The sequence below is a fragment of the Microcoleus sp. A2-C3 genome, from assembly GCF_036706065.1.
Taxonomy (GTDB): Bacteria; Cyanobacteriota; Cyanobacteriia; order Cyanobacteriales; family Microcoleaceae; genus Microcoleus.
This window is the reverse complement of sequence record NZ_JAUBVX010000038.1, coordinates 1-57,671: the sequence shown is the minus strand read 5'-3', so window position 1 is coordinate 57,671 and position 57,671 is coordinate 1. Positions and strand designations below refer to the sequence as shown.

General features: G+C 44.5%; 50 protein-coding genes and 3 pseudogenes (1 of these 53 running past the window's edge). 17 read left to right on the top strand and 36 right to left on the bottom strand.

Going from position 1 to position 57,671, the window contains the following annotated elements:
- The 3 genes in view from QUB66_RS20305 to QUB66_RS20295 are tightly spaced (at most 24 nt apart) and all read left to right on the top strand, a layout consistent with a single transcriptional unit that may run on beyond the window.
- Window positions 1-9 carry the end of an Npun_R2821/Npun_R2822 family protein gene (locus QUB66_RS20305; protein ID WP_332969524.1) on the top strand. The gene continues 963 nt to the left of window position 1, outside the view, so only the last 9 of its 972 coding nucleotides appear in the window; the start codon falls outside the window, past its left edge; its stop codon occupies window positions 7-9.
- Window positions 9-875, top strand: a complete 867-nt coding sequence (locus QUB66_RS20300) for an Npun_R2821/Npun_R2822 family protein (protein WP_332969523.1) — start codon at window positions 9-11, stop codon at window positions 873-875. Before QUB66_RS20305 ends, QUB66_RS20300 begins: the two co-directional genes overlap by 1 nt.
- A gap of 24 nt (window positions 876-899) precedes the next feature.
- Window positions 900-1,925, top strand: coding sequence for an Npun_R2821/Npun_R2822 family protein (locus QUB66_RS20295; RefSeq protein ID WP_332969521.1), 1,026 nt, complete (start codon window positions 900-902; stop codon window positions 1,923-1,925).
- A 55-nt stretch (window positions 1,926-1,980) separates the two neighbouring features.
- On the opposite strand, the gene QUB66_RS20290 is transcribed toward QUB66_RS20295, so the two are convergent.
- From QUB66_RS20290 to QUB66_RS20275, 4 genes are all read right to left on the bottom strand, one after another.
- Complete coding sequence (locus tag QUB66_RS20290; protein ID WP_265235538.1) at window positions 1,981-2,361, bottom strand: hypothetical protein; 381 nt, start codon at window positions 2,359-2,361, stop codon at window positions 1,981-1,983.
- A 135-nt stretch (window positions 2,362-2,496) separates the two neighbouring features.
- Complete coding sequence (locus QUB66_RS20285) at window positions 2,497-4,173, bottom strand: ABC1 kinase family protein (RefSeq protein WP_265235537.1); 1,677 nt, start codon at window positions 4,171-4,173, stop codon at window positions 2,497-2,499.
- A gap of 29 nt (window positions 4,174-4,202) precedes the next feature.
- Window positions 4,203-4,373: a hypothetical protein gene (locus tag QUB66_RS20280; protein WP_265235536.1), complete on the bottom strand. Its 171-nt coding sequence runs from the start codon at window positions 4,371-4,373 to the stop codon at window positions 4,203-4,205.
- 230 nt (window positions 4,374-4,603) lie between these two features.
- A complete protein-coding gene (locus QUB66_RS20275; protein WP_332969519.1) occupies window positions 4,604-5,752 on the bottom strand; it encodes a DegT/DnrJ/EryC1/StrS family aminotransferase in 1,149 nt (382 codons plus the stop codon).
- Between the two features lie 127 nt (window positions 5,753-5,879).
- Between QUB66_RS20275 and QUB66_RS20270 the strand changes: the two genes are divergently transcribed.
- Entirely contained in the window at window positions 5,880-6,659 is a 780-nt protein-coding gene (locus QUB66_RS20270) for an ABC transporter permease (protein ID WP_332969518.1), read from the top strand.
- Window positions 6,660-6,892: 233 nt separating this feature from the next.
- Window positions 6,893-7,513, top strand: coding sequence for a Uma2 family endonuclease (locus QUB66_RS20265; protein ID WP_332969517.1), 621 nt, complete (start codon window positions 6,893-6,895; stop codon window positions 7,511-7,513).
- Between the two features lie 675 nt (window positions 7,514-8,188).
- Here QUB66_RS20265 and QUB66_RS20260 read toward each other — a convergent pair.
- Window positions 8,189-8,788: pseudogene (locus QUB66_RS20260) on the bottom strand (penicillin-binding transpeptidase domain-containing protein); the annotation flags it as partial.
- Between the two features lie 76 nt (window positions 8,789-8,864).
- On the opposite strand from QUB66_RS20260, the gene QUB66_RS20255 reads away from it, so the two are divergent.
- Entirely contained in the window at window positions 8,865-9,899 is a 1,035-nt protein-coding gene (locus QUB66_RS20255; protein WP_442923477.1) for an IS701 family transposase, read from the top strand.
- Between the two features lie 31 nt (window positions 9,900-9,930).
- On the opposite strand, the pseudogene QUB66_RS20250 reads toward QUB66_RS20255, so the two are convergent.
- The 5 genes and pseudogenes from QUB66_RS20250 to QUB66_RS20230 all read right to left on the bottom strand — a co-directional run.
- A pseudogene (locus tag QUB66_RS20250) lies at window positions 9,931-10,206 on the bottom strand (class D beta-lactamase); the annotation flags it as partial.
- Between the two features lie 162 nt (window positions 10,207-10,368).
- Window positions 10,369-10,782: an MAPEG family protein gene (locus tag QUB66_RS20245; protein ID WP_332969516.1), complete on the bottom strand. Its 414-nt coding sequence runs from the start codon at window positions 10,780-10,782 to the stop codon at window positions 10,369-10,371.
- A 17-nt stretch (window positions 10,783-10,799) separates the two neighbouring features.
- Entirely contained in the window at window positions 10,800-11,183 is a 384-nt protein-coding gene (locus QUB66_RS20240) for a DUF3037 domain-containing protein (protein ID WP_332969514.1), read from the bottom strand.
- A complete protein-coding gene (locus QUB66_RS20235) occupies window positions 11,161-11,997 on the bottom strand; it encodes a HipA family kinase (protein ID WP_332971264.1) in 837 nt (278 codons plus the stop codon). The genes QUB66_RS20240 and QUB66_RS20235 overlap by 23 nt, the downstream gene beginning before the upstream one ends.
- Before the next feature lie 257 nt (window positions 11,998-12,254).
- A complete protein-coding gene (locus QUB66_RS20230) occupies window positions 12,255-13,394 on the bottom strand; it encodes a response regulator transcription factor (protein ID WP_332969510.1) in 1,140 nt (379 codons plus the stop codon).
- Between the two features lie 496 nt (window positions 13,395-13,890).
- On the opposite strand from QUB66_RS20230, the gene QUB66_RS20225 reads away from it, so the two are divergent.
- Entirely contained in the window at window positions 13,891-17,499 is a 3,609-nt protein-coding gene (locus QUB66_RS20225) for an eIF2A-related protein (protein ID WP_332969509.1), read from the top strand.
- A 166-nt stretch (window positions 17,500-17,665) separates the two neighbouring features.
- Here QUB66_RS20225 and QUB66_RS20220 read toward each other — a convergent pair whose 3' ends face one another.
- The 4 genes and pseudogenes from QUB66_RS20220 to QUB66_RS20210 all read right to left on the bottom strand — a co-directional run bounded on the left by QUB66_RS20220 (window position 17,666) and on the right by QUB66_RS20210 (window position 21,444).
- Window positions 17,666-18,451: a calcium-binding protein gene (locus QUB66_RS20220; RefSeq protein ID WP_265235527.1), complete on the bottom strand. Its 786-nt coding sequence runs from the start codon at window positions 18,449-18,451 to the stop codon at window positions 17,666-17,668.
- Window positions 18,452-18,519: 68 nt separating this feature from the next.
- A pseudogene (locus QUB66_RS29795) lies at window positions 18,520-18,621 on the bottom strand (hypothetical protein); the annotation flags it as partial.
- A gap of 173 nt (window positions 18,622-18,794) precedes the next feature.
- Window positions 18,795-19,514 carry a calcium-binding protein gene (locus QUB66_RS20215; RefSeq protein WP_265235526.1) on the bottom strand — a complete coding sequence of 240 codons (720 nt, stop codon included), beginning with the start codon at window positions 19,512-19,514 and terminating at the stop codon, window positions 18,795-18,797.
- 706 nt (window positions 19,515-20,220) lie between these two features.
- The gene (locus QUB66_RS20210; protein WP_332969505.1) at window positions 20,221-21,444 is read right to left on the bottom strand and encodes a calcium-binding protein; all 1,224 of its coding nucleotides are present in this window, start codon (window positions 21,442-21,444) and stop codon (window positions 20,221-20,223) included.
- A 718-nt stretch (window positions 21,445-22,162) separates the two neighbouring features.
- Between QUB66_RS20210 and QUB66_RS20205 the strand changes: the two genes are divergently transcribed.
- The gene (locus QUB66_RS20205) at window positions 22,163-22,711 is read left to right on the top strand and encodes a protein-tyrosine phosphatase family protein (protein WP_332969503.1); all 549 of its coding nucleotides are present in this window, start codon (window positions 22,163-22,165) and stop codon (window positions 22,709-22,711) included.
- Here the strand turns inward: QUB66_RS20205 and QUB66_RS20200 are convergent.
- The 5 genes from QUB66_RS20200 to rnhA all read right to left on the bottom strand — a co-directional run bounded on the left by QUB66_RS20200 (window position 22,708) and on the right by rnhA (window position 28,146).
- Window positions 22,708-23,262 carry a hypothetical protein gene (locus QUB66_RS20200; protein WP_265235523.1) on the bottom strand — a complete coding sequence of 185 codons (555 nt, stop codon included), beginning with the start codon at window positions 23,260-23,262 and terminating at the stop codon, window positions 22,708-22,710. The genes QUB66_RS20205 and QUB66_RS20200 overlap by 4 nt on opposite strands.
- 57 nt (window positions 23,263-23,319) lie before the next feature.
- Window positions 23,320-24,147, bottom strand: coding sequence for an alpha/beta fold hydrolase (locus QUB66_RS20195; RefSeq protein WP_265235522.1), 828 nt, complete (start codon window positions 24,145-24,147; stop codon window positions 23,320-23,322).
- A gap of 113 nt (window positions 24,148-24,260) precedes the next feature.
- The gene (locus tag QUB66_RS20190) at window positions 24,261-26,114 is read right to left on the bottom strand and encodes an abortive infection protein (RefSeq protein ID WP_332969502.1); all 1,854 of its coding nucleotides are present in this window, start codon (window positions 26,112-26,114) and stop codon (window positions 24,261-24,263) included.
- A gap of 314 nt (window positions 26,115-26,428) precedes the next feature.
- Window positions 26,429-27,040, bottom strand: coding sequence for a pentapeptide repeat-containing protein (locus QUB66_RS20185; protein ID WP_332969501.1), 612 nt, complete (start codon window positions 27,038-27,040; stop codon window positions 26,429-26,431).
- A 200-nt stretch (window positions 27,041-27,240) separates the two neighbouring features.
- Complete coding sequence (rnhA, locus tag QUB66_RS20180; RefSeq protein ID WP_265235519.1) at window positions 27,241-28,146, bottom strand: ribonuclease HI; 906 nt, start codon at window positions 28,144-28,146, stop codon at window positions 27,241-27,243.
- A gap of 81 nt (window positions 28,147-28,227) precedes the next feature.
- On the opposite strand from rnhA, the gene QUB66_RS20175 reads away from it, so the two are divergent.
- A complete protein-coding gene (locus QUB66_RS20175; RefSeq protein ID WP_332971263.1) occupies window positions 28,228-33,102 on the top strand; it encodes a CHAT domain-containing protein in 4,875 nt (1,624 codons plus the stop codon).
- A 141-nt stretch (window positions 33,103-33,243) separates the two neighbouring features.
- Here QUB66_RS20175 and QUB66_RS20170 read toward each other — a convergent pair whose 3' ends face one another.
- From QUB66_RS20170 to QUB66_RS20150, 5 genes are all read right to left on the bottom strand, one after another.
- Complete coding sequence (locus QUB66_RS20170; RefSeq protein ID WP_332969496.1) at window positions 33,244-34,992, bottom strand: hypothetical protein; 1,749 nt, start codon at window positions 34,990-34,992, stop codon at window positions 33,244-33,246.
- Window positions 34,993-35,356: 364 nt separating this feature from the next.
- Window positions 35,357-36,805 carry a hypothetical protein gene (locus QUB66_RS20165; RefSeq protein WP_332969494.1) on the bottom strand — a complete coding sequence of 483 codons (1,449 nt, stop codon included), beginning with the start codon at window positions 36,803-36,805 and terminating at the stop codon, window positions 35,357-35,359.
- Window positions 36,806-36,823: 18 nt separating this feature from the next.
- A complete protein-coding gene (locus QUB66_RS20160; RefSeq protein ID WP_332969492.1) occupies window positions 36,824-37,141 on the bottom strand; it encodes a hypothetical protein in 318 nt (105 codons plus the stop codon).
- 354 nt (window positions 37,142-37,495) lie between these two features.
- Window positions 37,496-40,180, bottom strand: a complete 2,685-nt coding sequence (locus QUB66_RS20155) for a CHAT domain-containing protein (RefSeq protein WP_332969491.1) — start codon at window positions 40,178-40,180, stop codon at window positions 37,496-37,498.
- A gap of 1,507 nt (window positions 40,181-41,687) precedes the next feature.
- Window positions 41,688-42,902, bottom strand: a complete 1,215-nt coding sequence (locus tag QUB66_RS20150; protein WP_332969490.1) for an acetate kinase — start codon at window positions 42,900-42,902, stop codon at window positions 41,688-41,690.
- A gap of 210 nt (window positions 42,903-43,112) precedes the next feature.
- Between QUB66_RS20150 and psaK the strand changes: the two genes are divergently transcribed.
- The gene (psaK, locus tag QUB66_RS20145; protein WP_332969488.1) at window positions 43,113-43,433 is read left to right on the top strand and encodes a photosystem I reaction center subunit PsaK; all 321 of its coding nucleotides are present in this window, start codon (window positions 43,113-43,115) and stop codon (window positions 43,431-43,433) included.
- Between the two features lie 41 nt (window positions 43,434-43,474).
- Here psaK and QUB66_RS20140 read toward each other — a convergent pair whose 3' ends face one another.
- From QUB66_RS20140 to QUB66_RS20130, 3 genes are read right to left on the bottom strand one after another with little or no spacing between them, the layout of a single operon-like run.
- Complete coding sequence (locus QUB66_RS20140) at window positions 43,475-44,113, bottom strand: histidine phosphatase family protein (RefSeq protein WP_332969487.1); 639 nt, start codon at window positions 44,111-44,113, stop codon at window positions 43,475-43,477.
- Between the two features lie 32 nt (window positions 44,114-44,145).
- The gene (locus tag QUB66_RS20135) at window positions 44,146-44,838 is read right to left on the bottom strand and encodes a DUF3226 domain-containing protein (protein WP_332969485.1); all 693 of its coding nucleotides are present in this window, start codon (window positions 44,836-44,838) and stop codon (window positions 44,146-44,148) included.
- The gene (locus tag QUB66_RS20130) at window positions 44,831-45,916 is read right to left on the bottom strand and encodes an AAA family ATPase (protein ID WP_332969483.1); all 1,086 of its coding nucleotides are present in this window, start codon (window positions 45,914-45,916) and stop codon (window positions 44,831-44,833) included. Before QUB66_RS20130 ends, QUB66_RS20135 begins: the two co-directional genes overlap by 8 nt.
- 96 nt (window positions 45,917-46,012) lie before the next feature.
- Here QUB66_RS20130 and QUB66_RS20125 point away from each other — a divergent pair, with 96 nt between their 5' ends.
- Window positions 46,013-46,222, top strand: a complete 210-nt coding sequence (locus QUB66_RS20125) for a DUF433 domain-containing protein (RefSeq protein WP_332969482.1) — start codon at window positions 46,013-46,015, stop codon at window positions 46,220-46,222.
- A 182-nt stretch (window positions 46,223-46,404) separates the two neighbouring features.
- Here QUB66_RS20125 and QUB66_RS20120 read toward each other — a convergent pair whose 3' ends face one another.
- Window positions 46,405-48,882: a phosphoketolase family protein gene (locus tag QUB66_RS20120; RefSeq protein ID WP_332969480.1), complete on the bottom strand. Its 2,478-nt coding sequence runs from the start codon at window positions 48,880-48,882 to the stop codon at window positions 46,405-46,407.
- Between the two features lie 708 nt (window positions 48,883-49,590).
- Here QUB66_RS20120 and QUB66_RS20115 point away from each other — a divergent pair.
- A complete protein-coding gene (locus QUB66_RS20115; RefSeq protein ID WP_332969479.1) occupies window positions 49,591-49,884 on the top strand; it encodes a hypothetical protein in 294 nt (97 codons plus the stop codon).
- Here QUB66_RS20115 and QUB66_RS20110 read toward each other — a convergent pair.
- From QUB66_RS20110 to QUB66_RS20095, 4 genes are all read right to left on the bottom strand, one after another.
- Window positions 49,870-50,112: a hypothetical protein gene (locus QUB66_RS20110; protein WP_265235508.1), complete on the bottom strand. Its 243-nt coding sequence runs from the start codon at window positions 50,110-50,112 to the stop codon at window positions 49,870-49,872. The genes QUB66_RS20115 and QUB66_RS20110 overlap by 15 nt on opposite strands.
- A gap of 463 nt (window positions 50,113-50,575) precedes the next feature.
- Window positions 50,576-51,436, bottom strand: coding sequence for a sulfite exporter TauE/SafE family protein (locus tag QUB66_RS20105; RefSeq protein WP_332969478.1), 861 nt, complete (start codon window positions 51,434-51,436; stop codon window positions 50,576-50,578).
- A gap of 10 nt (window positions 51,437-51,446) precedes the next feature.
- A complete protein-coding gene (locus QUB66_RS20100) occupies window positions 51,447-51,995 on the bottom strand; it encodes a rhodanese-like domain-containing protein (protein ID WP_332969476.1) in 549 nt (182 codons plus the stop codon).
- Between the two features lie 27 nt (window positions 51,996-52,022).
- On the bottom strand, window positions 52,023-52,724 hold the full coding sequence (locus QUB66_RS20095) for an MBL fold metallo-hydrolase (protein ID WP_332969475.1): 702 nt from the start codon (window positions 52,722-52,724) through the stop codon (window positions 52,023-52,025).
- A 241-nt stretch (window positions 52,725-52,965) separates the two neighbouring features.
- Between QUB66_RS20095 and QUB66_RS20090 the strand changes: the two genes are divergently transcribed.
- From QUB66_RS20090 to QUB66_RS20070, 5 genes are all read left to right on the top strand, one after another.
- A complete protein-coding gene (locus QUB66_RS20090; protein WP_332969473.1) occupies window positions 52,966-53,310 on the top strand; it encodes an ArsR/SmtB family transcription factor in 345 nt (114 codons plus the stop codon).
- Between the two features lie 98 nt (window positions 53,311-53,408).
- A complete protein-coding gene (locus QUB66_RS20085) occupies window positions 53,409-53,531 on the top strand; it encodes a hypothetical protein (RefSeq protein ID WP_332969471.1) in 123 nt (40 codons plus the stop codon).
- Window positions 53,532-53,593: 62 nt separating this feature from the next.
- Window positions 53,594-53,953: a DUF433 domain-containing protein gene (locus QUB66_RS20080; protein WP_332969470.1), complete on the top strand. Its 360-nt coding sequence runs from the start codon at window positions 53,594-53,596 to the stop codon at window positions 53,951-53,953.
- 45 nt (window positions 53,954-53,998) lie between these two features.
- Window positions 53,999-54,373: a hypothetical protein gene (locus QUB66_RS20075; RefSeq protein WP_332969469.1), complete on the top strand. Its 375-nt coding sequence runs from the start codon at window positions 53,999-54,001 to the stop codon at window positions 54,371-54,373.
- Window positions 54,374-54,378: 5 nt separating this feature from the next.
- Window positions 54,379-54,810 (top strand): HNH endonuclease, encoded by a 432-nt coding sequence (locus tag QUB66_RS20070; protein ID WP_332969468.1) that lies wholly within the window; start codon window positions 54,379-54,381, stop codon window positions 54,808-54,810.
- A gap of 9 nt (window positions 54,811-54,819) precedes the next feature.
- On the opposite strand, the gene QUB66_RS20065 is transcribed toward QUB66_RS20070, so the two are convergent.
- Genes QUB66_RS20065 through QUB66_RS20050 form a run of 4 tightly spaced genes read right to left on the bottom strand, consistent with a single transcriptional unit; the run spans window position 54,820 to window position 57,575 of the window.
- The gene (locus QUB66_RS20065) at window positions 54,820-55,500 is read right to left on the bottom strand and encodes a Rho termination factor N-terminal domain-containing protein (RefSeq protein ID WP_332969467.1); all 681 of its coding nucleotides are present in this window, start codon (window positions 55,498-55,500) and stop codon (window positions 54,820-54,822) included.
- Window positions 55,497-56,828 carry a ParA family protein gene (locus QUB66_RS20060; protein WP_332969466.1) on the bottom strand — a complete coding sequence of 444 codons (1,332 nt, stop codon included), beginning with the start codon at window positions 56,826-56,828 and terminating at the stop codon, window positions 55,497-55,499. The genes QUB66_RS20065 and QUB66_RS20060 overlap by 4 nt, the downstream gene beginning before the upstream one ends.
- Before the next feature lie 58 nt (window positions 56,829-56,886).
- Window positions 56,887-57,339: an HNH endonuclease gene (locus QUB66_RS20055; RefSeq protein ID WP_332969464.1), complete on the bottom strand. Its 453-nt coding sequence runs from the start codon at window positions 57,337-57,339 to the stop codon at window positions 56,887-56,889.
- Window positions 57,330-57,575, bottom strand: coding sequence for a hypothetical protein (locus QUB66_RS20050; protein ID WP_332969463.1), 246 nt, complete (start codon window positions 57,573-57,575; stop codon window positions 57,330-57,332). Before QUB66_RS20050 ends, QUB66_RS20055 begins: the two co-directional genes overlap by 10 nt.
- Window positions 57,576-57,671: the final 96 nt, after the last annotated feature.

Below are 57,671 nucleotides of genomic sequence, written 5' to 3'. Positions count from 1 at the left end.
ATAAATTGATGAGTCGCGGTATTTATATTGTTGCTAATGATAGGGTGATGGAAAGTGCGATCGCCCTTTTAGCCAGCATACGTCTGTACAATTGTCAAGTACCAGTTTTTTTGATCCCGTTTGACGACAATTATCAGCAAGTCGCGGCCACACTCAACAGCCTCTACGGGGTGCAATTGTTCCCAAATCTGGGGTTTGTGGAACAGTTTACCAGGGAAATTGGCCAAATATTCGATCGCACTTTTTTAGCCCTTCCCAACAAAATGCGGAAACTCTGCGCCTGGTTTGGCCCCCTCGACGAATTTCTGTACATCGATACCGATATCATCGTCTTTGAAGACATCGCAGCTAACTTAAACAAACTCTCAGAAGTAGACTTTTTTTGCTGCGACTATCACCACCTCAGCGAAAAACTGCGAAATATATTTTCACCTATTGTAAAAGAACAGAATATATTTACCGACTCACAACTTCAAGATGTCTTTAACAGCGGTTTCTGGGCTTCGAGAAAAGGCACTATTACAGAATCGCAAATGTACAACATTTTGCGAGAATGCGCGCAGCATCGAGAATATTTTGACTTTGCTCAAAATGTCACAGACCAACCTATACTAAATTACATGATTCTTAAGTTGATTCCTAAGCGCTGCAATCTCGCCAAAAAATCAGCAACAGAACCCGGTAGCTGGGCGGGTTCTAGACATTTTCAAGAAATATATTACGTGCTTTATGACAAAGACAAAAGGTTAAAATATATTCACTGGGCTGGGATACCAATTAAATCGGGTAGCCCTTACTGGAAACTTTGGCAACATTATCGTTATTTGCATCAACAAAAACCTAATTTAATGCAAAGATTGTTCAGATATTTGTAGGAATACATTTTTTATTAAAAAACTATGACTAATGGCATTTATATTCTGGGAAACGATGTGGTTTTTGACCAGTTAGTTGCTTTATTGAACAGTCTCGAAGTCAACGGCGCACAAGATATTCCTGTTTGCATCATTCCATACAATGATAACTTGCAAAAACTGCGAGTGGAAATTGCCTCGCGAAGCAATGTTACTTTATTTGAAAATACCGATTCCATCAATTTTTGGGAAGACTTTGCGACTCAAGCTTGGACATCTCACGAAAAAGCTCAAAAAGTTTGGCAAGCTAAAGGTTGGCGACAAGTTCACTGTCTGGAAAGGCACCGAAAACTTTGCTGTTTTGACGGCAATTTTGACAAATTTGTCTATTTTGACGCTGACACTCTGTTAATGGGAACTCTGGATTACATCTATCAAAAAATTGATGAATTTGAGTGGGTAGCTAACGATTTTCAGTACAAATCTGACCTCAATTATGTGTTTGATTTATCATCACAAAAACTTGCAGAAATTTTCCAACTTGACGAACTAAAATCTCTGATTTTTTGTAATGGTTGGTTTGCTTCAAAAAAAGGTATTTTAAATCGCAATAATGCAGCAGAACTATTAAAAAAATTGACTTCTGGAGAAGCTGAAATCTTGTCCTTGCGGGGAGCTGACCAACCTTTATTTAACTATTTAGTCGCCCGTAGTGACATTTCTTTTTATAACTTTGCTTACGATCAACCTGCACTGATAACGGGCAATCATTGGTCTTCTCAATTTGATGTGATAGATTATGTTTTATACGATCAAGGACGGCGGCTGACTTATTTACATTATATGAGTATTTCCGCTGCCAAGTTTACTCGATTGTGTGCTGGGGAAGATGTTGAGATTCCCTACCGAGAGGTATTTCTGCACTACCGCTATTTGAATTCGCCGGAAAAACTGCCAAAATTAGTGCCACCGAATTTGTTTGTTCGCTGGCAGAGAAATTTAAAAAATTGGGGGATTCAAAAAATTAATAATGTTTTATTTAAGTGGCGAGTTTTAATCAAGAATGACTAAATTTTTGACTACGAATCAACCCCTTTTCTTTTCTGAAAAGAGGGTTGATGTTTAACTATGGTTCTTCAAAAAAAGAATCCAAGTCTAGGGCTTGGGAACCTCCGCGTTGTAGTTCAATTAAAACTTTGCCTAGTTGAGTCCAAACTAGCCATGCTGTTAGTAGTGTCAGCGGCAGGGCTAGAACATAGGAAAGTAATTTTTGGAAGCCGAAAATCTCCATTCCTGAAGCTAAAAATATGCAAATTCCGCCGGACATTCCTAAAAAAGGTAACTGCAATTGTAGACCTTTTAGGTTGGACAAAGTACGACTAGAACGATTTTTAGACCAGAGTTGTACGGCTTGTTTTAGAGTTGCTTCAAAGGCTAAGCCGGAAGCCATACCTGCTAGTAATCCAGCGGACATTAAAAAATACGGAGGTTCTGGAAAGTAATACACGAATAATTCCTGAAGTTGGGTAAATTGGGAATTGGGAATTGGGAATTGGGAATTGGGAATTGGGAATTGGGAATTGGTAAAAGTAGAATTATTTTTCTTCCTTCTTCCTTCTTCCTTCTTCCCTCTTCCTTCTAGTTAAAATCGAGTCAGCGCGGCTGTTCCTGCTGTGGAAAACTCTGCTAAAGCACCTAGGGCAACGTTGAACAGGCGGCTTGGTTGCAGGTCTTCTTTGACTAAGTTCCAGAGGCTGCGAACTTCTTCGGTGTGAAGACGATCGTCCTCAATTAACGCTAACATTAGCTGGCGGCGCAAAAACGAGCCTTCCTCTGATAGCAAGAATTGCAAGCCTAGTTGGGCTGTGGGTAGTAGGTCGAAACTGCGATCGGATCTGGCGATCGCGATCATCTCCTCTAACCTATTCCACTGAAATTTGCCATCCTTGAATAATACCTCAATCAGGCGACGGCGCAATGCTGGAGATTCCCCATTCAACAAACGGCGCGCGACGTAGGGATACGCCACCTCGACTATCTTGAAATCGGGATTCAGTGTCAGGGCTAAACCTTCTTCTGTCACCAGAGACCGAATAATTAAGGCAAATTTCGCGGGTACTCGGAAAGGATAATCGTACATCAACTCCGAAAACTGGTCTGTAATCGTCTTGAAGTTAAAATCTGCCACCTTTTCGCCGACAATATCGCCGAGGACAGATTCCAATGCCGGGACGATCGGCATAATATCTGTATCTGGTGTCAAAAAGCCAAGTTTGACAAAATCCTTAGCTAACTGTAAATAATCTTTGTTAATCAAATGAACGACAGAATCAACCAAATTTTCTTTAGTTGCTTCTTCCATCTGATCCATCATCCCAAAATCGATGTAAGCCATGCGGCCATCTGCTAAAGCAAACAGATTTCCTGGATGGGGGTCAGCGTGAAAAAATCCGTGTTCTAACAACTGCCGCAAACCGCTGCGAACTCCGACTTCAATTAAACTATTGGTGTCCAAACCTGCGGCTTTAACACGTTCTATATCTGTCAGCTTGATGCCGTCAATCCATTCGAGAGTCAGAACGCATTTTGAAGTATAGCGCCAGTAAATACTCGGAACTTTTACTGTCGGGTCATCGGCAAAATTTGTCGCAAATTTCTCGGCGTTGCGGCCTTCATTGATATAATCAATTTCCTCGAATAGTTTAATGCCGAATTCATCGACTATTAAAGAGAGGTCGTGGCCGAGATTCAGCGGCAGCAAGGGGCCAATCCATCCAGCAGCCCAGCGCATTAAGTAAAGGTCAAGGCTCAAGACGGGCAGCAAATTCGGTCGTTGAACCTTAACTGCGACTTCTTCTCCGGTGATTAAACGGGCTTGATATACTTGACCGAGACTGGCGGCGGCGACAGGTTCGGAGGATATTTCGCTGTACATTTCGCTAATTTTGCGATCGAGTTCTGCTTCAATAATCTTGAAAGCCCGCACTGAGTCAAAGGGCGGCAATTGATCCTGAAGTTTGATCAATTCTTGGAGAAAGTCTTTGCGGATTAAGTCTGGTCTAGTAGAGAGTGCTTGGCCAACTTTAATGAAAGTGGGGCCCAAGCGAGTGAGTATTTGTCGTAGGTGGGTGGCGCGTTCCGGCTGGTGTGCTGCGACTTCGTGCTGCCAACTGTCCCACAGCATCCCCAGCACGAAGCCTGCAAAAGACCAAATAACAGTAATTGCTCGCCAAATTGCTTTCCAAGGACGGTTGCGGTAATACTGAGCGATCGCTTGTGGATCGTAGCGTCTAGCCTGAGTGAATTGATACTGAGGCACTCGTTTATTTTCCTCTGATTTTATGAAAATTACAGGTTAAATTGAGAATTGAGAATTGGGCATCGGGCATCGGGCATCGGGCATCGGGCATCGGGGATGGGAAGTCGAAAGTTCAAACATTCTTTATTCTTCCCTCTTCCTTCTTCCTTCTTCCTTCTTCCTTCTTCCCTCTTCCTTTTTCCTTTTTCCTTCTTCATCATTGACCGATCGCAAATTTTAGGCGAGCGGAAAATGCACCCGTTGAAGGCGGATTGCCAGCCTAAATTTGTTTCTTTTCATTAAAATTATAGTACATAAAAGTACAAGTGATCGGTCAAAATACTTAACAGATTTCCCCGATCGCAGAAACAGTACGGCACTGCAACGCTGTAATTCCTATGTCAGGAAAGCGTTTTTGTCGATCGGGCGATCGCACAAAACCTACTAAATCCTATCCGCCCTGTGCCAAACAATCTTTCAGCCCATAAATCGCCCGCTCTTGTTGATCCCTGGTCAGTTCCGGGAACATCGGCAAAGACAAGACTTCGCGACAAACTTGCTCAGCCACAGGCAACTGACCGGCTTGATAACCCAAAGATTTGTAAACAGGTTGCAGGTGCAAAGGTAACGGATAGTAGACCATCGAACCGATGCCAGATTCCTGCAACTTAGTCCGCATCAAGTCCCGGAAATTGCCAGAGGAATTGGGCTCGTCTTCTTGACTTGTCAGCCGAATTGTGTATTGATTCCAAACTCCCTTGGCGGCTGGCAATTCCTTGGGGACTGCAACTCCGGGCACGCGGGAGAGACATTCGCCGTAAACTGTCGCGATCGATCGCCTTTGGGAGTTCCAACCGTCGAGATACCGCAATTTAATGCTGAGAATCACCGCTTGTAGGGCATCCAGACGGCTGTTGTAGCCGATTTCTTCATAAAAATACCGAGAAGACTGACCGTGTTCCTTGAGCATTCGCATGGAAGCTGCGAGGGCCCGATCATTTGTCGTCACCGCGCCGCCGTCACCGCAAGCGCCTAGGTTTTTGGTCGGATAAAAGCTGAAACAGCCGATATGGCCGATGCTGCCGACTTTTCGAGACTGCCACTCGGCGCCGACAGACTGGGCGCAATCTTCGATTACCGCTAAATTATGCTTGGTGGCAATTTCCATCAACCGAGTCATATCTGTGGGTTGTCCGAAGATGTGCACCGGCATAATTGCCTTAGTTTTTTCAGTAATTGCCGCTTCGATGAGTTCGACATCCAGATTCAAAGTTGCGCTGTCAATATCGACAAATACGGGAGTTGCACCCACAGCGCTAATTGTCTCAGCCGAAGCGAAAAAGGTAAAAGAAGTGGTAATCACTTCATCGCCGGGGCCAATTTTGAGAGCTCGCAAGGCCAAAATCAGGGCATCGGTGCCGGAGTTGCAGCCAACGCAGTCGGAAACGCCGATATAGTCGGCAAACTCTTGCTCAAAACTCTTGACGGCTGGGCCGCCTACGTAGCCGCCAGAGGCGAGCACTTTTTGCACCGCAGCGCTGATCTCGTCGCCAATCTGGGCGTACTGCTGGGTTAAGTCGAGGGGGGGAACGTTATTCACTCTTGACACCACAAATTGCAACCATTATCAAAGCAAATTTTTACAGTAAAAATGTTTTTCAGAAACCTTTATTCAAATATCTTATAGTTGGACGGGCAAACAATCACTTTATCGAAAGAGAGCGCGTGTGTTAATTCAGCTAGATTTGATTGATTTGGGTTGGGCTTTGGGGATGGTGGCGATCGCGATCGGGCTTTCGGCGTGGCAGGGATTGGGGTTGGAAGGGGCGATCGCGATCGCGGCGGGGCGCACCCTGATCCAGCTAATCGGAGTCGGCTACGTGCTCGCCGTGGTGTTTGCGCCGGAGGGGAAAAATCCTTGGCTGGTGTTAGCAGTGTTAGCAATCATGCTGACAACGGCTAGCATGGTGGCCAGCAACCGCATCAGCAAAAAAATCAAGCATTTACTGCCGTTGGTTTCCGGCTCAATTTTGATCAGTACGGCGTTTACTTTGGGCTATACAAACTTGCTAATTTTGCAACCTGACCCCTGGTACGAACCGCAATACCTGATTCCCTTAGCGGGGATGATTTTGGGCAATGCGATGAACTCTGGGGCGATCGCGGGCGAAAGACTTGTCAGTACAGTTAACAGCAGCCAGTTAGAAATAGAAACCCATTTAAGTTTAGGATCTACACCGCAGCAAGCAGTAAAACAGTACCGCAAAGATGCGATCAAAGCTGGATTAATCCCCACATTAAACACAATGACAGTCGTAGGAATTGTGACATTGCCGGGAATGATGACAGGTCAAATGCTGAGCGGTGTCAGTCCTTTGGATGCAGCATCTTACCAGATTTTGATTATGTTTGTATTAGCGCTGGCAACTTTAATCGCAACTCTGTTATTGACTGAGGGATTGTGCCGGAAGTTTTTCAATCAAGATGCACAATTAATCAAATGGTAATAAGGTTCGATCGTTCGGACTTCAGTCCTCTGAATTAACTGGTTCCCAGCCTGTAACGAGTGAAACAGCAGTGTCATTGTCAGGAACGAAGCAATCGCCAAGACTGAGATTGCTTTCTCGAAGCGCAATGACATACAATATAGATAGATAGATAGATAGATAGATAGATAGATAGATAGATAGATAGCGCGTCTCAATAAATTGTACAATCAATTAATCTTTAAATTGTCGCCATGATTCAAACTGCAACTAAACCAGTAACCTTTGAAGAATTTCTGGACTGGAAACCCGAAAACGGACATTACGAACTGCACAACGGAGTAATTGTTGAAAGGTCACAGCCATTAGGAAGACATGAGAAAGTGATCGGTTTTTCAGCAAGAAAATTGACCGTGGAATTCGATCGATTAAACCTTCCGTATTTCATCCCCAAACAACCATTAGTTAAGCCTCCCGATTCTAAATCTGCTTATGAACCTGATATTCTGATCTTAAATGAAGCCAATTTAGAGTCAGAACCTCTGTGGAACAAGTTCTCAACAGTGACTCAAGGGGCATCAATTCCGCTCATTGTCGAAGTTGTTAGCACCAATTGGCAAAATGATTACCTACTGAAAGTTGGCGATTATGAACTAATGGACATTCCAGAATATTGGATTGTGGATTATCTTGGTTTGGGCAGCCGTCGATTTATTGGGAATCCCAAACAACCGACAATATCGGTTTATCAATTAGTTGATGACGAGTATGAAATCATCCAATTTCGGGGAGATGATCGTATCCAATCCGCAGCTTTTCCAGAGTTGAAATTGACGGTGCAACAGATTTTTCAAGCGGGACTGACTGACGGATGAAATTGCTGGAAATATCGATATCGGGTAGGGACACGGCATTTCCTATTGGTGTCAACTTAACCTCAAACGTAGTGCGAGTTTTCTGTCTAGCGATTAAGCGTCGATCCTGCCTAGCGCCCCTTCTCAAGGGGGGGGGACAAGATTCTTTTCAAAGTCCCCCTTCTTAAGGGGGATTTAGGGGGATCTGGCCTCTGCTATAAACGAGAGATACAAAGGTTTTTAGGCTCAAGTTGACACCAATAGGCAAGGCCGTGTCCTGTATTTCATCGCCATGTCGTGTATTTAATCAGCCCATTGATATAACCTTTGAGGCTAGACAAATTTCGGTTCTTCCTTACTTACTATGCTAAATCAATAGCTAAATTAGTAAAAATATCTGAACAAATATATAAAAAAGTAAATCAAGTCCTTGTCCAGCTTGAAATTTGGGCTAGTTTAATTGTTAATTATCAAAGAGCCTAAATTGTTAAGTTTTAAAAATATTTTGATTTATGGTAAGGTTGGGAAAAAGGTAATTAATAATTGGTAAACTTATTGCGTGATTTTTTGAGCAATGGGGAAACCGCAGATCGAGGCAGATTAACACAGATACACGCAGATGTTTTTCAAGATATGAGAGGGTAAGATTTTAGAAGAATTATCTACAGGTTTGTGATTAGAGAACAGATAACGCATTTACAGCAGCCCCATATCTTTGAAGCAACGGCGCGTTAACTCGATTCTGGCTGCTCCATCGTTTGTACTGCGAATGTCAATGTTTGTGGCAAAAAAATAAGCATTTTTATTCTTCTCTAAATAACCGACATACCAGCCAAGTTGAGGCTTTGTTTGTTCTCCAAAAACTGCCCAGCCTGTTTTTGCCCTGATTGTGTAATCGGGAGTTTGTTCGACAATCATGATGTCTTTAACTAGAGAGATCGATCGCTCGGAAAAGGGTAAGTCGTTTTTGTGGAGACGGCGCAAAAATTGAATTTGCTGGTTGGGTGTGATTCGTAGTTCTCCTTCTAACCAAAATTTATCAATATCATCTTTTTTGCCAATGTTTTGGTTGCCATAATCGGCTTTGGCTACCCATTTTTGCATTTGTTCGTGTCCGACTCGGCGCGCGAGAACTTGGTAAAACCAGACGGCGGAAAGTTTGATAGCTTCTCTCATATTCAAGTCTCGATTCCAGGCGGGAATTTGCCTTTGAATTCCATCCCAAGTGAGAATTGCAAGTTCATTGGAAATTACGCCTGTTTCTAAGGAAATCAGGGAGTTGAGAATTTTAAATGTATAGGACTTACGCATTGACAAAATCACAAAATAGTGCATTGATAAATATGAGTGGTCTAGAAACAGGTATTTGACAATGAGAAAAACTACCAAACCCTCGACAGCACAATGCAATAGAGAAAAGTATATTTTATTTTTGCTCTTAGAACCAAAGTTTGGGGGGTGTAATAGATTAGCAGAGATATTGGGAGATGTTTCGCATGATTCTATCAATCGCTTTTTATTAAGAGAAAGATATGAACCGAAAGATTTATTCGAGACAGCTCGGAAGATTATCAACTTAGAAGGAGGCATACTGAGTATTGATGATACAGTAATAGGAAAACCTTATAGCGACCCCAAAAAATCAAAACTAATGGGTCGTTTTTGGTCTGGAAAATACCATAAAACGATGATAGGATTAAACTTAATCACCCTGTATTATAGTGATATTAATGGTAATTCAGTCCCGATCAATTATAGAATATATGATCGAGAAGAGGGGAAAACAAAAAATCAATATTTTAGAGAAATGATGACGGAAATCATGAATTGGGGGGTGAAACCAAAAATAGTGACGGGTGATAGTTGGTATTCAGGAGTAGAAAATTTAAAATTTCTCAGAAACCAGAAATTGGATTTTTTATTCGCCGTTAAAAAGAATAGAACTATCTCAAGTGAACCCCAAAAGTATTGTGCAGTAGGGATTGTGGACATTCCAGATGAAGGAATAATCACTCATTTGAAAGAATTTGGATTTATAAAATTGTTTAGGAAAGTGTTCAAAAAAGACGACTCTAGACACTATATTTTATATTTGCCAAACTCGGAAAAACTCGGAGAAACAACTAGAAGTCAATTTGTCACAATTCATGATATTCATTGGGGCATTGAAAACTTTCATAGAGCAATCAAACAAGTCTGTGGAATTTGTCGGTTCATGGTTAGAGATACCAATGCAATCAAAACTCATATATTTTGTTCACTTCAAGCATTTGTTAAATTGGAGTGGATGCGGTCTGAAAAGATAATTGGTAATTGGTATCAAGTACAAAGAAATATGTTCACTTTAGTTATACGTGAGCATATTTTGGCGAACCTTCAGAGTGATGCTATGACCGAGAGTGCATAGATCATGTTTTTTGTCAATGCGTAAGTCCTAATGTAGATGCGGGTAAAAAATCTGTGCTGTTACGCTGCGGGTTGTGTTGGTAAAGCCGATCGCTATTCAAGTCGTAAATGGCGATCGAGCCTTCTACTCCTAAATCTTGAAAGTGCCTTCCAAAATTGGTTGTTTGAGCGATATCTCCTGCGCCGCGCGGAGATTCCAGGGCTGGATTTGGTGCGGTTAAGGCCGATTGCTATGTCTGAACTAAAACAGCAGTAATGCAGCTTAATACAATTACAATTAGAGCGATCGCCCGCATGATTCGGTTCATAAAATTCGATAATTGAGGTTGGTTAGCAAAATCACAGACAGTAATTTTAGACGATCGATCGACTTGTAAGTAAGGTGCGTCAGACTTAGGCTGCGTGCGAAATAATTAGATTGTGGGCTTGACGCACCCTACAATATATGCGATCGTTGTGTAAGTCATCAACTACAAAACTGCCATCACAGTCAAGGCTACCAAGCAGCTTAACTGAATTGCTAAACTCACAATCCGAAACTTGGGATCGAGGCCAGCGATGTGAACCATTGAATGCACCAGCCGAAATAGGATGTAGGCAACAATTAGCGAATCTACGACTGTTCCTGAGACGCCCCTAACTGTTAGCAGGAAAACAACTCCCAAATACAAAGGCAGGTTTTCTACCAAGTTGGATTGTACTCGAAATAGTCGCCACAGCAAACTTTCATCGTTTGGTGTGCCGAAATCTTTGGGAGAACCGCCGGCAGATAGATGCCGAATCCTGACTGTCAGCAGCATGACTACAACTGCGATCGTCCACAGGATGAAAATTACTAAACCCCAGAGAGGGACAGTCATATTTGTCTGTTCGATTTGGATCATTTTTTTACCTTGCGAAACTATCGCACCATTGTATTGAGCAAATGTTCGATCGCGCTTGGGAGATTTTCGCACAAACCAGTGTGTACCCTTGATGTTTGAACGATCGTGCTGCGGGGCGCTACGAGCCAGTGAAAGCGCTCTCTGTGGGGAAGTTGACCGATCGCGCCAGATTCCGGGCCGCCCGCACAAATGACGGGAATGACGGCTAGGTGGTTGCGAATCAGTTCCAGATCCAAGGTTGAGTCGATCGCCCTCAAGCGCTCTTCGTCAATTTCGATCCGGGCTTCGAGAAATTTTTTGGTACCGCAAGAAACGATCGCCCCGACGTTGATAAACTCTTCGCGATCGACTTTGGGAACGACGCGGATAATGGCATAATCATACAGACATCGATCGGGCACTAATCGCTTCCTCCAAAAAAATATGTGTTGATTCTAGCCGATTTAGTAGGTACTCAATATAAGCATCGCGATGTTGGTTGCTGTCGGTGAAAGGGGAATTTTCCACCAGCCAAACATCGGGAATCAGTTGAACGATGTTGCGAATGATTTCTGGCGTTAACATCTGAGTCATCTTGAAGTTTGCAGATTCCAGATTGCTCGCAAAACGCAGCAGAACGTGGTCTTTAATTGGGGAAAAACGATCGCGACTGCGCGAAAGATAATCTTTCCAAGTGTGGTGGAAATACATCGCCGCACCGTGATCTATCAGCCACAGCCGGCGGTGCCATACCAGCATATTTGCATTGCGCGGCGTGCGATCGATGTTGGTGACAAAAGCATCGAACCAGACAATTTCCGAGGCCAGATCCGCATCAGATTTGCCCGCTACGGGGTCAAAGGTGATGGAACCGGGAAGATAGTCGAGGGCGAGGTTTAGGCCTGCACTAGCGCGAATTAAATCTTGAATTTCCGGGTCTGGTTCAGTGCGGGCGAGTTCGGGATCGAGTTCCACCAACACGAGTTCGGGGATTGGTAGCCCGCAGGCGCGCGCAATTTCCCCGGCTACTAACTCCGCAATTAAAGATTTTACTCCCTGACCGGCACCGCGAAATTTGAGTACGTACATACCATCATCGTCGGCTTCGACGATCGCCGGTAGCGAACCGCCCTCGCGTAAAGGAGTGACATATCTGGTAGCATTGACTGTTCGCAAGCTAAGACTCATGCTATTTGGGATTTGGGATTGGAGATTTTCGATTGAATAATTGGCCATGACTAATTCTAACGTAACGCCTGTTTTCTTGAGGAATAACGGTAATTGCGATCGTAATTGCGATCCGAGTCGTCATTAGTCTGGGCCATCGGATTAGAATATTCTGGCTCAACAAGAATTGACATAATTTTTAAATATGTAAAGTAACAAAAGAAATATAAAAATATATTTTGGGAAGTGAGCCGATTCTACTAAAAAGTCCGAATTATTATCCATCCTAACAACTCTTTTGGGAATAAAATCAGTAAATTCCAAGTTTAACGCAGTTTCCCAAGCTGTTTCAAAATATTTACTACAGCTTCCCCGCGAGTTTTTACTCCCAGCTTTGAATATATATGTTCTAAATACTTTCTGACTGTACCAACGCTAATGCTCAGTTTTGCCGCAATTTCTGGATTAGTCTTACCTTGCGTCACCTCAAATAACACTTCTGTTTCCCGCTTGGTCAACCCTAGAAATTCCAAAGATAGGGATGATAGAGTAAAAAACTCCTGTTCTTCAAGCAACAATAGATATTTTTCCAGCGGTTGCTCAGTCATAAAACGTACAACTAATTTTTTTCCTGCTAGCTCTAGTTTTAGTGGTAAATGAGGTGCAGGAATTTCATCATTTGGTGTTACCAGCGACAACTGATATTTAACCCATCGCTGCAAATTGTCTGGCAAACATTTTGTTGAAAATTGTGAGGTTTGAAAATACTTTTTTAGCCAATGTAAAGCTCGTTCGCTCATGAATTGAACTTGCCCATCTCCGTTGAGAGAAATAATTCCCAAGGCCTCCAGAGTATGACGCTGTTGTACCCAATCCTGTTCGATCTGGGTAAACTGATTCATGTTTTGTTGGGCTTGTACCAAATGAGGGTGCAATAAGTTGAATAAATAGCGATCGCGCTCAGTGAAAATCCGGTCTCCCAAAAGTGTAATCGCAATAATATCATCTTGTCCAGAGTAGAGCTTGCTCGCAGATTTAGCAGCCAAAGTAAGAGGTAGTGAAACTGCAATCAGATCCTTGATTCCTCTAGGCTGCATGAGCTTTCCATACAGTCCTTCCAAACGATGCAGTTGCTGCTCGTTTAAGAAGTCTGAAACCTTATGCGCTCGATGGTCACGAGTTCGTAGATAATTACCAACTAGAGGGTTTTCGTAAAAATGCTGGTGGGCAACTTTCTCAAAATTTACTGTATCAAGGCGATCGAACCCAGGGGCAAGTTTATAGTCGAGGGTGGTAGTCTTGCTGTTCTCGAAGGAAAGCGTCGTGTAGGTGTAATCTACTGCGGAAATAACCTTCGAGACTATTGAAAGCAGATGAGATGAGAAATCTTCAACGCTGCAAGTTTTGTATAGTTCCTGTAGGCATCCTGAAAAAATTTTAAAATCATTCTGAGTTAAGTGTTGCATTTTCCCTGATCAAATAATCACTAATCATCTGGACTTGATCTGCATTCAGTTGACAGTTGACAGATGACAGATGAGGGCGACCTCTATCTGGAAGGAAGAGGATTGGAGTAATGAATAGTCGGATTTTAATTTCTCGCCTTTAAGGGTTCCGGCTTTAAACCAATTCTTTCTGGTAATACGAGTTTCCAGGAGAAGTAGCCTTATCTACATGAGTTCTGTATCTTTTTTGTAACAATTGACTACGGCAAATGACGGGTTGAATTTGGATTTTAGATATGACAAGCTTTAAAAACAGTTGACAGTTGGCAGTTGGCAGTTGACAGTTGGCAGTTGGCAGTTGGCAGTTGATATCATGTATGGTTGATTACCATAACAAAAACGGTTTTTAGTGCGGACTTCAGCCCGCACGCGCGATCGAATCTTACTGCGGTTAAATGAAACTACGAATGTAACAACAAGTCTGAGTTCAAGTTGGAATAGTTGAAATAGTTAAGATATGACTAAACTGCCGCAAAAGCGCAAGCGCCGAGGCGTGATTCTTTCAGATTGGGGTTTACAGCGTCTCCAGAATACTCAGGAACAATTAGCCATTGCTGAAAATGGCGGTTATGCTTACACATTAGAGCGATTAAGCGATTTGACAGGGCTCAGTGCTCGATCGATCGGACGGCTGCGAAGTGGCAAAGCAGCAGTCGATCGCCAAACCCTAGAAGAGCTATTTCGCGCCTTTAACCTGACTATAACCGACCAAGACTACATCCAGCCAGAGCCAACAGCAGCAGAAAGGCAGCCCGTAAAGTCGATCGCCCAAAATTGGGGAGAAGCCATAGATGTTTCCCGCTTTTACGGGCGTACCGCAGAACTTACCACCCTCACCCAATGGATTCTGCAAGATAATTGTCGGTTGGTGTGTATTTTTGGGATTGGTGGCATCGGCAAAACGGCTTTATCTGTCAAACTGGCAGAACAGCTACAAAACCAATTTACCTACGTCATTTGGCGAAGTCTCCGCAATGCCCCGCCGCCGGAAACTTTCTTAGCAGAATTAGTCTCATTTCTCTCAGGACAACAGGATACAAAAGCAGAAATTAGCAGCTTGATTCAGTGTCTACAGAATCATCGCTGTCTGCTGGTGATCGATAATACCGAAAGCCTGTCACAACCTGGGAATCAGAGTGGACAATATCGTCCCGGCTATGAAGCTTACGGAGAAATGTTGCGCGCGGTGGCCGAAACTCGCCATCAAAGCTGTTTGGTGTTAACCACCCGCGAAAAATGCCATCAATTTGCTCAATCGGAAGCGGGCGACTTGGCAGTACAGGGCTTTTCCTTGGGCGGTTCTCCAGAAGCCTCCCAAGCATTGATTAAGGCGACGGAATTAACTGGCTCGGAGAGTCAAAAACAGGATTTGTGCGATCGCTATCGATGCAATCCCCTAGCATTAAAAATCGTTGCCACCACCATTCGAGATTTGTTCAGCGGCAATATTGCTCTTTTCCTAGCACAAAACGTTACTGTATTTGGTGATGTTTCAGATTTAATTCAACAACAATGCAGTCGTCTTTCCAGCTTAGAGAATCACGTCATGTGCTGGTTGGCGATCGATCGTGAATGGGTTTCTTTTGCCCAACTTCGAGAAGATTTAAATGCTGGCATATCCCAAACGCAGTTGATGGAAGCCCTGCAAAATTTGAAATGGCGATCGTTGATTGAAACTAACGCAGGTCAGTTTACATTACAGCCTGTGGTGATGGAATATATCACGCAGACGCTGATCGATCGAGTTTGTGATGAAATTGCAGACAGCTTATCCTCTACTCCCTTGTCCCCAACTTCCGTGCTGCAAACCTATGCCCTGATGAAAGTACAGGACAAAGACTATATTCGAGACAGCCAAATTCGCGTAATTGTAACGCCGCTAGTCGCCCGGTTGCTGAACCAGTTTGGTTCAAAAAAAGACCTTGTTTATCAATTGCATCAAATCTTATATCGCCTGCAAACCGAGTGTCCCAATCAAACTGGATATGCGGGCGGTAACATGATCAATCTGTTGCGCTATCTGGAAGTTGACTTGAGCGATTGCGATTTTTCCTATCTCAGTATTTGGCAAGCAGATTTTCAGGATGCGAATCTCCATCGAGTTAATTTCGCCCATTCTGACCTGTCCAAATCCCGGTTTACTCAACCGTTTGGCAGCATTTTAAGAGTTGCTTTCAGCCCGGACAGTCAACTACTGGCGATCGGAGATAGCAACAATACAGTGTCAGTTTGGCAGGTTGCTGACGGACAACCGAGAGGGATATTTAGAGAGCATTTTGGTTGGGTTTGGGCGGTTGCGTGGAGTCCAGACGGTCAAATCCTAGCCAGTGGGGGTGAAGATCGCAGCATCAGGCTTTGGGATATTGAATCTGGCAATTGTTTGGCAATTTTGCAAGGACATCAGGCTACTGTCAGAACATTGGCATGGTGGCCCAACGGACATCTCCTTGCTAGTGGGGACGATCGCGAAATTCGACTCTGGGATACTCGTACCGAAGAATGTGTCAAAATCTTCCAGGGACATAGCCATCGGATTTCCTGTGTTGCTTGGAGTCCTGACGGTCAAATCCTAGCCAGTTCCTCCTGGGATCGAACCGTTCGACTCTGGGATATCCAAAGCGGTGAGTGCCTCAACATCTTATCTGGACATACCCACGGAATTTGGTCTATTGCTTGGACTTCCGATGGAAAACTACTAGCCACAGGCAGTGAAGATCGCAGCGTGAAGATTTGGGATGCCGATCGCGGTGAATGTCTCCAAACCATACAAAAATATGATTCTGGTGTATTCTCAGTCGCTTGGAGTCCCGATAGCAAAATGCTGGCCAGTGCTAGTGGAGGCGATAACATCACAATCTGGGATACAGCGATCGGTCAATGTTTGCAAACCTTAGAGGGACACACTAACTCGATTTGGTCTGTGACTGTGGCTTGGAGTGCCAACGGGAAAACGATCGCCAGCGGTTCCCACGACCAAACCGTGCGACTGTGGGAAGTATACGGCGATCGATCGAGTGACTGCCGCAGTTTCAAAACCTTACAGGGATACAGCAATTCCATGTTTGCGGCAGCTTGGAGTCCCGATGGGCGCACCCTTGCCAGTAGCAGCGCCGATAGTCGGATTCGGTTGTGGAATCCCGATACAGGATTGTGTTTGAAAATGTTGCAGGGGCGTCGCAATTGGATTTGGAGTTTAGCTTGGAGTCCCGATGGCAGTATCCTCACCAGTGGTTCGGATGACTGCGATATCAGGCTTTGGCATCCCAGCAGCGGCGAATGCTTGACAACTCTGCAAGGTCATGCAGCCTGGGTATGGGCTGTCGCTTGGAGTCCCAACAGTCAAATTCTCGCGAGTGCCGCGGGCGACTTGAACATTCGGTTGTGGGATATTCAACAGGGGAAATGCCTGCAAATCTTGCAGGGACATAGCCATTGGATTGGGACTGTAGCCTGGAGTCCCGATGGTAAAACCCTTGCTAGTGGTGGTAACGATCGAACTATTCGACTCTGGGATAGCAGCAGCGGCGAATGCTTAAATATCTTGCAGGGACATCAAAACTGGGTGGAATCTGTAGCTTGGAGTCCTGATGGCAAAACCCTTGCTAGTGGTTCGCACAATGGAAGCATCCGACTTTGGGATAGCAACACTGGTAAGTGTCTGAAAATTTTGCAGGGACACAGCAATAGGGTAAGGGCGGTGGTGTGGAGTCCCGACGGTGAAATGCTGGCTAGTTGTTCGCACGATCGAACTATTCGACTGTGGGATGTGGGCGCGGGAGAATGCTTGAAAATTCTAGAGGGCCACGCCAGTCAGGTTTGGTCAGTTGCTTGGCGTCCTGTTGTCTGGGATGAGGCAAAAAATCGCGACTTCGTTCTGGCAAGCAGCAGTGCTGATGAGACGATTAAGCTTTGGGATGTCAACACCGGTGACTGTTTGAGAACTCTCAGAGCCGATCGCCCCTATGAAGGTATAAATATTACCGGAGTTACGGGCATTACACAAGCTCAGAAAGCCACATTGGAGGTCTTGGGGGCGATCGGCAAACAGTTTACAGTTTACAGTTGATAGTTGACAGTTAAGAGTTGTAGGGGAGAAGCATTCGGGCGATTATTTGTGAAATAAATTCAATTAGATTTGTATCCTAATGCTTCGCCCAGATTATTAGGACGCAACCGATCCAACCGGACAAAGTGATTCTGTCCGGTCAAGAGTACCATCTTGTTATTGGCAATTAGAATCCTTGAACCGAGATGATATTGTCTTGAAGCTGTGCCGAAGTTACACCATCAACAAAACCTAATATATTGCCGGAATTTTTAATTTTGATGAGAGTTCCTGTCGTTACAATAGGGTCAGGATTGAGTAAACCTGTCAGATTTTGGTCTTTTAAAACTTGTGGCCAGTCAAACCCCAATACAATTGTCACATTTGTCAGGTTTTCCAAAACTACATCGCTAGCAGTCAAACCTCCTGCTAATCCAATTCGATCGAAACCAACCTTGAAAAGGCTAATCAGATCCGCATTATTGATATCTGTAACTCCGGGTTCTGCTTGCAAAACATACAAGTTGCTGCCGATTTTATGGCCAGAAAGATTGTCATCAAATCCAAATAAAATATCTCGCCCCACACCCCCAATAAGAGTGTCATACCCATTACCGCTAACTAAGAAATCATTGCCTCTACCGCCCAATAAAATATCGTTTCCCCCAAACCCATAAATCAAATCTGCATCTTGCCCTCCGCTGAGATAGTCATTTCCAGCCTCTCCACCTAGTAAGTCTTTCCCCCTGCCTCCAAATAAGGAATCGTTACCCGAGTTTCCCCTGAGAACGTCTTCTCCTTCATTGCCATACACCAAATTGTTAGCTGCTGAAATGTTGACTGTATCGTCCCCTCCGAGCATCCAGACTCCCAAAGGAAAATTATTGGTATCTGCGATCGACAAAAAAACTTGTTCGGATGTATTGTCGCCAATTAAGCGACGCGGCTCGGATGGATCTGTTTGTAAAGCCATGATGTCTTACCTGATAAAAAGTTGTCATTGAAGTGATGAAAATAGAATTGTTTAACAACAATCGAAAGTCAAATAATTACAGCCTTTGGAGTTAAACAAATAGGTAAAGTCGAGTCGTTACCAGTCAAACCATCTAAGATGTCGTTGCCGGCCTCACCGTAAAGTCGATCGCCCCTATGAAGGTATGAATATTACCGGAGTTACGGGCATTACACAAGCTCAGGAAGCCATATTGGAGGTCTTGGGGGCGATCGGAAATTAGCCTGAACAGGGCTTGATTTTTCGTAGGTTTTGCCTATGAAAAATCAAGTTGATCCACAACTCCTAGCAAGGACGAGGAGTCCTAAACAACCAAGGTGATATCTCGATTGGGAACAAATCCACTACCAACCTGCAACCTTGCAACCGGAATAGTAAAGAAGTTCAACGCGCCAGTGCTCTGGTTGTAGTTAAATCCCTCGGTTGAGGATATTCCACCATATCCACTCTTGGAGATGTTGAGTTTATCAACCTCCCAGGGGTGAAAGTCTCTGATTACATCAACGCCGTCATAAGGTGAGTAAGAAATGAACATATCTGCTCCAGGACCCCCTATAAGCGTGTCGTTACCAGGCTCACCACCAAGCCTATCGTTGCCATAACCACCGTCGAGGTAGTCATTGCCAAAGGAGCCAGCCAATTCGTCGTTGCCATATCCACCGTAAAGGGTATCGTTGCCATACCAACCATCTAAGGTATCGTTGCCCCCCTCGCCCTTGAGTATATCGGCAGAATCGTTGCCAGGTCGCCACCAAATGTCACCACCATTGAGGTAATCATCACCTTCACCCCCCAAGATGCTATCCATGCCATCTTGGCCATAGATTTGGTCATTATTCTCATCACCTAAGAGGGTGTCATTGCCAGAGTATCCGTACAAGGTATCATTCCCAAGACCCCCATAACCCTTATCGTTGCCCTCCCAGCCAAATATCAAGTCGTCGCCCGCTTCGCCAGAGATAGTATCCTTGTCGGCACCACCATTCAAAGTGTCGGCGTACATTGAACCTCTAATATCAGTCATCGAAGTTTCTCCTTGATTTTGAAGTTTGTTTCCTTGTTTTATCTAGTTCTCAAAGTTAAGAACCTAGATGTTTAAGCAGCATGGGATTAATTTCCTAATTAATTGAAATCTAACGCTGCATCTGATATATCAACTTTGTCCTGACTGACAGCAAACGTCCAGGACAGTTAGACAGTTAAGTTAGCCATTTAAGCCATCCGCCAAAAACCAGCAAAAAATGAAGCTTGAAAGCTATGCCAGAAAAACCTTTTAGTTTTTTTATCAACGGTTGTATTTAGCGATTCGGTCACTTATGCTGTAATCTAAAAACAGAAAAGAGTACCCATTGGGTACTCTCAGAGTTGGCTCCGTAATTGCTAAGCATCACGGATAAAATAACCTGTGTAGGTTGGGTTTAGGGACGAAACTCAACGCCATATAAATGTTAGATTTTATGCTTCAATCCAACCCACAAGAAAATTAATTCTTTGTGGAACAGGCCGGAAAGCCTGTTATTCAGAAAGGTACAATATCTCAGTTAAACAGACTTGACATAATATCAATTCCGGTTGCACTGGAATTAATATATTACCCACAGCTTTCGACACGGCAGTGCCGTCTCCCTACAATTGAACGCGGGGAAAAGGCACTGCCGTGTCCTCTATATCATAAGGAGTGCAACCGGAATTGATATCACTGTTGAACTCAGATAAAAGTCAATTCATCCTCATGGCAATAGAATAATATCCTGTTGTACTGAGAAGCCTGCTGGCTTATTCTCAAGAGTTGCAAACTGAACTTGGCCGAACAAGACAGCACCAGTATTGCTGTTATAGCTGAATTGGTCGAGAGAAGTAGCGCCAAAACTTCGGTGAATTTCAATTTTGTCAACTTCACTCTTCTGGAAGTCTTTGATGGTGTCAATCCCTGTGGGAACAAAATAGAATCTGAATCCATCTGCGCCTGCACCGCCCCAAAGAATGTTATTGCCGGCAGGATCGAGATCGCCACCACCAACTAAGACATCATTACCATTACCGCCATAGAGGATGTCGTTACCACCACCACCGGAAAGTTGGTCATTATCATCGTTGCCGTAGAGGATATCGTTACCCTTCATGCCTTGTAGGTTGTCATTTCCAGCATCACCTAAAAGCGTGTCATATCCATCACCACCAAGAATGATATCTTTGCCACCTCTACCATTGATTAGATCGTCTCCACTCTCACCTTTGATGAAGTTCTTGCCGGCGTTACCCAGAATATAATTATTCAAGTCGTTACCGGTGCCATCGATATCAGCAGTATCACTCAAAGTCAGGTTTTCGACGTTTGCACCCAAGGTATAGCTGATAGTGGAAGTGACTACGGTATCAGTACCTTCACCTGGTTTCTCGGTAACTAAATCACCAACATTATCAACCAGGAATTGGTCATTACCTGTACCACCAAACATTTCGTCGGCACCAGCACCACCATAGAGTTGGTCGTCTCCGGTACCACCATAGATTTGGTCGTCTCCATCGCCACCATTTAGGAAGTCGTTACCGCCTGCACCAAATAAGTAGTCGCGATCGCCCAAACCATACATCGAGTTGTTGGCATCGTTGCCTACCATAGCATTATGGGCGTTGTTGCCCGTGCCGTCAATGGCAGCGGTTCCTTTCAAAAAAAGGTCTTCGACGTTTGCTCCCAAAGTGTAGCTGACGGTGGATTCTACTCTGTCAATACCTTCGGCAGTATTCTCCACAACTACGTCAGCAATATTATCGACAAAGTAGGCATCATTACCGCTACCACCATACATTTTGTCTGCACCAGAACCACCATCAAGCTCATCGTCTCCGGCTTTACCGTAGAGTGTGTCGTCGCCTGCCAACCCTGTGAGGCTATCATTGTCAGGGGTGCCATTTAGTAAGTCGTTATTAGGAGTACCTGGAATGTTAGCCATCTTAAATTTCTCCAAAAACAATGATCAATTTGTCTGAACTGCATCGGGCGATAGCAAGCGCCACGATCCGTTAATAACTTATCTGCAATTTGTGAATTAGAGTAGCAATTTGCAGATACCAGGTGCGGCGATAGGTGTTGCACTCAAAACTTTGCTGTGAATTTGAGTGAAATGTAAATTGGAACAATAGGAAATACTGCAATACTGAAACAGTATGAGGTTGATTTCCTGATTTGTTTAAATCTAACGCTGCACGCTTATATATCAACTCTGTCCTGATTTATGGTGAATGTCCAGGACAGTTAGACAGTTAAGCTAGCCACTTAAGTTTTGTCGCACTAATTACTGAAGCATCAAGGCTAAAAAATATGTCATACAAAGCTTTTGGCTTTTTTAGGGATAGTCGTGTTTAACGATTTAGTCACTTATGCTGTAATTTTAAATAACAAAAGAGTACCCAATGGGTATGGGTACATTTCAATAAATGCAAATCTATGAAAAAGGGCCAGAATGAAATAATCAGTAATATTAAGCATGAAAAATGCTTGCTACAAGACAAATTTGGGCGGAGTGAATGTCCGGGTTGTTTTATCAAATATTGTCGTCGCTGCTATGAGATTTGGGCTTTGTTTTGGGAATGATCGATGGCGATACACTCTATAAATATGGCTTTGCATAAATTTGGACAATTGGTATAAAAAAGAATAAGGTAAAGAAGATGTACAAGTTTGCGGCGGCTGCGGAGGATGAATTAATTGTGTTTGGTGCGGCAAAACCGGGATACGGCGATCGCGAAGTTGCTGGCTGGATTGATTTTATGCGATGCCAGAAGATCGATCGAGTTTGTTGCTTGCTTCCCGATACGCAACTGATGGGCTATTCTGACTTGCTGGGAAGCTATCGAAATGTTTTTGGGTGCGATCGCGTTTGCTGGGCTCCGATCGCCGATTTTGAATTGGCCAGTCGCGAAATTTTAATCGATCGCATTTTACCATTTTTGGCATCTGCAAATCGATCGGGCGATCGGGTGGTAGTTCACTGTGGCGGTGGAATCGGGCGTACAGGACAGGTTTTGGCTGCTTGGTTGGTTAGCGGGCGGGGATTTTCTAACCAAGAGGCGATCGCGACTGTCAAAAAAACTGGCAGAAATCCCTATGAAGCTGCGATCGCTGCTGTTTTCAAAGGTCGAAATCCCTGGAAAGTTGTTCGAGAACTTGATACTTTATTAGATGATTGCTGTCGTGCTTTTGGCATTGACTTATTTTAAGTACAGTTGGCTTCGTAGATAATTTTTCTGGTTTTTCCAGTTTTTAGGTCTTGAAAGCGCCACAAACCCGCATAGCCGGAATTTTTGAACTCTGGATGGTCTTTGACGCGGCTTTCAAATATGGGTTCTTTAGCTGCAATTTGATTGGGCTGAAGCTGGAAATTGCCCGAGGGTTTAATCCAGTAGAGCTTCTTATCAGCATCGACTAGAATGCGATCGCCATCAATCGCAACGATCGCAGAATCGACTGGTTTAGCCCATCGCTGGATTCTGTTATTTCTAGGATCGACTTCTACCACTTTGTCCGAACTTAAATAACCTTTTGTATCAACATCTGGCAGAGAAGTTACGCGGGCAAGTGCAGCCTTTCCACAGGGATGTCTGCTAATTTTAATCACACGCGGGTCTGGTTTTACTTTGTCATTAACCATAAAATAGAATTCGGCTGTTTGAGGTGATTGTGCCACAGAGGTTGTTCGATAAGTGGTTAAAGAAGCAACTGCAATACTGGTCAAAACAACAAAGCTGCGAAGTATTAAAGAATGGGGCATAATTTTTCTTGATTTTTCGGTTAACTACTGACAGTGGACAATGAAAATTGCCAACTGTCAACTGCCAACTGTCAACTGATTTGTCACCGCTTCGGCGAAGGGAACCGGCGCATCAAGCTGCAACCAGTGGCTGGTTTCGGGTATGACGGTGGTGGCAATTTTGGGGCGGAGTAGGTGGAGGCTGAAGGGCCAGGAGTTGGACGGTGCGAGCACTGCTGCGATTCGCGCGCCCGGAGTTGCAAGGATGCGATCGATCGCACCGACAGCATCGTAAGCAAACATACCTTTGTACATACCGACTAGACGATCGCGCGGTGTGGCGTTAAGGCGTGCGATCGTAGTTTCCCGCGTCGCAGAAGTACCGCCTTCGAGGGCTTGGACGAACTTTTCCTCTGCCGCAGCGCGGTAGTCATCGCCCGCTAGCGCTGCGAGGAAGGGAACCATCTGTTCTTGGTATACGGATGGTGGGAGGTAGTTAAAGTCACCGGGGGGATCGGCTAGGATGACGCGGGTGATGCGCGTTGGCGCGCAGTCGGCGGTGGCGAGAACGACGAGGGCGCCGAAGCTGTGCCCGATAAGGGCTACTTGCGGGATATTCAGCGCGTCGAGGACGGCGATGATGTCGGCGGCGCAGCTATCGGGGCTGTAATCGCCATCTGCGGGCGGTTCGGATGCGCCGTGGCCCCGGAGGTCGATCGCCACAATGCGCTGGTTTTGACCGAGATTTGCTCGCAAAAGTGCGATCGTCTCGTCCCAAACTCCGATGTCGTAGGCCATACCATGTACTAACAGGACGGGGATGGCTTGTGGTTCTGCGCCGCTTACTGCGCCCGTGTCGGTGAGATTGAGTCGCCCCGCTGGGCCGGCGACAGTTGTAAGGTGCATAAAATACCTCGACTTCTACAAGGACACAACAATGTTTTGTTCTTCAACAATTTTGACTTCATATTCCGCACCCAACATTCATATATGGGTGCAGGTGGGCTGTGGAAAGTGGGCTACAAAGTCATCGGCGCCACAGGTTCAATCTCTCGATTAAAACCTCCTACCTGATTTGTTCGCAACACCCAGGCTTCCCCACCCTGTTCGAGAAAGGCTTGAGTCACTTCATCGCTTGTCAGACGCGGTAGAATTGTGCGCCAACTCAACAGGCTTCGGCGAATCTTTTGCAGCGGACGATCTTCTAAAGTGCTGCCCAAAACTTCATCTTGATTCTTCCAGTCGGCGCGTGCGGTTCCACAGGGCAACAGCAGCCGTTTTAACTCCTTGCTCAACTGTTCTAACTGATCTAATTTATCTAATTCTTCGGGGTGTTGTTGTTTCGATGCTTCGATATTTGGGAGAGACAGAAGCGATCGAGCAATTTGCCGCATTGCTGCATACAAAGCTTGATTGGAGTCTTGAGTGCAATTGTAGTCAGGCCCAACAAACGTCCCTCCGGTGCCATCGCCAATCCGGTAACGAGCCGCCATGATTTCTAGCTGGTAAATCAATCGGTCGAGTGGCGATCGCTTCGGGCCGTTCTGGGTTTCATACTCGCTCGTGAAAGCATCGAATTCGATTATCGTATCGCAAACCGGGCGCAAACCCAACCAGCCCAACTGTCTGTCCCCCATGTAGCGCGACCAATGCAAACTCCCAGCAATCAGCCCCTCCTTGTTGTGTGTGTAGATTTGGTGATAAACAATGTCAAACCGCAGTTCATTCGCCAGCGGTTCTCGCACGACTGTCGCGAGTCCGTAAGCAAAATGCCCGAAGTAGAGCGGAGTTTTGGTAGCTGGTTCTGCTTTTTTGCCTCCAATCCCACCATAGATGTGAATCAGTAAGGCTCGTTTTCCTTCGTACCAATTGGCTGGGTTTCGATTTGATTTGAAACGAAACAATGCCTTACTGGTTTTTCCCTTCTGAGCTACCAGATTGCTCCAAGTCTCGTGTTTGAGGTAGTGTTTAACTGAAGTTTTCCCTGCAATCTGTCGGTCAGCTTCAACCTGCAACAGACTCCGAGGCGCGATCGCCTGCACGACAAATCGCCCCGATCGATCCGGCGCACCGTAAATATACCATCCAGTTTCATTTAGGGGCGATTTCTCAATGTTTTTGCTGGTGGAGGAAGCAGTCTGATTGCTATTGGCAATTACTGGAGGCAAGCTAACGATTTCTTCAGATCCTGTGAATTGTCGCGAGGCGCGATCGAAGTGAATTACCTCAAACAAATCACCATTCGGCTGAAGCGATCGCACAAATTTGACTAACCCGTAATAACGTCCGGTAATTTGCACTGGTTCGCGAGCAATGGTCAGAATGTTGTTCTGTGCAAATTGTTCCACACCCACGGGTTCTTGCAGCATCACAATTACATCATCGTGAGGATGCGAACCTGCGATCGACTCTAGGGGATTAACTTGTCGCCAGTGATTGAGCCTTGTTGGGTGAACTATGCCTTTTTGTTGGCTGCGTTCAGCTTGAGGACTGAAATGCACGTCTTTCGTCACGGCCCGAACGTAGGCCTGCACCAGGCGATCATCACTAAAGCGCAGGATCGCAACTTGTCCCACAAAATGCTGAAATTCGCCAGGCGCGTGATGAATTTCAAACAACGCGCCTTGAATCGTTTGCCGTTGCTCTTTGGCAGGCAAAATTAATCGCCCCATCCAAGGCGCAATGGGGCGGTAATATTCGGGCGACACAGATTGATCGATCGGATAAAACTCTGGTCGATTGAAAGCCGCTTGCTGGTAGCGTTCGTAGTTACTCAATTTGTCGGAAACGGCTCGATCGGTCTTTTGTGCAGTACCGAACAATATCTCTCCTAATTGCTGCCAGAACTGGCTGAGGGCAGTTTCATAGATCATTTTATAGCAGTTGATTGTTGACAGTTGACAGTTAGTTGACAGTTGACAGTTGACAGTTGACAGTTAGTATAGTACGAGCCTCAAACCGTTTTCGCTCGAGGGTGAGCGTCCTCTCGATCTGGAGGTTATTTATAGAAAATACCTTGAGTGGCGGTTGCTGTCACATTCAAGGTATGTTGTTGCGCTGTCTTCGCTCTTTTCTATAGAAAATAGCGCTACATCGCAACTACCTACCTACAGGTGGCGCGATCGCAAATATGAATCATAATTGGCACGCGGGGCATAAATAATCTGCTCTCCCCCCGCCCCCTATTTTAGTCAACTATCGCCTCATTTAAGCAAGTTTTTCTTAAGTCACATCTTCCTAAATTTGCACATCTTAAATCTGCATTTTTCAAGTTAGCATTGCTTAAATCTGCATAACTCAAATTTGCGCCTCGGAGATTAGCATCTGATAAATTAGCTCCAACTAAATTGGCCCTAACAAGTTGCGCTCCACTCAAATTACTGCCACTCAAATTTGCTCCTGGCATCTCGGCTGATGTTAAATTGGCTTGGCATAAATTAGTGCCACACAGGTCAGATAAATTCAATTTAGCATAACTCAAATCAATCTTTTCTAAGCAAACTTGATCCAATTGAGCGCATCTCAAATTGGCATTAATAAAAAATCTGTCTCCCAGGGCATAACGGCGCAGCAATTCGTCCGCTGCCAAGCGAATTAAAACTGTTTCGGAAGCATTTTGGTAGCACCACGAAGTCTCTAGCAAACTAGCGGCTGCTTCAATTGCTACCTTGTCGGATTTAGGGAGAACCAAACTATTGCAGCCATCCCACTCACCCTTGAGCATAAATGCCATGTCAGAAGCTGCTGCAATTGAGTCGCACAGCAAAACGGTTTCTTGTTTGGGTTGCAGCCAGTTCATTAAACCTATCGAACTATTTTTTTTCACGGTTTGTTCGGGATTTGTTTGTTCTTCTTAATTATAGGTAAAATTATTTTTAATGTGTTGAAACGGTAGGAACGCGACGCGCACCTACCGTTATAGTTCTGCGAATTAGCCCTAGATATCGCAGCAGCCAAAAGGCACTTGTCAGAATCTGACTAATGGCTGATGACTGATGACTAATCTGTTGTACTTACGTGATCGATTCTCTCTAATTGCCAGAGAATTTGGTTCCCCTCGCGGCGGACGCGAGAAACTACCCAGTTGCGCCACACCCAATTGTCTCCGCGGCTGGTGACAGCGCTGGCATTTACATCCATCAAATCAGCCAGTTCAGAACTGGTAATCAAGTAGCCTTTGGTGGCCACTTCATCGGCGATGTGCAAAGTTTCGATCAGATTGCGGAGTTCCTGAACCCTTACCTCGCGGGGCAAGTTCTCCAGGGTATCGGCAGTTGAATCCATCATGGTAGAGTTGGAGATCGGAAGGTCAGAAGTTATGACATAGGATTCTATCGTTTTGTTACCAGTTGCGTCCGTTTCTTCCAAAACAATTGGGTTTTCAAAGCGTAGGGGCGATGCCCCCGTGCTCGCCCCAGCCTCGTCTGCTGTTGGTGGATGCTGTTGCAGTTCGGGAGTGAGATTGTGGGAGAAGTTGCGGGCGATTTCGTCGCACCTGTCGTTGTAGAAGTCGCCGGAGTGGCCACGGACGTGTTCCCAGTTGACTTGCCGGGAATTCAGCTTGTCTAGCAGATGCCAGAGGTCTTGGTTGACGACATCTTTGCCCGTCGAGGTTTTCCAGCCTTTGTTTTTCCAGCCTTGAATCCATTTGGTGATGCCGTTTTTCACGTATTCGCTGTCCGTGTAAAGGGTGACTGGTTCGGTTTGACCGGAATTGGCAAAAAATTCTAATGCAGCGACGGCAGCCTGCATTTCCATGCGGTTGTTGGTGGTTTGAGGGTCTGCACCTCCGAGTTCGTGACAGTTGCCGTCGGCGAAACAAACTACTGAACCCCAGCCGCCAGGGCCTGGATTGCCGGAACAAGCGCCGTCTGTGTACAAGCTTTTGATGGTGGGAGTTGTCATGAGTGAGTTAATTGGTTATTTACGATTATTCAGTTTACTGGTGCGATAATTAAGGAAATTGCGATCGTTTTATTTGCTGCCATGAAAAACGTCAACTTAAAGATTAAAAAGGTCGCGCTATTTATTTGTCCGTTTTCTTTGTTAATTTTTAATACTTTTGCCCAGGCGCAAACAGTTGTGCCTGCTGCTGACGGTACGGGCACGGCTGTCACCCGCACCGGCAACCGCTACGATATCAATGGCGGCAGTTTGTCGGGAGACGGGGCGAATCTTTTTCACAGTTTTGGGCAATTCGGCTTAAATCAAGGTCAAATTGCTAATTTTCTGACTAATTCGGCTATTCAAAATATATTAGCTCGTATTTCTGGCGGGAACCCTTCGCTAATTAATGGTTTGATTACTGTCACGGGCGGCAATTCTAATCTGTTTCTGATTAATCCTGCGGGGATTGTGTTTGGCCCGAATGCGAGTTTGAATGTGCCGGGGGCTTTTACTGCGACTACTGCGACGGGTGTGGGTTTTGGTTCTAATTGGTTTAATGCTGCGGGGACCAATAATTTTAGCGCGTTAGTTGGTGCGCCCAATACTTTTTATTTTGGCGGAAATCAACCGGGAAGTATTGTTAATGCTGGCAATTTGGCTGTGACTCCAGGCCATAATTTATCTTTGTTGGGCGGTACGGTTGTTAGTACGGGGCAGTTGTCGGCACCGGGAGGGCAAATTACTGTTGCTGCGGTTCCGGGCGAGAATGTTTTGCGTATTAGTCAACCGGGACTTTTGTTGAGTTTGGAGATATCAGCGGGCGGGAATTTGGGGAATTCTCCACAAGGTTTAAATCCTGTTTCTTTGCCGCAGTTGCTGACAGGTACGGGGCAAAATCAGGCGACTGGTGTTGTGGTTGCGGATGACGGTAGCGTGCGGCTTGTGGGTTCTGGTTTGCAGGTGAATTCTGGGGATGTGGCGATTGCTGCTGGGAATACGTCTGCGCTGGATCAATTGAATGCGGGAAGTGCGACTATTTCGGCTGCGGGAAATCTGACGTTAGCGGGGACTAGGTTGCAAACTGCGGGGGATTTGAGCTTGCTGGCAGGGGATGCGGTACGGGTTCGCGATCGCGTTGAGAATCCGTTTTTGGCGCGGGCTGGGGGGAATTTAGAGATTAGGGCCGATCGCGCGATCGACATTCTCACCTTAAACGCCACCGGCGGCTTGTCTCTTCCGCCACAATTCCAAAGTGGCGGCAATTTGAGTTTAATCAGCAACGGCGTTATTTCCGGGGATTCTCACTTTGCTTCGAGGGGCAATTTTTTGGTGCGCAATTTGTCAGGAATGCCGGGAAATTTTGTGAGTTTATTTGACCCGATTATCAGTTCCGAAGGAGATGTTTTCTTAGGAGATTATACTGGTGTTTCGCTGAAAGTGGAGGCGAGGGGAAGCATAGTTGCTGAGGATATTACAATTACGGGGCCTGATATTGCATTGGGTAATGAAAATGCGAGTTCCGATCCGGATATTCCTATTTTAACCAGCAGTCCGGCCTTAATTCTGCGGGCGGGAGTCGCAAATCTGGCAAATCCGCTTAATATTTCTCCTAATAGTTTGGCGGACGATGCAGCTTTTAGTTCGGTATCGATTTTTCCCAGAAATTTGATTTCTGTTGAAAATATTTTTGCGGGCGGGCCGGTGATTTTGTCAGCAGCGGGAGATGTGGCAACTAGAGATATTAATGGCGGTAGCATTAGTCTCACAAGTGCCGCAGGGGCTGTGCTAGTTGGGGGCAGATTAACGTCTGGTTCGACTATTAATATTGAAGCTGTTAACAATATTATCTTGACCAGTGACATCTCTCGTGGTGATATCAACGGCAATATTACTCTGAATGCGACTGGGGGTAATATCCTAACGGGTGCGATCGATAGTGGGACGAATGGGGCGATCGCACTTACAGCATTAGGCAATATCAATTTTGGGACTTTGCAGGGTTCTCAAGTTAATGTTACCAGTAACTCCGGCGCTCTGGGAGTGTTGACCGATCCGAATACAATTGTCCCCAATACAACACCCGCCAACGTTACAGCCACCGAGAATCTCACTTTGGCAGCTTCTGGCGACTTAACCGTAGGGAACCTCGCGGGTGCGACTGTCAGCGCTACCAGCAGCAGCGGAAGTGTGACTACGGGTGCGATCGCCAGTACGGGAGATGTCAGAATTGTCGCGGGACAGGAAATTAGCACAGCGCTAATAACCGTTAATCCGACTGCGGCAAATCCAGTTAATCCTGCGATTCCCACAGTCAATTTGGACGCGCAAACTAATATTAACGTGGCATCGATTGATGCTGCCGCCGCCAGCATTGCTTTGAGAGCTTCTAGCGACTTAAATACTGGGAATTTGCAGGGGGCGGCAGTTGATGTTAATAGTGATGGGGGAAATATTGCGATCGGCAATACTGTGTCAACTGGAAATATCAATGTAAGAAGTGCGGGAAATGTGAATTCAGGGGATTTGCGGGGTTTGGGAGTTAATATTAACAGCAGTGCGGGGACGATTGGAGTTACCAGTGCCGCCGCCACCAGCAATGTGAATTTGACAGCTTTGGGCAATATAAATTCAGGAATTTTACAGGGAAGTAATGTTTCAGTTAATAGTAATGCTGGAAGCATTCAGACTGCAAATGTTACTGCAGCTAACGGTGTGACTTTGACAGGATCTGGCGATGTCAATGCTGGAAATTTGAGGGGATTTGCGGTTGATGTTAGCAGCCGTGGGAATGTGAGAATTGGGGATGTTAACGCTGGAGGAAATATCAATTTGGAAGCCGCTCAAAATGTGAATTCTGGAAATTTGCAGGGAGTTATAGTTGATTTAGTTAGCAGCAGGGGAAATGTCAGCACTGGCAATATTAGTGCTTCATCAATTGTGGATATTTTAGCGGGAGGGCAGATCGGAACTGGGGAAATAGATGTTAATCTTTCGGGGCGCGGCCGCAATCCTGCAGTCAATATTAACGCTCAAAATGATATTAGCATTGTATCGGTCTATGCTCCGGGCGCTAAAGTTGATATCGCAACTCCGGGTTTGGTGCGAGTGACTGGTACTTTTGACCAAAACCGCACTGTGAGTGTCTCAACGCTTGGTGGCGATCAACCGGGTACAGTCAGGATCGCCCACGGCGGCGGGGATGTCAATCCGCGGATACCTTTTGCGGTGGGAGATGCGACGGTTAACGGGACTGCTGGGGCGATCGCCAGCAATACTTCGGGTACAATTACTCAGGGACAATCTTTCATCAATTCTTACACTCAAGGTAGTAGTGCGATCGTCACTACAAATCAACCCGGAATAACTCAACCCGGAATAACTCAACCCGGAATAACTCAACCCGGAATAACTCAACCCGGAATAACTCAACCCGGAATAACTCCACCGGGAATAACTCCACCGGGAATAACTCCACCGGGAATAACTCCACCGGGAATAACTCCACCGGGAATAACTCCAAGCGGTAGATTTCCATCAGATAGAAACCGGGTTTTTCCCCAACCAAACGAACCCCTTAACCCCCAACAGCAACGGAACCAAAATAGTCTATCGCGAGATCTAGGAAAACCCGGAGAAACGATGGCGCCGGAAAAAATCCCATCTCTGAGAGGACTGAGAAATTTAATCGGTTCCAATCTCAGAGATTCAGTTATTCAGTCAGCATTTCGCAGTGAAATCGGCAGGAATTTGGATGTCGGTCAAATATCGGCAGCTTTGTCTCTGCTGGACAAATCTTTTAGCCAAGAATTCCGAGAATATTTCGGCATTAACACCACCGACGATTTGCTCTCCCCAGACGAAATCAAGAAAAAGTTAGCATCTGTGGGTGCACAAACGGGCACGAAACCAAGCTTGATTTATCTGTTTTCGCGATCGGAAAAATTAGATTTAGTGTTAGTAAATTCTTGCGGTGGAGTGGTTCACAAAACGGTGTCGGAAGCAAACCGGGAAGAACTGCTGAAAGTTGTAACTGCGTTCAGAAGTGAGATTACTAAGCCAGGGGTGCGGGCTACTACGAGTTATCTGCCATCTGCCCAACAGCTTTATAAGTGGATGATTGCGCCTTTGGACGAGGATTTGAAAAAGTGCGAAACGGATACTATTTCCTTTGTGGTCGATCGGGGTTTGAGAGGAATGCCCTTTGCGGCTTTGCACGACGGAAAGCAATTTTTGGTGGAAAAGTACAGTCTCAGCCTGATGCCGAGTATTAACTTAACAGATATTCGCTACGTGGATATCAGAAATTCTGAAGTTTTAGCAATGGGCGCGTCGGAATTTTCGGAGTTGAATCCTCTACCAGCGGTTCCTGCGGAAATAGCAGCTATTTCGCGTGAGTGGCCGGGAGTTAGTTTTTTGAATGAGGGTTTCACTTTGGAGAATTTGAAACGACAGCATCAAAGCCGGCCTTTTGGGATTATTCACTTAGCTACTCACGGCGAATTTCGTCCGGGTGCACCGAGTAATTCTTTTATTCAGTTGTGGGATAGCCGACTGCGACTGAATCAATTGCCTGATTTGAGCTTGAATAATCCGCAGGTGAATCTATTAGTTTTAAGTGCTTGTCGGACTGCGGTGGGTGATGAAAGTGCGGAGTTGGGTTTTGGGGGATTGGCGCTGCAAGCTGGGGTGCAAACGGCTTTGGGGAGTTTGTGGTATGTTTCGGATGAGGGTACTTTGGGATTGATGAATGAGTTTTACCAGCATTTGAAGACTGCGCCAATTAAGGCGGCGGCGCTGCGAGAAGCGCAAATTGCGATGTTGCGGGGTGATGTGCGTTTGGAGGGCGGGAAGTTGCGGGGTTCGAGTCGGGGTGAAGGAGTGGAGTTGCCGCAATCTTTGCAGGGATTTGCTAATTTGAAGTTGTCGCATCCTTATTATTGGTCGTCTTTTGTGATGATTGGAAGTCCTTGGTGATTGGTAATCGGTAATGAAAGAAAAAGGTAATTGACAATAACCGCAAAGCTCGCGGCTTAAAAGCTGGTGCCGTGCCAATTATTCATTACCCATTACCCATTAGCACACATACCTCATTTATCTGAGAAAGGCTATATATTGTCAAGCCTTCAAATCAGAAAACCAAATAGAAACCTCAGCATCTGGATTTTCTGGCAGCCGAGTCCATCCAGTTGATTGGGCAAATCTCTGCTTGACTAGCGCCAGTTGATTTTCATTTTGCTCCAAAGCCTTAGATACAACAAGTATGACTCTCAAATCTTGTGCTGTTGTAATTTTCATCTGAGCTTCTTCACTGTCAACTATTGGGAGTGTGAGGATTCTGTGTCTCATTTCCAGCCACGAAGCAAAACGCAATTCATCGCTATCTTTAGTTAAAACTACAACATCTTTAGGTGATTTAACAGCAGAATTTATCTGACTAACTACCGATTTAACATTTATTTTTGACAAGATATCGACATAGATAAAATTCTCTGTTGTTACGTAATTTTTCCGCAACATTATAGCCTCAGCCCAATCACCTATATAATTGAGCGGGGGCAGCAATACAAAGAACACCAATAAAATAGACAATATAATTTTTGAAAGGATAGATTTTTCCCGATTGGAAATCCAGTAAAGGTAGGAAGAAATAACAAAAAAGACAGTAAGTATAAAGAAAGGATTACTATAACGACCGATGCCTGCCATTAATAGATTGATTCCAGTTTTATAAGATATATATGCAATGAATATAAAAGGAATCGCGGAAAGGCAGCCCCAAAGAATAATAAGTTTTTTATTGTATATATTTTTTCGAGCGCAGTCTGCAACAAACCAAAAAGCTGCTAAGGTTCCTGCTAGACCTACAAATATTTTAAAGGTTTCTGTTTTTCCTGAAATATCTAAACCAAATAACTGTTTAACAATTATGCTTGTAGAGGTCAACAGCCTGCCTTGAGTAAAAATTTCTGAATTGAATAGACCTAAACCTGGAGCTGCTATTAAACTCAATAAAAAACGCATTCCTCTTGTAGAAGGCGATGCCACAGGAATAGCAGCTTCAAATTGGTCTACAGCACTATTGACTCCAGAAAGTGAATGGTGAATAGCACTCAGACCAATTACTGGCAAAAGGGTGAATATCGTACAAACTGCTAACAGGATAAAACGGTTTTTAAAGGTATATTGTTTGCTGAAAAACCATAAAAATACAGCTAGATATGCAAGAATTCCTAGAGAAACTAAAAAAGCAGAGTATTTTAACCAGTAAATTCCTCCTAAAAGTAGACCTAGTAGAGCTGCATGAACTAAAAAGCGACTGTCAAATTTATTACCTGAGTCTAAAATTGAGCACAGATACATTGCGTACAGTAATACCCAAGGCATGACTGCCCAAGGAATCACATCTCCTGCTGTACAAACCAATAATGAGCCAATTTCTATATAATAGATAGATAACAGGACAGCTATAATTATTTTGATTTTCTGGTCAGAGGTGAGAGTATCTATTACCTTTATCCACCCCAAGCTGCCTGAAACAAACAACAAGTATGCGGTTGTTCTGACTGCAATTCCTAAAGGCAATCCGAGGGCGATTAAAGGTAAAAATGCGAAGGTAACGCCTGGAGCGTGCCAGACTATCCAGGTTTGTATATCTTGGGATATATCTTTGGGATTTACGGTAACAACTGAGTTGATTAAACTAGATCCTCCGCTCAACCACTGGTTAATTCCTTTGATTTGAGGGAGGGGATCGAATTCTATTCGGTAAGGAAATACTGAGGCGATCGCAAAAAAGAAAGTGACAAGAAATAGAAATATTAAATATGGCGCTAATTGCTGATAGCGAGAATTTGTTAAATTCATATTACAGTTTTAGTTAGGGAAACTATAAAGTATAAGTCAATACGGTTGACCGAAGAATAATCTGAATTGCAAAAAAGGCTTGTATTGCCTATAAAATCGTAAGATGAAGTTTATCAAAAAACCTTAAGTCAATTGTATTCAACTATAAGTCACCTGTCTAAAAACTGGTAATAAATGTGATGTTTCTTAATAGTTATTGAAATTTGGGCTGGTAGGTATGTTCGCCAGCAACAGGTGGGAGTGTTGGGGGGGCGATCGCAGGATGATTAGACGATCCGATCGCCCTTGTTGTAAATCAATAATTTTTTGGGAAAGGTCGATCGCCCGTATCTTCACAATTAGTCGGTGCGATCGACCTTTTTGCCTATTTTTTCGGTTTTGTGCGCCACCAGGTGATGCCGGCTGCGAAAAGGGCGATCGCGAAACTCAATAAAAATGAGAATGCAAAGGGATGCAGGTGCATTACAACTGGGATTTGATGGTTTTGGACTGTCTCGAAGAGTTTGTCTGTACCGCTGGATGCTGCGATACCGCCTGCTGCTAAACCTACGCCGATCGCCTGTACTTTGCTTTCTAGGCGATCGTCCCGATCTTTCTCTCCGAGTTCGCTGTTGCGGAGTGCGATCTGGTTTGTGCGATCGTTCTTGGCTTGTTCTATTTCTACTATGCCGCGGATTGAGGCGATCGCCTGTTCGATTAGGTCTGTCCCGTGGCGGAAGTATCCTAAATCTCCTGCAATTTGCGATCGGAAATAAGGAGCGGTTTTTATACTGAAATTATTTAATATAGATAGTTCTTCCTTATCTATTTTTATACTGACACCATTTAATATAGATGGTTCTTCCTTATCGGTTTCTAGTATATCACAAATTGTCTGCAAAAAGTCAGTGTAATTATTAAGATTTATCGCAATACAATTATCATAATCTTCAAGTTTTCGCAGCAGGCGAGTATATGACAAGCCTTTGCGGAGGAGAACTTTTAGCTGTTCCTTAAAACTCTGCAATTTTTCCGGTGCCAATGAACTGAAACCTTGGGTGAGTTGCTGCTGGAGATACTCTATATCGTCCTCTATTTCGGCGTATTCGCGATCGAGTTCATGGTAAACTTTGCGGCTGTCTTGAAAAGCTTTGATGATTTTGTTGCGGTGAAAAAACAAATCTAGTATTTCTTCCTGGCAAGTATTAAAATCCTTGTCGGCTTGTTTGTCGGCTAGCAGCCAGACAAGCAAGTGGCGGTAATTCGCAATATCGGCAATTGAACCGTATTCAAAAATTGGACTACCGAATAATTTACCGGAACGGTAGAATGGAGGTAGTGAATCACCTTGGAATAAAGCATTGCGGCATTCATCGGCGAGGGATTTTAGGAGTTTTAAATTATCCGATGAGTTTTCTGGAAGCCATGCGGTGATGAGGAGAGTTTGACCTAAAAAGTTGTCATCGCCGTTGATAAGTAAGGCTTGATTTGGGTTAAATTTCTTGATTAAATCGACATCTACATTATCAGCCGTGCCGTCTTCCGGGCAACCGATATTTAAGCAGAAAGCATAGCTATCTTGAATTTGTAGCGGCTGGACAAAACCTTCTAGGGGTGGATTGCTGTTGAATCCTAGGAGGACATTTGGCAGCAAATCGTTGCGGTTGCTGTGAGACTTTTGGGGGAAAACTAGATTGGGCGTTACTGTTTCATCGGTGAAGTTGGCGAGGATGTTGTCGCAGTGTTTCCACAGAAGATTATTGCTGCCCTTACTGTCATTGTGCAGTTGGAAAGCGTATAAATAAACATTGGGGGCAGAAATTTTATCACTCATATTATATTGGCGTGGTGGCTAGGATTTGGGAATTCGTTTTTTTAGATTTTCGGGTAATTCTGGGTAGCGATTTGATAGTCTTTCGTTTTGTCCTTCTGTTTTCGTGGCTTGGGGTTTGATTTTTCTAGCCATTAAATTGATCTCATCTGTTATTTTAGGATAGTCTTGACACCAGTTACCAATGGCATCTGCTACTTCCTTGTTTGATGAATCCGCCATCTGGGATATCGTGTTGCTGAGATTTGCTAAAGCGTCAGCCGCCCCGAATTGTTCAAATACTTCGGGCTTGGTTTCAAAGACTGCTAGGAAACCAGAAATAAATTGTTCATCTGTCATGGCCAATTTCTCCTTGAATTATAGTAATGTTATCATTTCCTAAATTTAGCACTAAGGTCAAAGAAACCGGGTTTCTCTGAGAAATCTCAAGTGGAACCGAAAATCTCGGTAGAAACCCGGTTTCTGAATCCCCGCGACAATTCAGCGCCAAGAAACCCGGTTTCTACGAGAAAACTCAAGTGGAACCGAAAATCTCGGAAGAAACCCGGTTTCTGAATCCCCGCGACAATTCAGCGCCAAGAAACCGGGTTTCTACGAGAAAACTCAAGTGGAACCGAAAATCTCGGAAGAAACCCGGTTTCTGAATCCCCGCGACAATTCAGCGCCAAGAAACCCGGTTTCTGATACCAACGCTTATTGTCCAACCGCGCAGAAAGGCGCCCAATACATAGGAGATTGGTAAGGTTGATAATCCTGTTTGTAACCGCGACTGTATTTGCTTTGAATTTTCTCCTTGTGTTCGCTACTCAGCAACTCCGAGGCTGCTGTCCATTTTAGCAAATCTCCTACGCTTAAATCCCGCAGCCACAACTGAGACTCGCGCAAAGCGATAGACACAGCAGGCCGACTTTTTGAACCCAAAAGTTCATAAAATTTTATCATTAAAATGGCGGTAGATACGTCATTTACAGCCCACAAAGTGCTGAGTACACTCGTCGCCCCGGCATAGAAAAAACCGCTAGTCAATCCGATATACTCATCTGTAGTATTCCTAGCATCGGTTAACGCTGTTTCGCAGGCAGAAAGGGCTACTAAACGGCACTTACTTAACTGCAAATCGAAGATTTCTGTCAGTGTCAGGCATTCTGCGATGTCGAAGGTTTCGCCTCGGCGGGAACGAATATAACGCTTTTCTTCGGAGGGAACCCCCCCCAGCCCCCCCTTGCTAAGGGGGGGAGTTTGATTACCTTCTGTTTCCTCACTAACCAATGGGAAATCATCTCCTGTCTCCCCCCTTACCAAGGGGGGATTAAGGGGGGTTATCTTTGCGCCGGCTAGGATTAATGCGGATTTTTCGGGATTGAGAAAGTCGAAGAAGCCGTGACAGGAAAAGTGGGCGATATCGGCATTTTGCAAGCTGGCAAGTTGTTGTTGCAATCCTGTTTTGCTGGCGTTTTGCCGACTCAATACTTCGGCGGGATTGAAGGATTTGGCAATGGCTTCGACTTCGATGTCGGTGAAGTCTAAATCTTCTGTGGGGTTTTGGATGGCAAAAAATTTGCGGGGTGATGTGTCTTCCGCTGTCAGATTTTTCCGCTGAGATAATTGCAAAAGTTGGCAACTGGGAGTGTATCTCACGCCGCCTGGGAAAAGTTCGAGAAGACATCCAGTTTCTACGGTTTTGTCGGCTTTTTCTCGGCTGCTGGTGAGGGCGTGTAGGGGGAATAGGTGCAAGTATCGGAAGGGAACTAAGATTAATTTTTGGCAGTTTTCGGGGAGGCGAGTAATTATTTCGTCGATGTGCAGAATCTGGGCTAATTTTTCCAGGCGGCTGTCTAGTTGGTTTTTCCAGTTGTCGTATTTTTCCTCGTCTTTGATGTCATCGAGATATTCCTGTTGTAACTCTTGTAATGCTTGCAAGTCTTGATAGGAAGATTGCCAGACATCCGGTTGAGGAGAGTCGCGGGTAATAATGAAAACTTTAAAGCCCTTTTTGGTAATGTACCATTCTAAAATTGCTTCGTTTTCTGCTAGCAGGCTGCGAATTTCTGCAAAACTAATTCGCTGTACTTGGCTGGGGAGGCTGCGGACTTTGTGAAACAATTCTACGAGGTTTCTGGTTTTGCTGCGTTCGACGTATTCTAGGGCGGCTGTGGAGTTTTTCATGTCTAGGCAAACTTCTACCATTGACTGATAAAGTACATTCCATTCTTCGGCTAATTTCTGTCTGTCTGCTTCGCCGCCGATAATGATTTCACTCCGCATTAATTCGACTGTCTCGATGGCAGAGTTAAAGGTATTGTATGCTTCTGGGAGTTGGGATTTTTGCTGGTAGGTAACTCCAAGGCAATATAAGGTGTAAGCATTGTCTATGGGAAATGCGTCGCGGGTGCGAATTTTTAAAGCTAATTGATAAGCTGCGATCGCCCGTTCGAGATTATCGGCTTTTTCGTCTCTGATTCTGCATAGGTACGCCATCCCCAAATTATTTTGACTCCTTGCCCAGTCTTCGGGAAATGCCTCGCGGGTGTAAATTTCCAAGGATGCCTCACAAGCTGCGATCGCGCCTTCGAGATTATCGGCTTTTTCGCCTCTGATTCTGTTGAGGTAAGCAAGCCCCAAATTATTTTGACTTCTTGCCCATTCAAAGGGAAATGCGTCGCGGGTGTAAATCTCCAATGATGCCTTAAAAGCTGCGATCGCCAGTTCGAGATTATCGGCTTTTTCCCCTCTGATTCTGTTGTGGTACGCATTCGCCAAATTATTTTGACACGTTGCCCATTCAAAGGGAAATGCGTCGCTGGTGTAAATCTTCAAGGATGCCTCAAAAGCTGCGATCGCTTGTTCCAGATTCTCGGCTTTTTCCCCTCTGATTCTGTAGAGGTACGCACTCGCCAAATTATTTTGACACGCTGCCCATTCAAAGGGAAATGCGTCGCGGGTGTAAATCTCCAAAGATGCCTCAAAAGCTGCGATCGCTTGTTCCAGATTCTCGGCTTTTTCCCCTCTGATTCTGTAGAGGTAGAAAGTTCCCAGAAAGAATTGAAACATTGCCCACTTTTCCCGGTCAGCTTCGCGGGTGACGACAGTTAATGCTATCTCCACACAAGCAATACCAACCTCTAAATTACTTGCCCGACTGCCTTGACGCAACTTATAAAAACTTATACCCAAATTGCATAAAATATCAGCACGATTGTATGCTTGTTCTGCATCCAAAGTTGGCATAATTTCAGTTGCCCACTCTCGCAAATATTGGGCAAAACCATCATCTATTAATTCTAGGTTAGCTTCCAGGATCTCAATTTTTTCCTCGCTGGGACAGGTGACGAGAGATTCAATCAGATTTTGATAAGCTTCGCGGCGCGCTTCGTTCATTGCTTACAACCCATGTTTTTAGAATTTTACATTCTTTGTCGGGGAAAAACAAGGGGGAAACCCGACTTTCTAAATCGTCTGGAGTATATGTAGGGTGTGTCGCCATCGACAATCTCTAAAAAAGAGTAAAAATCTCATAGCGACGCATCTTACAATTATCGTGTAGGCTGGTGCGTCGCTATGAAATTGTCGATTTTTTTTAGGGATTTTTAAGGGCGACACACCCTACAATTATCCTGTAGGGTGTGTCGCTATCGACAATCTATGAAAAAGACTAAAAATCTCATAGCGACGCACCTTGCAATTATCGTGTAGGCTGGTGCGTCGCTATGAAATTGTCGATTTTTTTCGGGATTTTTAGTGGCGACACACCCTACAATTATCCTGTAGGGTGTGGATACATCGACAATCTCTAAAAAAGAGTAAAAATCTCATAGCGACGCACCTTACAATTATCGTGTAGGCTGGTGCGTCGCTATGAAATTGTCGATTTTTTTCAGGGATTTTGAAGGGCGACACACCCTACAATTTTTTGTATTTCACAACTTACGCACGGGGGGCCAGAAACCTGGTTTTTTCCGAAAATCTTTTGCTGTAGTCCACATATCGAGTAAAAAACCCGGTTTCTTATACCATTTTTCTAAAATCGTGCAACACTCTTCGACCCCCCCTAGCCCCCCCTTGCAAAGGGGGGGGACAAGAATACTGTTGCATTATTTGTTAAAATTGGTATTAGATGGTGGTGCATCCAGGAATAATTTTGTAATAGCAATTATGCAACATCTTGTTATTACAAAAATATTGGTTTGTTTGGACTGTGTAGGGTGGTGCGTCGCTATAAGATTGTCGATTATTTTTAGGGATTTTGAAGGGCGACACACCCTACAAAATTTTATGTTTGATTGGCATAGTCCTTCGCCGGAGACGGCAGTGCCGTTTCCCTACGGGCGCGCTTTCAGCATTAAGTCGCCATACAGATGCTCGAATTGATCTCGCAACTGGGTTAAAATAGTCTGGAGCTTATCGTTGACGTTCATATTCGTTGTCATAGAGGGTTGAAGGGCGATCGCACTTGTCAATCTAAATCCAGAGTATAATCTAATATGCTTGGGTTAAAATTATCCGGTCAGTAAAATGATGTGAAAAATAGACACTGCGATTGCTTCGCTAAGACGCTCGCAATGACAAACAAATATTAAGCTAAGTATATTGTAGTATAGTCTAAATGCACAAAGGGCGATCGGTTTAAACCCCCCACTCTTCAACCCGCGGAGGCGGGTTTCGTCTGTGTAGACGCGGTTTCAACCGCCGTCAAAACCGCCGTCAAAACCCCCTCCACTCTTCAACCCGCGGAGGCGGGTTTCGTCTGTGTAGACGCGGTTTCAACCGCCGTCAAAACCGCCGAAAAACCCCCCCACTCTTCAACCCGCGGAGGCGGGTTTCGTCTGTGTAGACGCGGTTTCAACCGCCGTCAAAACCGCGAAACAACCCCTAACTCAACACCAAATCATCCGCGAAAAATCTCCCAACATTCCCGCGCAATCTCCCAATCTTCCTGAGTATGAATCACCAAAACCCGCACCGCAGAATCAACCGCCGCCACATCATCATCAACCGGTGAATTCAAATTATTCTCCCCATCCAACCTTAACCCAATAAACCCAAAAACCTCGCAAGCCGCAGCCCGCACAACCGCCGAATTTTCCCCAACACCCGCAGTAAAAATCAAAGCATCCAACCCGCCCAAACTCGCCAACATCGCCCCGATACCAGCCCGCAAACGGTGCACATAAATATCCAAAGCAAGTTGAGCCCGAGAATTGCCATCTTTAATCGCTGCCAAAATTTGCCGCATATCGCTAGAAACCCCAGAAATTCCTTTTAAACCAGATTTCCGATTCAGAATATTATCTAGTTCCTCAGCGGTAAAGTGCGATCGCCCTAACAGATGAATTATGATACCAGGATCGATCGCCCCCGATCGACTTCCCATCATCAAACCATCCAAAGGAGTAAAACCCATCGTAGTATCAACACACCGGCCACCGCGAACCGCCGCCAGAGAGCATCCATTGCCCAAATGACAGCTAATCAGCCGCAAATCGCCAGAATCGCGGTTGAGAATTTCCGCAGCCCTGCGAGCGCAATATTGATGGCTAATGCCGTGAAAACCGTAGCGGCGAATCCCCTCTTCCAGCCATTCGTAGGGCCCAGGATAAACAAACGCAGCGGGCGGCAATTGAGCGTGAAAAGCTGTATCAAAAACAGCAACTTGCGGCACATTTCCCAGTATTTTTTCAATTGCTTCGATGCCTTCCAAATTAACCGGATTGTGGACGGGAGCAAACTCAGATAAACGAGAAATTTCCTCTTTTACTTCCGGCGAAATCAGCTTGCTTTGCTGATATTTTCGCCCGCCGTGAACGACGCGATGACCGACAATATCAATGTCCTTTAAACTATTCATAACTTGAGTTTTTCCCTGCCACAGAGTCTCCAGCGTCCGAGCGATCGCCTCGGATCGAGAATTTGAAGCGAATTCTTCCGCAAGCGTATTGCCCGCAGCAGTTTTGACTTGCAACTCCCCGGCAGTTTCGCGGTGAGTCCAGTCTATTTGCGCTTCCCAGAGGGGTTGCGGCGCGCGATCGGGAAGTCGGTCATTTAGTTCGTACAAGCAGCTTTTGTGACTACTAGAACCTGCATTTAAAACTAGGATTTTCATGGTAATTGGTAATTGGTAATTCAGGGCTTACGCACTCCGATCTAAGAAACCAGATTTTTAGCTTTTGTGCTAGTTTGAACCCGTGTATTTTGCTAAATAACTCGGTTGTTGGCTACCCGTATTAATTGTTAACTATTCACTAATTATAACTTTGTTAAGGAATATGTCAAATTATTAAAAATTAATTCAATATGTAGCCACGGGTTGCTGTTGTTTGATATATCTTCATCATCAGATTTTGATGCACTAAAAATTAAGGATGCGATCGCCATGTTGCCAACAATTTTACTAACCGTTAGCGCCAGAACCGTAGAGTGGAGCCCCGAAATCGGTTTAATTATGATTATTTGCAATGTTGCAGCCATTGCTTTCGGCAGCTTAACCATCAAAAATCCTCACACAGGCCCAGCCGCGCCCTCAGCGAATCTGGTGGGCGGTTTGAGCTTGGGTGCGCTTGTCGGAAGTCTCTGCTTAGGTCATATTTTGGGAGCAGGTACGATTTTAGGATTGTCTTACTTGGGCGCACTTTAGTTTCAGACTGTAGGGTGCGATCGCGCACCTTACCGCCAATTTCAAGTACCGGGCAAATTGCGGAGAGTTTCATCCATGTAAGAGCGATCGCCCAAAACCTCCAGCATCGGCCCGCGCACATCAAACTTGACAACACTCACAGAAGCTGCTAATGCCGCAATGCGAAGGCGATAACTTCCCAAATCGATCCCCAACAAACTGCACAGAATAATCCGAATAGTCGCCTTGTGGGAAACCACCAAAACATTACCAGTCTTGTACTTTTCCTGAATTTCTGCAATCACTAAGGACGATCGGCTAGCAATTTGCACAGAAGTTTCCCCCTCAGTCGGTGGATTCCAAGCCGGTTCCGTCAACCAATTAATATAATCATCAGCATATTTTTCGCGAACCGATTCAACCGTTTCGCCTTCCCACTTGCCGTACTTAATTTCCTTCAATCCATCGCGCAGTTGCATTTCAATTCCCACAGCATCGCACAAAGGTTTAGCCGTAGCGATTGTGCGTTTCATGGGACTGACATAAACAGCATTCCAAGGCAATTTTGCGTAAGTTGCAGCAAACTGTTCGGCCATCATAGAACCTTCCGGTGTTAATTCTGCGTCGAGGTCGCCACAGTAGCCACCAGTCTTGCTGTAAGTTGTTTCACCGTGTCGCACAAAGTAAATTTTTAAGCTCATGAGTTAGTTAATTGTGTGTGAATTTTACTATGTTAGCAAAAGAGTTTAAAAAACTCCTTCAAATCATCGAGTGCAGGATTATCCCAATCCCAAATATTTTTTTTGTGTTCCATAACATAATCAAACCCAGACATACTGCATTTTCTGCCAGCTTGTTGCTGTTCGTTATCTGAGCAAGTATCATACCTGAGATAGATGCTCACCCAGAATTTATCAAAACCTTTCTGGTTAATTTGCTGTCCCTGGCTTTCTATGCAAGTTTTCCAGCTATTCAAACAATCAGCATGAGGAGATTCTATAGCCTTGATTGCCTTTAAAAGCGTTTCCAGTTCGCCTTTACCTCCAACATTTGTAAAGTAACAAGCCAATTGGGCTTTTGTTCCATTATCTCCACAAATATCGATAAATTGTTTAGTGCTTGACAAAGTTTCAGTTTCAGTTCCAAACCCATTTTTTATACAGTTGTTTACCAATCCCAGCCGCTCTTGCTCTAAATAGTTATCGATATCAATAATAATTCCTATTTTTTTTACCCCTTTTTTTGGAATCTCTGCTTTTAAATTTTTTAAAGCAGAGATTAACTTTGTTTCGTCCAAGCCGTCCAAACTTTTATAATCATTTATATAAATAGGTGATGCTACCTGGAGATCGCAGTTTAGTTTCTCAACCATTGCCTGCATGAAAATTCTATCATTTTTACTTTCTACTATGACAATATTACTCACCTCTCACTCCTTCTTGATGCTCTAGTGCGTAATTCAAAGTTTCCAAATCGCGCCGAATTCCGATTATTTGATCTGTTTTCCATTTCTTTGCCATTTCAAAATATGCGCTGCTGCATTCCTGATTTGGTTCTAAACCAACATCAGCAAATGCTTGAAGCATTTCTAAACTGTGAGTTGTTGCAAATATTTGAGTATCAAGTTCAACCGCCAACCTAAACAAAGTTCTCCAAAAATCTCGCTGATTAGTATAGTGAATACCATTTTCTATTTCATCTACTAACAGTATTTTGTGTTCCTGATTTACCAGTTTCAGGATAATATCTGCAACTCGGTTAATTGCATCTCCAAATAATGATAGAGGTAAACGGCTTTCACCTTTTCTTCTCAAGTAAAGCATTGGTTCCCCGATCGAAAAACTTTCTACTGATTCTATCGCCGGATCGATAACTTGAAAAGCTTTTAGAACTTCGCTATCTTTTTTATCCAAATCCAAACGCGCTCTATCGTATGCTTCTGTAAGATTTTTCCCCGAAATCCTCATAAACGATGGAATGATGGGCGATGAGCCGTCAGCATGGGGAATGCCCGAATTTATTATACCCTTAGAGCTAGCGATTACAGAGGATTTAATAGATTCTCCACCATCTCTAGTTAAGTTAATAGTTAGTACAGATAAACCTGAATTGTTACTAGATAAAAAATCTATAATCTCCTCTGCGTCTTTATCTGCGAAAATCTCTTTTAAATTACTAGACTTATCTATTGATACTTCTATATGATTGGTTTTGTTACTCTCATATTTTCCATTGATTACTATAACTCTCTCTTTGTTAAGTACATAAAATAAGTTATCCCAAGCCCTATCAGGCATGGCTTCCATAACTTTTGACGGCTCCCTTCTTAACGCTTTCAGCATTAGCAAGCTCTTAGCTTGTGGAGCGTCATTGAGCAGTAATGCTTCTAGCAAGGCTGTCTTGCCAGCATTATTTTTGCCGCCGATTAAATTCACTCTTTCAAACCCAGAAATTTTGGTCTTCTCAAAACACCTAAAATTTTGAATTTCTATTTCTTTAAGCATTGCCGCCTCTTTTGAATGTACAAATCCTAAATCGCGATGGATTTATGCTAAGATAACTTACATATTACATTCTTTTAATTATACTAGAGAAACGTCATGCAGAATGTAGACATTTTTGAAGTCATTGAACGTCATCCAACCAAGGTGAGTGGTGCATGGGTATTTCGGGGAACGCGCGTACCTGTTTCCGCCTTTTTCGAGAATCTTAAAGATGGAGCCTCTATTGACCAGTTTCTCGAATGGTTTCCGGGAGTAACTCGCGCCCAAGTTGAGGTGCTACTCGATCGCGCCCGACGCTCATTTTAGCATCATAATTATTCATCTCTCTCTAATCTTCCTCTGTGTTCTCTGCGTTCTCGGCGGTTAAATAATTCCGATCCAACCGGAATTAATATGATTCATTCTAACAGGACTTAGGGAAAAAAGGGAAGGACTTTAGTCCGCATCAATCTAGCTGACGAAAGACTAAAATCCTGACTACGAACCTATTAACCCGGTGCGCCCGATCGCACGCTGTGTTCACCCACCTCCGGATCTTTCGTTTCCTTCGGCATTTCCGACGACGAAACCGCGCCACCATGCGGCCACTTCCAATCGCGGATTTCCGGCATATCATCGCCGTGTTTCCTAATGTAATGCTTGTGCTCGATCAGCTTGTCCCGCATAGCCTGTTTGCCGTAAGCTGCAACAGAACTCAGTTTCGGAACGCGATCGAGTACATCACCAACTAAATGGAAGCGATCGAGATCGTTCATCACCACCATATCAAACGGCGTAGTAGTCGTCCCCTCTTCCTTGTAACCGCGAACGTGAATATTTGAGTGATTAGTCCGGCGGTAAGTCAAGCGGTGAATCAGCCAAGGATAGCCGTGAAAAGCAAAAATTACGTGCTTATCCTTCGTGAACAAAGCATCAAAATCGCGATCGGACAAACCGTGGGGATGTTCGCTAGTAGGTTGCAGCGTCATCAAATCCACCACATTTACCACCCGCACTTTTAGATCGGGATAATCTCGGCGCAGAATGTCAACAGCCGCCAAAGTTTCCAGCGTCGGAACATCGCCCGCACAAGCCATCACCACATCCGGTTCGCCACCTCGATCATTGCTAGCCCACTCCCAAATACCGAGGCCAGTCGTACAGTGTTTAATCGCAGCATCCATATCCAAATACTGCAAAGCCGGCTGCTTCCCTGCAATAATCACATTAACGTAGTTGCGGCTGCGGAGACAGTGATCGGTAACAGATAGCAAAGTGTTCGCATCGGGCGGCAAATAAATCCGCACAACTTCCGCTTTCTTGTTAATTACGTGGTCGATAAAACCCGGATCTTGGTGAGAAAAACCGTTGTGGTCTTGCCGCCAAACGTGGGATGTTAGTAAATAGTTGAGAGAGGCGATCGGTCGGCGCCAAGGAATATCGCGAGTAGTTTTCAACCATTTAGCGTGTTGGTTGAACATCGAATCAATGATGTGAATAAACGCCTCGTAGCAAGAGAAAAATCCGTGCCTTCCTGTTAGCAAATAACCTTCCAGCCATCCCTGACAGAGATGTTCGCTGAGGACTTCCATCACCCGCCCATCGGGGGTGAAGAGGTGGTCATCTTCCGGTAAAGTTTGGGCCATCCACTCCCGACTCGTCACTTCAAACACCGGATCGAGGCGATTTGAGGCCGTCTCGTCCGGCCCGACAACTCGGAAATTAGCATTTTCGTGATTGAGTTTCATCACGTCTCGCAGGAATCGCCCAGTCACGCGAGTTGCTTCGCCCATCGTAGTGCCAGGTTTTTGCACGTCTACGGCGTAGTCTGCAAAATTTGGCATTTTCAAGTCTCGCAGCAGCTTGCCGCCGTTAGCGTGGGGATTTGCCCCCATCCGTCGATCGCCCTTCGGTGCAAGTTCCGCCAATTCTGCAATCAGTTTACCCTTGTCGTCAAAGAGTTCTTCGGGCTTGTAGCTTTTCATCCAATCTTCGAGGAGTTGGACGTGTCCGGGCTTAGAAGCCATTTGTGCTAACGGTACTTGGTGCGATCGCCAAGAGCCCTCAGTTTTCTTACCATCAACCTCCTTGGGCCCAGTCCAGCCCTTGGGAGTTTTCATCACAATCATCGGCCACTGCGGGCGATCGGTAAAACCTTCAGTCCGGGCTTTTTCCTGAATCGCCTTAATTTCGCCGATCGCCCGATCAAGAGTTTCAGCCATCAACCGGTGCATCGTTTCCGGGTCTGAACCCTCCACCCAATAAGGCTTGTAGCCGTAACCAACCATCAAACTTTCCAATTCCTCGCGAGGAATGCGGGTCAACACGGTAGGATTCGCAATTTTGTAGCCGTTGAGGTGCAAAATCGGCAACACGGCCCCGTCCCGAACCGGGTTGAGAAACTTGTTAGAATGCCAGCTAGCAGCCAACGGGCCCGTTTCTGCTTCCCCGTCGCCGACAACAGCCGCCACAATCAAATCGGGATTGTCGAAGGCCGCCCCGTAGGCGTGGACGAGGGCGTAGCCGAGTTCGCCGCCTTCGTGAATCGAACCGGGAGTTTCCGGGGCGACGTGGCTGGGGATACCGCCGGGAAACGAAAACTGTTTGAACAGCCGTTTCATCCCTTCTTCATCTTCGGAAATGTTCGAGTAATATTCGCTATAAGTGCCTTCGAGATAGGTGTTAGCCACCAAGCCGGGCCCGCCGTGTCCGGGGCCTGCGATGTAGATGGCGTTAATGTCTTGGGCTTTGATGATGCGGTTGAGGTGAACGTAGATGAAGTTGAGGCCTGGAGTGGTGCCCCAATGTCCGAGGAGTCTCGGTTTGACGTGTTCGAGTTTGAGTTTTTCTTTGAGTAGCGGGTTGTCGAGGAGATAGATTTGTCCGACGGACAAATAGTTGGCGGCCCGCCAGTAGGCGTTCATTTTGCGTAGTTCTGAGTCGGAAAGCGGCTTTAATTGCGGGATCTCGGTGGTTCCTAACGTCATCGGCTGTTGACTCCTGAGTTTTGGTGGTTTGGTAAAGTTTTTTGGAAAGTTATTTAGCAAGTGCGATAGGTAATATTTTGCGATCTGTAATATTTGCTATTTTTATTCCCTTTGTTTTGCACAAACAATTGAATTGTATATCGTTTTTGTCTATATCAAAGTTTAAATGAATCTTAATTTTTTACTAAACATCGCGCAATTTTGAGGCTAGAAATGCGGCAACTAGCGAGGGCTCAAGGAATTCTGCAATAGAAAATACGAATTATGCAAGAGTTTTTGTAGGGCGCGGGTTGCGGGGCGATCGGTATATACTGCGCGTCGCCGGCTGTGTCGTGCAAGTCATGAAAATTCTGCTTCAGGTAGAGGTCAGAATTATTGATAATAAATCTAAACAATAAATGTAAAAAGTTATCGAGGGCGATCGCACGCGCTCAATTCATCTTTCACGGAATCGATACATGAACCGCAGATGAAAGGCAGATTCAACACAGATAGACGCAGATAATTTCAGATAATTTGTAATTTTTGCAAGAAGTATAGAGAAGACTGTGGGAGGCGAAGATTGTCCCAAGAAGTCGCGCATAACCTGCGTTCTTTTGAACCCGATGTCGTGACTGTTCAAAAAGCAGGAAACGCTAGACTATTCGAGCGAGGATGTATTAGCGCATTTGCGATCGTTGAAAATCGGGCTGTTTTGATTGTCAACCAGTGCGATTTATTTTAACTAGACAAGCTGGAACCTGCTGCGGTATTGTGGGCTGCACCCGAAATAACGGTATTGGTAGACTAACTGCTAATATGAATGATGCGATCTCTACTGCTGAGACTCTGAGGGGAAAATTGATTCGAGTCGATCGCACAGTCGCCGCCATCTATATATTAAGTCGATCGCCACACCGTAAAGCAAAGCAATCTCAACCAGAAAATCACTGCATCGGTTTGATTGCTGGCTATAACCCATCGCCGATATTTCCCGCTGAAAAAAATCTAAGACCCGACTAAAACAGGACACTCTGAAATCCGGCAAATATTGGACACAGTTGGCTGGTGGGAAACGACTAGCAGTTCGTGAGGATACCGGGGACGCGGGTCATTTTCTAACCAGATGGGGGGTACCATCATCACTTCATAGTAAGCGATCTTATGCAAAACTCCAGGCTGGGACTTCAATTCTACTGTCAAGCCCGCTCGGTACTCAAATGCTTCTTCCCAATCTAAGTTTTCATTCATATCCATATTCATATCCATAGCGATCGCGCCTCTTATCTTGTTTCGTTTCTCAATTATAGAGCCCTACATAAAACATTTGGTACTTTCTGTTGTTTTTGATACATTTTTTAACTTTTATGTGATATCCCTGACAATTTAACAGAGAAGAGCAATTGTCAATAAGTAAATAGGCTGATTTTGCCGGCTGGCGACAAGCAAGCCCAACAGCTAGGCTTGACAAGAGTTTGAGTTGATATGTCTCAAAAAATGTCGGGGCGGGCGATCGAACCGCCCCGATATTTATGACACAAAATAAGAGAATTTAAAGAACTGAAATCCGAACGATCGGGTGCATCTCAGTTTTGCATTTGTAGTGTGAGCGTCCCCGATCCTCATAATGCTAAAGTGTCCTACAGAAAATGCAAAAAATAACAGTAACAGAAGTCAGTGACGACAGACAAATGCCGACTATTCTCGATCGCCTCTATTGCATCCGCTGCACCCTATTGTGAGATTGCGGGTAAGCCGAAGATTCCTGCGGTGACTCGAAGCTATGACGATTCTGCGCCAACACAAATGCAGCAACTACCAAGAGAAAATAACCAAATCCTTTTTGAAGTTGTTGCGCGGAGACAAACTGTGCCAGATAAGCTCCTATTAAAGTCCCACATCCAGCCAAAAATGTAAATGAAACTGTGAGATTCCAGTCTAAGGAAATATGCCCTAAATAACCGAGTAGACCAGCTAGGGAATTGCAGGAAATAATTAACAAAGACGTGCCGATCGCTTTTTTCATAGGGACATTTCCCAACAAAACCAACGCAGGTACGATCGCAAACCCGCCACCAACACCGACTAACCCAGTCAAAATTCCCACGCCAAGCCCTTCAGTCATCAACCACAACCAGCAATATTTGCAAACAGGTTTTATGTACTGAATGGAATTTAATTCATCCGTCGTACTTAATACAGGCTCTGCTTTAGATGTCCGATAAATCATCAAGCCAGCAGCCAGCAGCATCGACAGTGCAAATAAAGTCATCTGCAATGCACTCGTAACCAATGGTAGCGTAGCAATCCGCGCCCCCAGATATGCCCCTAGCATCGTCGCAGAACCAAATATCGCCCCCTGTTTGAGAGCAAGATTGCCGCGTCTAGCATGGGGAATCACCCCCACCAAGCTAACAGTGCCAACAATAATTAAAGTCATGCCGATCGCAGGTTTAGGCGCAATTCCCATCACATAAACCAGCACAGGCAATGCTAGCACAGAGCCTCCACCGCCCAGCAACCCCAAGCTGATGCCGATCGCAATTGCCAGCAAATAACCTAGTATCAAAATCATCAGGTTATCCCTAGGGTTTTCCCGCTTGTTGGTTATAGGGCAATTTTGACAATAGCATTCCCATTGCACAAGTGTTTGTAACTCCGGCAAACACTAGCCCAGCCCCCACAAATCCGCTCAAAAATAAAAAATTAGAGGAAACAAATACCCCTAAAACTGTGCCGAGTAAGACTAAAGAGCCAGCAACCATCTGTATTTGACGAAACAGACTAATCGGTGCATTTTCATTTTTTTCTATGGGATAGCCCGCATTTTTCCACGTAGGAATCCCACCCCGGAGATGGCTAACATAATCAAAGCCTGCCTCTAGCAACTGTCTGCTGGCTTTGGCGGAACGATTTCCCGATTGACAGTACAGTACAAGTTTTTGTCCTGTTGCAGGAATTATTTGCTGCGGGTCAAATTTTGAGAGCGGGTGTAATTTTGCGCCGGGAATATGTTCGGCGGCATATTCAGCAGGTTCTCGAACATCTACCAGCATTACTGAGTTTTCTTCGAGCCACTGTTTTAAAGTTTGGGCATCAATTTCTTGAAGTTGCACATTGTTAGATAGTGTCATGGTTTTTCTCTAAGTATTCTGAAAAATTTAGGCAGAAAGTTGGCTTGAGTTGCCACACTGTTTATTGGCTGGTACTGCTTCCATGATTTTTTGAGGATTAGGCAGATCCAACGCATTCATGAATTGAATAAACTCGTCGCGGCTTCGCCCTGTAAACCGAGGATTCCAGTGTTTCTCTTCCTCAATTGAAGATACGGTTTGCCCGCGATAGTCATGTCCCGGATAAATCAATGTTGAATCTGGTAAAGTAAACAATTGCTGAGTGACTGAATCGAACAATGTTCCCGCATCGCCGCTTTGAAAATCAGTGCGTCCACAGCCTCGAATGAATAGAGCGTCACCGGTTAGCAGGTGAGTGTTGTTCGCGAGATATGCCATGTGGCTGTCTGTGTGTCCGGGAGTGGCGATCGCTTGAACTACCACCGCCCCAACTTTGAGCGTTTCGCCGTGGTGAATAAACTTGTCAGCACAGCCTACCTGTGCCGGGTATGGCACCACAGTCAAGCATCCTGTCGCCTCCCGCAGCTTTGAGGCGCTCGTGATGTGATCGGCATGAACGTGCGTTTCCACGCAATAGCGCAAGGTTAACCCCAATTCTTTGAGCAGCTTGAGGTCGCGTTCCACCTGCTCCAGAACTGGATCGACCAGTAGGGCTTCTTTGGAAATGCGATCGGCAATCAGATAAGTATAGGTACTGGTTTCCCGATCGAACAACTGACGAAACAGCATAGCTGACAGCCTCCAATATTGATAAATTCATCATATCACGATATAGTAGTATAATGCAATAAAGACTCCTCGAAACCGGGTTTTTCACCTAATCCGCGTTGCTCCAGCGAAAGATTTTCGTAAAAAAACCCGGTTTCTGACAAAAATAATGCAACTGTAGGAAAGACCCAAACCCATATCTAGTAAGTCATTCCTCATTTCAACTGTCAACTGTCAACTGTCAACTGCTATACTTCCACCTATGCCTCAGATTCCCGTTTCCGCTCTTGCTCAGGTTGCTGACTATTTCAAAGTTCTATCAGAATTGAGTCGGCTGCAAGTGCTGTGTGCGCTTAAAAATGGTGCTAAAAATGTCACTGAAATTATTGAAGAGACAGGGTTAGGACAAGCCAATGTGTCCAAACACCTGAAAATTTTGACGCAAGCAGGTATTGTGCAACGACAGCCCCAAGGAATCAGTGTTTACTATGAAATTATCGATCCAATGATTTTCAATTTATGCGAACTTGTTTGCCAGAGTCTGGAAATTCGATTGCAAGAACAGTCGCAACAATTGAAAGAATTGGATGGATTGCGTAAATCCTAATTGAACTCTCTGTACCGGTTTAGTTATTTCTGCACCTGCGATCGCCCGTATCGCCTTTCTGCTGGCCCGGGAGATTTTAGGCAAACGAGAGGTTATTGATGGGGTGCGTGGTGCGATCGCAACGGCACTCAGCAGTCACTGTTGACATGGAAGCCCTCACTCACCGCGATAAACTAGAACTAGCAGCAGAATTAATTCACAACGTTTTGCAAGAAACCTAACTAATAGGGCGATCGCCCTACAATATCAAATAGATACATAATTTATAAATCAAACAGGTTGTATGAAAATTCAAGAATTAGAAGCACAACTCCTAGCCTTGACGCCAAGCGAGAAAGCTCAAGTTATTCAATTATTAACCCAAGATTTAGCTAACACCTGGCAAGGAATTAGCAAAACTCCCGGTGTCTGCGGCGGTGATGCTTGTATTAGAAAGACTCGGATTTCTGTTTGGGTGTTGGTGAGTTTTCGCCACTTGGGTATGAAGGAATCCCAACTCTTAGAGAACTATCCCACACTAACTGCTACTGATTTAGCAAATGCCTGGGCTTACGCGGCCGCTTTCCCAGATGAAATTGAAATAGCTATCCGCGAGAATGACGAGGCAGACGAAATCTTAGATACACCTGAAAATATCAATTAGTAAAATATGCCATAATATAAATATTCGTTTCATAGCCTTCCACCTATGACCGCCCAAATCACGCTAAATTTGCCAGATGAAGTCTATCACCAAGCAGAATTGCTAGCGCAGCAACGCCACCGCAGCGTCAGTGAGATTCTAGTAGAAACTCTGGAAAATTTCCTATTACCACCAACTTCTAAACCAGTATCAGAATTGTCTGATGCAGAAGTAATCGCTCAGACTCAACTCCGGCTGCAACCAATCCAAGAACAACGATTAAGTGAATTGCTAGACCGCCAACAATCCGGTACAATTGCCTCTGTAGAACGCGATGAATTGCAGGCATTAATCCACATCTATGAAACTCGACTACTGCGACAAGCTCAAGCTTTAAATGAAGCTGTGCAGCGCGGCTTACTCGAACCATTAAAAGGATAATCACAATGGCAATCTCCGAACAAGTTCGAGCCAGAGTTCGCGCACAAGCTCAAAACCGATGCGGTTATTGTCGCAGTTTACAAATGTATGTCCTGGGAATATTGGAAATTGACCATATTATTCCTAAAGCGATTGGCGGTACTGATGAGGAAGAAAATCTCTGGCTGGCTTGTAGTTTGTGCAATAATTATAAAGGAACCCAAACTGACGCATTAGATCCGGTCACGCAAAAGCACGTTAAGTTATTTAATCCGCGTACTCAACAATGGTCACAATATTTTGCTTGGAGTGAAGACGCTACAGAAATTATTGGACTTACAGATTGCGGTCGTGCCACAGTTATAGCACTACAACTAAACAATAATATTGCTGTTACTGTTAGGCGTCAGTGGGTTAGTGCTGGATGGCATCCGCCAACAGATTCAAGTCTTTCATAACAGAGCCCATTAGCTTAGCGCCTCAATCAGAGCATCTTTCTTCATCTTAGTTATGCCAGCAATTCCTCTTTTCTTGGCTATTGCTTTTAATTCAACAGTAGTCATTGTTCTGAGAATAGTCACGTCGTTTATCGTATCTGGCATTGATTGGGGAGTCAGATAAAATACACTCTTAATTGCGTCAAGTTTTTTGCCTTTGGTAATACCGCATTTCAAGCTTGTGATTGGCTCAAAATTTTTCCAATACAGACGAGGAGCCTCATCAATTCGATTTGTAGCTACAGCAAGTTTAACTGATTTTAGATCGCTGTTCGGCTGTTCAATCAAATATTGCAATGCTGCCATAATTTCATCTCTGGATGCTGTGGAAAGATTAATTTTAGGCTTTTCCTCACCTGCAAGAATTTTAGTGAGTGTAGTAGTATCATCACTATCATTAGCAATAATGCACCATACTCTTTCTAGCCCAGCTTCTTGTGCTACAGCATAAACAAAAGAATTACTAATAACTTGATACCTGTCTTCACCAGTTTCTTTCACGATAACTGGAATCCAGTTTCGTCCACCCTTTTGTTTAAGTATGTTTGCACTAGCTTTGATCAAAAACTCAGGGGCATCAGTAGCATCCCCTGGGTCGATTTCATCTATGTAGAGATGCATCAAACTGCCAATAATGTTAGAAATTTTCATTGTAAAAAATACTCCTTCGCTAAATTTTTGTAGTAGTCATGGGCAGAACGATCTCGATAAACAGCAGGAATGCGTGAGAAGGCAGCATTAGCTATGTTAGCGTAACTTGGTACTTGATGAATATGTAAGTCTTTTTTCGCAGTGGTGTACTTAGGGTAGAAGTAGGGCCGTAGGTTAAACCCTTCTTTTTTGGCATTTACAAGAATATTGTTGATTGCTTGTTGAGCAACTTCTAGCTGTGGTTGTGTAATTTTTTCTCCATTAAGAAAGATTGGTAAGGCCATAGGATTTCCATATTGTTTATCGGCTTGTATTTCAGGGATGAATTTCTGAATTGCCTTTGCCGCATTCTCTAGGGAAAAGAGGTTGTTGTGCTTTGTAGGAATAAGAATAACATCAGCGGCATATACCGCAACTTGACTAATGAAACGCCAATTCGGGGATGAATCAATCAAAATATAATCATAGTCCTGCCTTGCAAAGTCGAGCTTCTTGTACAGTGTACGCCATTGCATTAACGCGCGAAGTTGATCCTCAGACTCGTTAGCCAGTTCATTGTCAGCAGGAATAATATCAAAACTGAGTTGTAATTTTCTATTAGAAAATTTATATGGAACCACGGCAGATTTTAGACCTATGTTCTTGTCTGTGAGAGCTTTTTTAACAAGCCCTGCACTAACAGGAATACCCAAAGCACTTGTTAAATCTTGTTGATTGAAATCAAAATCTATTACCAAAACTTTCTTGCCCAAGAAAGTTAAAATACCTGCGAGGTTAACTGTTGTAGTTGTTTTGCCAACACCTCCTTTGTTATTATAGATGGTTACTGTCAAGGCTCTACTGGGTGCTGCAATCTTCTTTTTTATATCACAAATAACTTGATCAACATTATTAAAGTCCAGAGCCAAGCATTGAGTCGCTGGGAAGATTACTTTGCCATGCTTTCTAAACAGTTGAACATGGGATGAGTTGGTAAGAATTCCCCATTCGGCTGACGTGCAATTAGAACCAAGTAACTGTCGCTTAAGTTGATTAACTGTTTTTAAGTATGCTGGTGTACCTTCAGTAAGATTGATATCTTTTCCTTTTAGCTCTACAAGGAGATAGGGATTAGATTTTGTGTGTAAGAAGATATCATTTCCAAGAGTTTTTCTAGCTGCTAGATCGACTATTCCACCATTAGTGTCATATTGGGGAACAACCTCATCAGATTGAAACCCCAATGCTTGCAAAAACTGAGGTGAAAAATGAGCACTGACAATAGCTTCAGAAGCGCTTTGAGGAAGACTTTGTAATGCAGCTTGAAGGGTAGTGGCTGGGGCATTCATGGGAAGGAAAATTAAGGAATAATTTTATCTGAGTATATCACTATAAATGACTATATTATTATGAATTTTGGCGAGGATCGCTAGAGGGAGGATGCCACCCTGCCCTAATCCATAAACGACGAGCTCTGATAATCGCTCCTTCATTATGATATAGATCGTTAAGGTCTAATCGATCGCAGGTTCCCCTACCTGTTGGAGTAATACCCATTATTTCTAAACCATCCGCAGACCAGTTAAAATGCTCAGACCATTGCTGTTGACGGGGGTTAAACAAAGTTACTTCTTGTTGTGTTTCTGGGTCAGTAGCAGTCACAAAATTATAGCGATTATTATTACAGCGATGACAAGCTAAAGCTAAGTTGTCAAGTTCATCGCTACCACCTATTGAGCGAGGTAAAATATGGTCTATCGTAAACAAAGTAGAGCTACTTTCTTCCGCTGAATGGCAATATTCACAAAGAAAATTAGCTTTACTTCTTACTAAATTTCTAGTGGCTCGGTTTACGGACATGAGGCTGCTATAACTTTAGCGTTAATTAAGGTAAAAATCCTATCTAGTTCGAGTAAGCTTGCTAATTCTACAACCTCTTCTGAAGTTAAAACATTAGCCTTTTTTCTCTCGGCTAATTCTTCTAATCTGGCTTGCAGATTTTCCGTAAATTTGAATAAGTAAAGATCTCTGACTTTCTGAATCGAAATCTCCCGATCGATCCAGTAGGAAGGTTGTACCATAAGTTCAGCTATCATAGTGATTCTACTACTCAGTTACTATAGCAATCCTAAATCATTATCTACACTTATTATGATATAATTATATGCAATGATTGATTGTGACAATAAAAA

What these genes read in the sequence shown, in the direction of transcription:
- QUB66_RS20220 (WP_265235527.1), bottom strand. Translation starts at nt 18,451, where the DNA reads ATGGCTTTACAAACAGATCCATCCGAGCCGCGTCGCTTAATTGGCGAC.
- QUB66_RS20120 (WP_332969480.1), bottom strand. Translation starts at nt 48,882, where the DNA reads ATGACGTTAGGAACCACCGAGATCCCGCAATTAAAGCCGCTTTCCGAC.
- QUB66_RS20100 (WP_332969476.1), bottom strand. Translation starts at nt 51,995, where the DNA reads ATGACACTATCTAACAATGTGCAACTTCAAGAAATTGATGCCCAAACT.
- QUB66_RS20055 (WP_332969464.1), bottom strand. Translation starts at nt 57,339, where the DNA reads ATGTCCGTAAACCGAGCCACTAGAAATTTAGTAAGAAGTAAAGCTAAT.
- QUB66_RS20295 (WP_332969521.1), top strand. Translation starts at nt 900, where the DNA reads ATGACTAATGGCATTTATATTCTGGGAAACGATGTGGTTTTTGACCAG.
- QUB66_RS20080 (WP_332969470.1), top strand. Translation starts at nt 53,594, where the DNA reads ATGAAAATTCAAGAATTAGAAGCACAACTCCTAGCCTTGACGCCAAGC.
- QUB66_RS20165 (WP_332969494.1), bottom strand. Translation starts at nt 36,805, where the DNA reads ATGAGTGATAAAATTTCTGCCCCCAATGTTTATTTATACGCTTTCCAA.
- QUB66_RS20130 (WP_332969483.1), bottom strand. Translation starts at nt 45,916, where the DNA reads ATGCTTAAAGAAATAGAAATTCAAAATTTTAGGTGTTTTGAGAAGACC.
- QUB66_RS20300 (WP_332969523.1), top strand. Translation starts at nt 9, where the DNA reads ATGAGTCGCGGTATTTATATTGTTGCTAATGATAGGGTGATGGAAAGT.
- QUB66_RS20075 (WP_332969469.1), top strand. Translation starts at nt 53,999, where the DNA reads ATGACCGCCCAAATCACGCTAAATTTGCCAGATGAAGTCTATCACCAA.
- QUB66_RS20190 (WP_332969502.1), bottom strand. Translation starts at nt 26,114, where the DNA reads ATGATCTATGAAACTGCCCTCAGCCAGTTCTGGCAGCAATTAGGAGAG.
- QUB66_RS20105 (WP_332969478.1), bottom strand. Translation starts at nt 51,436, where the DNA reads ATGATTTTGATACTAGGTTATTTGCTGGCAATTGCGATCGGCATCAGC.
- QUB66_RS20225 (WP_332969509.1), top strand. Translation starts at nt 13,891, where the DNA reads ATGACTAAACTGCCGCAAAAGCGCAAGCGCCGAGGCGTGATTCTTTCA.
- QUB66_RS20215 (WP_265235526.1), bottom strand. Translation starts at nt 19,514, where the DNA reads ATGACTGATATTAGAGGTTCAATGTACGCCGACACTTTGAATGGTGGT.
- QUB66_RS20200 (WP_265235523.1), bottom strand. Translation starts at nt 23,262, where the DNA reads ATGCCCCATTCTTTAATACTTCGCAGCTTTGTTGTTTTGACCAGTATT.
- QUB66_RS20065 (WP_332969467.1), bottom strand. Translation starts at nt 55,500, where the DNA reads ATGAAAATTTCTAACATTATTGGCAGTTTGATGCATCTCTACATAGAT.
- QUB66_RS20255 (WP_442923477.1), top strand. Translation starts at nt 8,865, where the DNA reads ATGAGAAAAACTACCAAACCCTCGACAGCACAATGCAATAGAGAAAAG.
- QUB66_RS20150 (WP_332969490.1), bottom strand. Translation starts at nt 42,902, where the DNA reads ATGAAAATCCTAGTTTTAAATGCAGGTTCTAGTAGTCACAAAAGCTGC.
- QUB66_RS20060 (WP_332969466.1), bottom strand. Translation starts at nt 56,828, where the DNA reads ATGAATGCCCCAGCCACTACCCTTCAAGCTGCATTACAAAGTCTTCCT.
- QUB66_RS20230 (WP_332969510.1), bottom strand. Translation starts at nt 13,394, where the DNA reads ATGCAACACTTAACTCAGAATGATTTTAAAATTTTTTCAGGATGCCTA.
- QUB66_RS20205 (WP_332969503.1), top strand. Translation starts at nt 22,163, where the DNA reads ATGTACAAGTTTGCGGCGGCTGCGGAGGATGAATTAATTGTGTTTGGT.
- rnhA (WP_265235519.1), bottom strand. Translation starts at nt 28,146, where the DNA reads ATGACAACTCCCACCATCAAAAGCTTGTACACAGACGGCGCTTGTTCC.
- QUB66_RS20195 (WP_265235522.1), bottom strand. Translation starts at nt 24,147, where the DNA reads ATGCACCTTACAACTGTCGCCGGCCCAGCGGGGCGACTCAATCTCACC.
- QUB66_RS20085 (WP_332969471.1), top strand. Translation starts at nt 53,409, where the DNA reads ATGGGGTGCGTGGTGCGATCGCAACGGCACTCAGCAGTCACTGTTGAC.
- QUB66_RS20090 (WP_332969473.1), top strand. Translation starts at nt 52,966, where the DNA reads ATGCCTCAGATTCCCGTTTCCGCTCTTGCTCAGGTTGCTGACTATTTC.
- QUB66_RS20070 (WP_332969468.1), top strand. Translation starts at nt 54,379, where the DNA reads ATGGCAATCTCCGAACAAGTTCGAGCCAGAGTTCGCGCACAAGCTCAA.
- QUB66_RS20265 (WP_332969517.1), top strand. Translation starts at nt 6,893, where the DNA reads ATGATTCAAACTGCAACTAAACCAGTAACCTTTGAAGAATTTCTGGAC.
- QUB66_RS20175 (WP_332971263.1), top strand. Translation starts at nt 28,228, where the DNA reads ATGAAAAACGTCAACTTAAAGATTAAAAAGGTCGCGCTATTTATTTGT.
- QUB66_RS20095 (WP_332969475.1), bottom strand. Translation starts at nt 52,724, where the DNA reads ATGCTGTTTCGTCAGTTGTTCGATCGGGAAACCAGTACCTATACTTAT.
- QUB66_RS20170 (WP_332969496.1), bottom strand. Translation starts at nt 34,992, where the DNA reads ATGAATTTAACAAATTCTCGCTATCAGCAATTAGCGCCATATTTAATA.
- QUB66_RS20235 (WP_332971264.1), bottom strand. Translation starts at nt 11,997, where the DNA reads ATGGCCAATTATTCAATCGAAAATCTCCAATCCCAAATCCCAAATAGC.
- QUB66_RS20280 (WP_265235536.1), bottom strand. Translation starts at nt 4,373, where the DNA reads ATGATGAAGAAGGAAAAAGGAAAAAGGAAGAGGGAAGAAGGAAGAAGG.
- QUB66_RS20160 (WP_332969492.1), bottom strand. Translation starts at nt 37,141, where the DNA reads ATGACAGATGAACAATTTATTTCTGGTTTCCTAGCAGTCTTTGAAACC.
- QUB66_RS20245 (WP_332969516.1), bottom strand. Translation starts at nt 10,782, where the DNA reads ATGATCCAAATCGAACAGACAAATATGACTGTCCCTCTCTGGGGTTTA.
- QUB66_RS20125 (WP_332969482.1), top strand. Translation starts at nt 46,013, where the DNA reads ATGCAGAATGTAGACATTTTTGAAGTCATTGAACGTCATCCAACCAAG.
- QUB66_RS20155 (WP_332969491.1), bottom strand. Translation starts at nt 40,180, where the DNA reads ATGAACGAAGCGCGCCGCGAAGCTTATCAAAATCTGATTGAATCTCTC.
- QUB66_RS20185 (WP_332969501.1), bottom strand. Translation starts at nt 27,040, where the DNA reads ATGAACTGGCTGCAACCCAAACAAGAAACCGTTTTGCTGTGCGACTCA.
- QUB66_RS20210 (WP_332969505.1), bottom strand. Translation starts at nt 21,444, where the DNA reads ATGGCTAACATTCCAGGTACTCCTAATAACGACTTACTAAATGGCACC.
- QUB66_RS20140 (WP_332969487.1), bottom strand. Translation starts at nt 44,113, where the DNA reads ATGAGCTTAAAAATTTACTTTGTGCGACACGGTGAAACAACTTACAGC.
- QUB66_RS20110 (WP_265235508.1), bottom strand. Translation starts at nt 50,112, where the DNA reads ATGAATGAAAACTTAGATTGGGAAGAAGCATTTGAGTACCGAGCGGGC.
- QUB66_RS20050 (WP_332969463.1), bottom strand. Translation starts at nt 57,575, where the DNA reads ATGATAGCTGAACTTATGGTACAACCTTCCTACTGGATCGATCGGGAG.